Below are 46268 nucleotides of genomic sequence, written 5' to 3'. Positions count from 1 at the left end.
CTTACATACCGATCAACCACAAAGGAAGGATAGTGCACGCATAGTAAGAATCACCAAAAAATGATTCAACGCCACATATGGCATGACTACCTGGATGTAGCTGAGGACTTGAGACACAACCATGAAAGAAGTATATGGAAAGAGTAAAGAAAAGCATGGTATGCGATGGACAACCCTAAAGGAATTAAAAAAATTGTCCATGCAGGCGATGCTGACTTAAATCTTAAGAAACTAGCCAGTTTGACATGGAAAACGCCAACCATGGCGTAATAAGAACCAAAATGAAAAGCTGCAAAATGCTTGCAGCTCTTTTTTTTCTAATACGTTTTAATTTCCAAAGAAGGAGAATGGGAAGATAGACCATGGCTCATCATTGTCTCCGTTTTCATCCGCTGTAAGATCTTCAAAGGTATGCTGTTTCAAACGTGGATCTGTACAAAGCTGTTTCGGAACATCCTTCTCCTTTAAGTAAATAAGTCTCTGCTTATCGCAATCAGCTGTTGCAATTCCGCCAGTTTCAATGTCAACTATGACTCCTCGAACTCCCGCTGGAGCAATAAACGGTTCTTCTGGCAATCCGCGATGAACCAGCTCCATGAACTCAATCCAAACCTGCTTGGTCACCTGCTTTGCTTCGGCATCGCTTACCGCTTTTCCTTGATCGTAGCCGTTCCAAACCCCAGTAGTAAGCTGAGGGGAGAAGCCAATTAAATATTGGTCAGTATTTGTTGTTCCTGATTTAGCCGCGTAAGGACGAGTTTGTTTTGCACGAATGCTAATACCAGTTGCCGGGGAGTAATCATTAAAGGTAGGATCAAAGGTTCCTGTCATTAAGTGAGACAAAACAAATGCATCCTCTTCTAATAGCACCTTCTTACCCTTACGTTTTTCCTCTGTGACGTCATACAATACTTTTCCATCATTGTCAGTAATCTTAGTAATATATGTTGGTTGCATCTGAACCCCTTTATCCGATATTGTGTTATAAACCTTTGTCATGTCTAGTAAGGATACTTCGGGTGTTCCTAAGGCAACGGCAGGTGTATGGTCAATTTCCATATTGATGTTAAAGCGCTCGACCAACTGTTCTAAAGGCTTATAGCCTATTTGCTCTAATGTTTTAACCGCATAGATATTATCAGAGATGGCAATAGCCTGAGCCATGGAAATGGGATGATTAGCAAACTCTCCATTTACATTTTTGGGCTCATATTCTCTACGTCCGTTATCATAGGTAAATATTGTTCGTTCACTTTTTAAATAGGTTAATGGAGAAAATCCATTTTCTAGAGCAGCCGCAAATAATAAAGGTTTAATCGTTGAACCAGGCTGTCTTTTTGCCTGTGTAACCCGGTTGAAGGGACTTTCTGTAAAACTTCGTCCCCCAACCATAGCAGTAATGTAACCTGTTTTTGGTTCCATGCTGACGAATCCAATTTGTAGCTCGCCCTCAGGCATCCATTTTTTTATAGTTTCTTCAGCTGCCTGTTGATGCTTTTGATTTAATGTGGTCGTAATCGTCCAACCGCCCTCTTCAATACGGCGCCCCTTGGTCTCTACAATATTTGTTGCTTCCTTCCATACCTCTTCTAAAAAATATGGTGCTGTCTTTTTAGTAACTACTGATTCCTCGGTTTTTAATACAAAATGCTCTTGATTTGCATGTTCTTTTTGCTCAGCAGTGATAAACTGCTGATTATTCATAAGTTGTAAGATTAGCTTTTGACGATTGACTGCTTTTTCCTCATTAACTAAAGGGGAGTAATGGGTAGGACCTTTTGGAATTCCCATAAGAAGAGCAGACTCTGCTAGAGTTAAAGACTTAGCGCTCTTCCCAAAATAAAACCTGCTTGCAGCCTCTACTCCGTACATCCCATGTCCAAAGTAAACAGTGTTCAAATAGCCCTCTAAAAGTTCATCCTTCTCGTAGAAAATTTCTAACCGATAGGCATATAATGCTTCATTCAATTTACGAGTCCATGATTTCTCGTGGGTTAAAAATACATTACGAGCATATTGCTGAGTAATTGTACTGGCTCCCTCTACTTTTTTGCCAGCCTTTACGTCTTTTAGAAGAGCCGATGCAATCCGAGAATAATCAAATCCATTATGCTCATAAAATTCCTGATCCTCGACAGAAATAGTAGCCTGCGGTATGAAAGGCGACATTTCATCAAGAGATACCCAGTATCTACGTTGATCCTCAAAGCGGTCTCCAATAACATTATCCTGACTGTCTAAAAAAACAGAGGAAATAGGAACTTGTATTATAGGGGCACCAACAATTTGAGCGTAAATGCGAAGGGTGACCAGGGCACTTAAAACTGCACAGCTTGCGGCAATTCCTAACAAAAATACTCTTTTTACTCTTTTATTTCGAGTTGCCTTCTTTTTATATTGCGAGCGCTTCAAAAAATCCACCCCGTTTTCATCCATGTTTCTAACAGTATGAGAACAATAGATTCAAATTAAACGGGAAAACAAAAAACTATTGCACTTTTGCCAAAAACCTCTATACTTTCTTTGTATTTACTTTTTTGATAAAGTAAAAGAATTATGTATTGGAAGGAGATAGATAAATGGCTGGATTTTGGTTTACAGAAAAGCAAACCGAGAATTTTGGCATCACAATGAAGGTGAAACGCACACTTCATACTGAGCAAACGGATTTCCAACTGTTAGAAATGGCAGAAACAGAAGAATGGGGTAACATGCTCTTTTTAGACGGAATGGTTATGACGTCTCAAAAGGATGAGTTTGTTTACCATGAAATGGTGGCACATGTTCCTTTATTTACACATCCAAACCCAGAAAACGTATTAGTTGTTGGTGGGGGAGACGGTGGAGTAATTCGTGAAATTATGAAGCATCCAAAAGTAAAAAAAGCGACACTTGTTGATATAGATGGAAAAGTAATAGAGTACTCAAAAAAATATTTACCAGAGATTGCTTGTGAATTAGAAAATCCTCGTGTAGATGTGCAGGTTGGAGACGGCTTCATGCATATTGCTGAGTCTGAAAACGAGTATGATGTTATTATGGTAGATTCAACTGAACCAGTGGGACCAGCAGTAAATCTATTTACAAAAGGATTCTATGCTGGTATTTCTAAGGCACTAAAAGAAGATGGTCTATTTGTTGCTCAATCGGACAACCCTTGGTTTAAGGCAGACTTAATTCGACAGGTCCAAAAGGACGTAAAGGAAATATTCCCAATTACAAATATGTATTTAGCTAATATTCCTACGTATCCAAGTGGTCTTTGGTGCTTTACAATTGGCTCGAAGAAATATGATCCACTACAGGTTCCAGAGGAACAATTCTTCGATATTGATACAAAATATTATACAAAAGAGCTTCACAAAGCAGCATTCGTTTTACCGAAATTTGTGAAAGACCTTGCAGGAGAGTAAGCCAATGCGATTTGATGAAGCATACTCAGGCAATGTATTTATAAAAAGTAAGCAAAACTACGAAAAAGCTCAGGCAGTTATTTATGGTATGCCGATGGACTGGACAGTAAGCTACCGTCCAGGATCTCGTTTTGGGCCACAACGCATTAGAGAGGTTTCTATCGGACTAGAGGAATATTCGCCATATCTTGATAGAGAGCTAGATGACGTAAACTATTTCGATGCAGGGGATATCCCACTTCCATTTGGAAACGCAGCGAAAAGCCTCGAGCTAATCGGTGATTACATTCGTCAATTGTTACAAGATGGGAAAATTCCAGTTGGCATGGGCGGAGAGCATTTAGTCTCTTGGCCAGTAATGAAAGCTGTGGCAGACAAATATGATAATTTAGCAATTATCCACATGGATGCGCACACCGATTTACGTGTGGAATATGAAGGAGAGCCACTATCTCACTCAACTCCAATCCGTAAAATCGCAGAATATATTGGTCCAAAAAACGTCTACTCATTTGGAATTCGTTCTGGAATGAAGGAAGAGTTCGACTGGGCTAAAGAAAATGGCATGCAAATCGCCAAATTTGAAGTGCTAGAGCCATTGAAGGAAGTACTTCCGACACTAGAGGGTCGTCCGGTCTATGTAACAATTGATATCGATGTGCTTGACCCAGCACACGCACCAGGCACAGGAACTGTAGACTGTGGAGGAATAACAAGCCGCGAGCTGCTAGCCTCCATCCATGCTATCGCAAACTCAGGCGTTAACGTAGTAGGCTTCGACCTTGTAGAAGTAGCCCCAATCTACGACCAATCGGAGCAAACCGCCAACACTGCATCGAAGCTAATGAGAGAAATGCTACTAGGATGGGTTAAATAGAAAATAGTCTCCATTATTCTGCGTAGCTGAACAAAGTGAAGCGGAAGCAAACCGCCAACACTGCATCGAAGCTAATGAGAGAAATGCTACTAGGATGGATTAAATAGAAAATAGTCTCCCTTATTCTGCGTAGCTGAACGAAGTGAAGCGGAAGCAAACCGCAAACACTGCATCGAAGCTCCTACGCGAAATGATTTTAGGCTGGGTAAAGTAGAAAGTAATATCTAAATGTATCTGCGACGATCAGTACGCAGGAGTGCAATTTAATAAAGTATAAAAGTGATGTTCTTTAATGGACATCACTTTTTTTGTATTGAGTAAAATTAAAATGATATTTATAACTATTTATTCCATTACTCTAACAAACAGCTGCTAATAGTGTATAGTGTTTAAGGTTTAGTTGTAACTTAAGCGAAATTTAAGCTATAATATGAAGGTTATATTAACAAACTTCTTTTAAAAGTTATAATTAGTAATTAGGTTTGAATACTAACAATTGTTTAGTTGATTGTAGCGGCAGTCGGCGACTCCAGTGGGATGAGTGAGGCAGATAAGACATCACAAATGACGTGCAAGCGACGGTGATGACTTATCGCCCACGAAAAGCGCCCGACTAAAGCGGAAATCTGCCATCTATTCTATTCATGCAAGCAATTTATATTTGATGGATATCGTATAATTTTTTTCACTCTAGCTAATCTCATATATACTCATCTTATGATTGTAGCGGCAGTCGGCGACTCCAGTGGGATGAGTGAGACAGATAAGACATCACAAACGACGCGCAAGCGGCGGCGGTGGTGGCTTATCGCTCACCCCACGGAAAGCGTCCGACTAAAGCGGAAATCTACCATATATTCTATGGAAGCAAGCAATAGAAATTAAATAAATCATTAATATGCTCTAAAGGATGAAGTCCATGTCTGAACCATTAAAAAAATCAGTTGAAGTTCGTTTACGATCAACGATCCAACACCCCAAAGCAAAAAAAGAATTCTTTGACATTCGCACTACGGGCGTTCTAACCTTAAAGGGAGAGCAGCCTTATTTAGTTTATGAGGAAGTGCAGAATGAAAAAGCTGTTAGAACAACAGTCAAATTACATGAGGAGTCTGCTTTAATATTGCGAAGCGGTGGCGTTAAAATGCGTCTTCCATTTCAAAAGGGAGAGCAGCAAACCGGTAGCTATGACACAGGTTACGGCACCTTCATGATTTCAACAAATACAAAGCATTTACAATTCAAGGATGGTCATTTTCTAGTACATTATGAACTAATAGTGGATGAAGAAGTGGTCGGTACATATAAATTAGAACTAACATATTCGGAGGCGGAATAAATGAACGCAGTAGAAAAAGTACAACAATCTATTAAGGAAGCATTACAACAAGCAATTCTTAAAGCAGAGCTTGTGACAGAAGAGCAGCTCCCATCTGTTCATCTGGAAACACCAAAAGACAAAGCAAATGGCGACTACGCAACAAATATTGCTATGCAATTAACAAAAATTGCGAAGAAAAACCCTCGTCAAATTGCAGAAGCAATCATTGAAAATCTTAATATGAATGGCACAATGATGGAGAAAGTTGACATTGCTGGTCCAGGGTTTATGAACATTACAGTACGTAAAGATTATTTACAAGATGTTGTGAAAGCTGTCCTTACTGAAGAAAAAAATTACGGACGTACGAAATCCGGGGCTGGAGAAAAAATTCAAGTGGAATTTGTTTCTGCCAATCCAACAGGTGACCTACACCTAGGGCATGCTCGTGGAGCTTCTGTGGGAGATTCCTTATGCAACGTATTGGACTTTGCCGGCTATGATGTTTCTCGTGAGTATTATATTAATGATGCAGGCAATCAAATCAATAACTTAGCCGTTTCTATTGAAGTGCGATATTTTGAAGCATTAGGTATGGAAAAGGAAATGCCAGAAGACGGATATCGAGGACAAGACATTATCGATATTGCTGCTGACATTGCAAAAGAGCATGGGGATAAATTTGTTCATATGTCAGATGAGGAACGTTTCCAAGCATTCCGTACACATGGTTTAAAAGTTGAATTGGCGAAACTTCAAAAGGATCTATCAGACTTCCGTGTAAGCTTTGACAATTGGTTCTCGGAAACCTCCTTATATGAAGGCGGAAAAATTGATATTGCATTAAACAAATTACGTGAAAACGGTCATATCTTTGAAGAAGAGGGGGCAACCTGGTTACGCTCTACTACATTTGGAGATGATAAGGATCGTGTACTTATTAAAAGTGATGGCTCATTCACTTATTTACTTCCAGACATTGCATACCATGAGAATAAGCTGGCTCGTGGCTTCGATCAGCTCATTAATATTTGGGGAGCAGACCATCACGGATACATTCCGCGTATGAAGGCTGCTTTTGAGGCACTTGGATACGAACGTGAAAAGCTAGAAGTATCTGTTATCCAAATGGTTCAGCTATATAAAGACGGCGAAAAAATGAAAATGAGTAAACGTACAGGTAAAGCTGTAACGATGCGTGAGCTTGTGGAAGAAGTAGGATTAGACGCTGTGCGTTATTTCTTCGGTATGCGTTCCGGTGATTCTCATATGGACTTTGACCTTGATTTAGCCGTTTCTCAATCCAATGAAAACCCAGTGTACTATGCGCAATACGCACATGCTCGTATTTGTTCTATTTTACGTTCTGCAGAAACACAAGGAATGAAGGCGTCTACAAATTCCTTGGAGTTATTGCAAAGCGAAAAAGAACTTGATCTATTGAAAAAAATCGGTGACTTCCCACAAGTTGTAGCGGATGCTGCGAAACTTCGTGCACCTCACCGTGTAGCAACCTATATCCAGGAACTAGCAGCAACATTCCACAGTTTCTATAATGCAGACAAAGTACTAAACGCTGACAATGTGCCTCTTTCAGAAGCACGTCTTGCGCTAGTAACATCTGCACGCCAAACAATTGCAAATGCATTAAAACTAATCGGAGTATCTGCTCCAGAAAAAATGTAATTAAAACTCCTAGAGGCATTAAGAAACCAATTCTTAATGCCTCTTTTGTTTGTTTATTAGTTTAATCAAACAGATTAAAAAGGAAAATAACAAGTTTATAAAAAGCAAGAACTTGAGCCAAGATGTTCCGAATGATGTCTGCTCGTCACCACTTTTTCATTTATCAATAAAAATACTTTAAAAAACAATATTTATTTATTCTAAAACGATAAATATTATAATATAATTATATTGAATTATATTTAAGTGAGGTGCTTTTATGAAAAAAGGAACAACATTATTTTTAAAGATGGCGGTTATTGTTATGGGAATTCCCGTTCTGGCTTTGTGTATATTTTTGGTGCCTGAAATAGCAAATTTTGCAGAAGAATTATATCCTGACATTCCATATCTCAAATATCTCGTTTTTATCGATTTGTATGCAACGGCTATACCTTTTTACTTTGCTTTGTACCAAGCTTTTAAACTTTTAAATTATATTGATATGGGCAATGCTTTCTCGGAATTATCTGTAAGAGCGTTAAAGAATATTAAATACTGTGCACTTGCAATTAGCTCTTTATATGTATTAGGCATGCCACTATTTTTTCTTGTGGCAGAGAAGGATGATGCTCCAGGAGTTATAGTAATCGGGCTTATCATGATTTTTGCCTCTATGGTAATTGTCGTTTTTTCAGCCGTTCTCCAAAAACTTTTACAAGAAGCTATTCATATAAAATCTGAAAACGATTTAACGGTCTGAGGTGAAAATATGGCGATTATTATTAATATCGATGTGATGTTGGCTAAAAGAAAAATGAGCGTAACAGAACTTTCAGAGAGGGTTGGAATAACAATGGCTAACCTTTCTATATTAAAAAATGGTAAAGCTAAAGCAATTAGGCTTTCTACATTAGAATCAATTTGTAAGGCTTTAGAATGCCAGCCTGGGGATCTTTTAGAATACAAAAGAGATGAAGAAGCTCACGAATGAGTAAAGTTCCCTTAATAAGCAGGAATTATTTTTGAAAACGCGAAGTAATAAATTAGGAACTAACTCATTGGAGGGCTTTAATCAATGGATTAATGCCCTCTTTTTTATATTCAAGTTAGAATAGGCTTATAACGATGCAAGGAGGAAGCAAAGTGCCATGGTATTTAGATAGTGCCTATAAAAGAAATAAGGATGCACCCTATACTTTTTATATTCCTAGCAAAGAAGTGATAGGTAATTTAAATATAGGAGATATGGTCAAACTAATCTTTGAAATCGAGACAAGAACAGACGGGTATGCGGGAGAAAAAATGTGGGTTGAAATTACTCACAGGGATATGGAGAACTTTAAGGGAATTCTTACGAATGATCCATTTAATCTAAGTGAGTTAAAAAGAGGACAAGAAGTATCATTTCGGACAGAACATATTTGTGACACGGAGTATAATGATCCATATTCATCCAAATGGGATTACTATTTTGACACAAAAATAATTGTGAGCAAAGATGTTTTGGAGAGAGATGAATTTAATTTTATGTTAAGAGACGAGCCAAGGGATGAGCAAGACTCTGGTTGGTCTGTATTAAGTGGTTATGAAGATGATGAATTTTTAAATAATCATGAAAATCTGCAATATATATCTATAGGGGTAATTTTAAATATTGATGACTCTATTTTAACTTTTATTGAAGATTTACCCCTCTGTGCATATGAGAGAAATGACAATGGCGCATTCTACAAAATAAATGATTATGATTGGGAGTCCTACTTAAGTGAATAAGCTTGGACATAGATTTAGGAGGTAATTGCGTTGAATATTACTCAATTAAAACAATCACTATTTAAACGAGCTACGATTTTTGAAACAGGAGGATCTCGGCCGACGGAAGAATTGGGAGAGAGCTGGATAGGAAATGTTATGTGGGGTAGCGGAGAAAATAAATCTCCTCAGTTTGAACCAATATGTACTATATTTCTAAAGAATTTACCTTATGTACCGAAGGAGCTAAAAAACATTCAGTTAATCACTGTTTATATGGATTTTAATGTATATAATCATTTAATTGAAGAAAATTTAGCTTCTTTTTTTAAGATAAATTGTTTTACTAATATTAATGAAATACAAAAGATAAATGAACAATCTTCAAGAATGAAGTCTTTTCCATTAAAACCAATATTAGTTGAGAACGATACCCCAGCATGGGATTCAGAAGATATAGAACCAGAAATTCAAGATGAAATTTTACGTCTTGAATTGGAGAGTGATATAGAGTATTACGACGATATCGTCGAAAATATTTATCCCATGCACAAGGTTGGTGGATATCCATCCTATACACAGAGCGGAGTCTCATATGGTGAAGATTATCCGTTTGTCTTTCAGATAAGCTCTGATGCCAAGGCGCAATTCAATATAGTAGATAGTGGCAGTTTTTATTTTTTCTACAATCAAGATAAACAAGATTGGATTGTGTACTGCGATTTTTATTAATAGTCCAGTGATTACTCATAGATTACAAGGTTAAGGAATTAATGTTTCGCTAAACTCGGAAAATTGCTTGATATTAATTTATTTCTCGAATTTCTCTTCTAGTCTCCATCTCGACAACATTTAATTATAAGGTATAATAAATGCAAAGCAGCAATGGAATATTTTTTGCGTAAAGGTGCTCTAGTTACGGATTGCTAGAGTTAAAAGGGAAGCTGGTTAAAGTCCAGCGCGGTCCCGCCACTGTTAGTGATGCATATGCATCATAAGCCAGAAAACCTGCCCTTACGTGCATACCCATTACCTACGCGGATAGGTCTGGTGTAGGTCAGCTATCGGTATTTTGTGGCAGATTTATACCTATCTATCTCTCATCCTAGGATGGGAGATTTTTTATTGATTTTAGGAGGAATGAAGGATGAAAAAGTTTTGGTTAATTATAGGAATGACCTTGCTTGTGTTAGTTGGATGTAATGAGCAAGAGACACTTCCATCAGAAAAAGAAGATAGTTCAGAAATTGGAAATTCAGAAACTGCATTTCCGCTTACATTGACGGATGCTGTAGGCCAAGAAATCACATTAGAGGAAGTTCCGAAGACCATTATTTCCATGATTCCAAGTAATACGGAAATTCTATTTGCATTAGGGCTTGATGAGGAAATTGTCGGCGTTAATGATTACGAGAGTTATCCAGAGGAAGCCTTAGAAAAAGAAAAAATTGGTGGCATGGAGTATAACATTGAAAAAATTATCTCTTTGAATCCAGATATTGTCTTCGCTCATGAGTCCGTAGTAGGAATGGCTGACGCTGGGTTACAACAGCTACGAGATTCTGGTGTAAAGGTTTATGTAGTACAGGATGCAAAGGATTTTAACTTAACCTATACATCCATCGAGCAGATTGGTCGTGCAACAGGCAAGAATGAGGAAGCACAGGCCATTATAAAGGATATGAAGGCAAAGGTTGACGAAATTCAAGAAAAAGTTTCAAAAGTAGAAACAAAGAAAACAGTTTTTGTAGAAACCTCAGATGTGCCTGAGATCTATACTCCTGGTAATAATACATTTATGCAAGAAATTCTAACGATGGTCAACGCAGAAAATATCATGGCTGACCAAGAGGGCTGGTTCCAAGTCAGCCCAGAAGAAATTGTAAGTCGTAATCCTGATGTTATGTTAATCACGTATGATTACGTGGATGGCATTGTTGAAAAGGTCAAGCAACGTGATGGTTTCGATACAGTGACAGCTATTAAAAATAATGCAGTAGTACAAGTGGATGAGGATACCACAAGTCGCCAAGGTCCACGTTTAGTAGAAGGTTTAGAGGAAGTGGCGAAGGCTATCTATCCGGAGGCATTTAGTGAGTAAATCAATGATCGGTTACATCCTGTCACTGGCTACGTTGGCTGTAGCCATTTGGCTAGGTGTATCGGTCGGATCTGTAAAGGTGCCGATCAGTACTTTATGGGATACAGGAACAGATGCGATTGCAACTAATATAGTATGGAAGATTCGCATGCCGCGGGTTATACTCGCAGGATTAGTCGGAGCATCCCTGGCAATAGCGGGAGCGGCCTTTCAAAGCCTGCTTAAAAACCCACTAGCCGACCCTTATACACTGGGAGTGTCGTCCGGAGCATCTGTTGGTGCAGTGGCTACACTCTTTTTTGGAATTTCGGTACCTTTCTTAGGAATGTTCACCTTGCCTGTTTTCAGTATGGTAGGGGCATTAGTTACAATGCTCATCGTTATTTCCTTCGCAAGGCTAGTAGATCGCGCGATGAAAATGGAAACGATTATTTTAACAGGTATTATATTTAGCTCATTTCTTGGCTCAGTCATTTCCTTAATGATTGCTCTGACAGGTGAAGAGCTACGGCAAATTATTGGTTGGCTGTTAGGCAGTGTATCTATGAGGGGCTGGAGCTATGTTCAGATGGCATTGCCATTCATGGTAATCGGTTCCCTATTACTATGGTTAAATCGTAGGGAGCTAAATGCCATGCTCTTTGGAGAAGAACGAGCACAGCATCTAGGTGTGGATGTAAAGAAGCGTAAAATGATGATATTAATTGGTGGGTCAATGCTTACAGGCACAGCCGTATCAGTGTCTGGAACCATTGGTTTTGTTGGATTGGTAGTGCCACATATGACTAGACTTTTATTTGGCTCCGATAACCGGCACGTGCTTCCTTTGAGCTTTATAAATGGAGCTTCTTTATTGATCATTTGTGATCTTGTATCCCGTACGATTATTTCTCCAACAGAGCTTCCAATAGGGGTAATTACTGCGTTTATAGGGGCACCTGTTTTTGCTTTTATCTTCTTTAGACAACGTAAAAAAGGAGGCGCTTAACTTGCTAGAAGTAAAAAATATTTCTGGTGGCTACGATCAAAAGCTAGTAGTGGAGGATGTTTCCTTTCAAGTATCAAAAGGAGAAATGCTAGGAATATTAGGACCAAATGGGAGTGGAAAATCTACTCTCCTTAAACTAATGAGTGGCATACTCACACCATCATCTGGAGAGGTACTAATCGAAGGTAAGCTGTTAAAGTCCTTTGCCTCGAAGGAGCTAGCGAAAAAGTTGGCTGTGCTTCCACAGCTGCACAATCAGGCTTTCTCACATACCGTTCGAGAAACAGTTGCACTTGGTCGTTATCCTCATCAATCAGGGTGGTTTTCTACATGGTCTTCAGAAGATGAATTCGCTATAAAGGAAGCAATGAGACTGACTGCCGTCGATAAGTACGATAAGCATTTACTAGAGCTTTTGTCTGGTGGAGAGCAACAGAGAGTATTTGTAGCCCAGGCATTAGCTCAGCAGGCTCCCATACTGTTGTTAGATGAACCGACGAATCACTTGGATATCGCTCATCAAAAGCAGCTGTTAGATACAATCAAAACACAAGCAATTGAGAATGACATTACAATTATTAGTATTTTTCATGATATTAACCTTGCATCGCTATACTGTGACAGACTTTTACTAATGGACCAGGGGCGCATTAAAGTAATCGGGGAGCCCCAAGAGGTAGTGAAAAAAAGTTTAGTGGAAAATGTTTATGAGGCTAGGGTTAGTACTAGTCCCCATCCAGAGCGACCTAAACCGCAAATAACTATTTTACCAGACGTAAATGAAAAACAAGACAATCAACTAATTACTTCATTCAACTTTAAAGTAACTGGTGACTACGTCCTTTTTCAGGCAGAAAATCAATTAAAAACTTGGTCTTCTGCAGTCATTAACGCGGGAAGTGGCTGGTATAGAAATTTCGTGAATAGAAGAGTAGATGCACAGTATCACTGTGATAATGTGCAGGAGGAAATGTTAAATTATCTTGCTGCTCGAGGTTTATCGGAGGCGGATACTGTAGGCATGATGACTGCAGTCAGGACTACAGACGCTGTGATAAAAGAGTATGTAACACCTTTAGGGAGTCTTGTGGTAATGGTTACCGCGGGAGTTGGAAATGCAGTCGATGTTTCGCGAGCTCACGAAGTAGAAATGTTCCCCGCCATAGGTACCATCAATACATGGGTTATTATTAATGGAGAGCTTGCGGAGGAGGCTTTTATCCAGTCTGTCATCACTGCTACGGAAGCTAAAACGAAGGCAATGGCACATGAACAAGTCATGGATCCTCGGACGGGTACTCTTGCCACTGGTACATCGACAGATAGTGTATTAATAGCTGCGACACAAAAAGGGACCTATATAGAGTATGCAGGTCCTATAACTGAGATTGGTAAAAAGATTGGGCAAGGAGTCTTTGAATGTACCGTTGAAGCTATTCAGATATACAAAAAGGCAAAGGGATGGGTGTAAGATGTCATCTCATATGTTAGCGGTAACAATTGGTCTTCTGCTAGATCGATTAATTGGAGATCCACCAAATTGGCCACATCCAGTTCGGTGGATTGGAACGCTTATCTCAAAATTAACTAAGCGATTAAACAAAGGAAGTTATAGGAAAGTAAAGGGATTACTTTTAGTCCTAATAATAGTAGGGTTATCATTCAGTATTGCTCTAGTATTAGTGTTCACTGCGTACTCAGTTCATATTGTCCTTGGAATTGCTGTGGAGAGTATTTTGATAGCCTCTGGGCTAGCTCAAAAAAGCTTGAAGGTTGCAGCGATGGAGGTCCACAAGCCTTTGATAGAGGGAGATTTAGACACTGCTCGTTTAAAGCTTTCCTGGATTGTTGGAAGAGACACTGAAGATCTAGGAGAGGGGGAAATAACAAGAGGGGTGGTAGAAACAGTCTCCGAGAATATAAGTGATGGAGTAACCGCCCCATTGTTTTTTGCCTTTTTATTTGGGGCTCCTGGGTTATGGGCTTATAAAGCAATTAATACATTAGATTCTATGGTAGGCTATAAAAACGAAATATTTAAAGATTTTGGCTATGTTGCTGCCAAGCTAGACGACATTGCAAACTATATTCCAAGTCGTTTAACTGGGTTGGCAATTATGCTTGGTGGAAGGAAAGAAACTAGTCTTCCCTTTAAGCATCGAATGACTCGCTGGTTGATAGATGCAAAGAAACATCCAAGCCCCAATAGCGGCTATTTAGAAGCTGCCACTGCTTATCAGCTAGGTATACAGCTTGGCGGAAGAAATACATATAAAGGGATAGTTTCTAATCGTGCATTAATGGGAAGCAAAGAGGTCTCACTAAGTGCCAGACATATATTAGGAGCCATTTCACATTTACACACAGCTGTCCTTCTTTTTTGGTTTGGGATGACAGTGATAGGAGGTTTAATACTTGTTGTTACCTAGTCACGGAGCAAATGCTCAACAATTATATCAGCGCTTGAACATGTCTATGCCTGAGACAGTGATAGATTATAGTGAAAATGTGAACCCTCTAGGTCCTCCAGATTTTGTTAAGGAGCAGTGGGTATCATATAGAGACCTAATAACTAAGTATCCTCATCCGCAGGGCGAGCCCTTCCTGACTGCAGCTGCAAATTATCACGGTGTAAGCTCTGAACAAATACTTATTGGAAATGGTGCAGCAGAAATTTTTGCAACCATAGCTATCCGGTATCAGCACAAAAAAGCATTGATTATCCATCCAACGTTCTCTGAATATGAGGCTACGCTAGCACCATATCAAACATCCATTAAGGAGATTATAGCTATCGGTAAGCTTCCGATAGAGGAGGTTCTTAGTGAGCTTGAGAAGGCTGATGTAATTTATATATGCCGACCGAATAATCCTACTGGCTACCTGATTCCATTAGAAGAGATTATACAGATAGCGAATCATGCTAAAAGGTATAACTGTGATTTGGTTTTGGATGAGGCTTTTTTAGATTTTATAGACGAAAAGGAATCCTTTATCCCATATTTAAACAACTTTAATAATGTAATTGTCGTCCGTTCGATGACTAAAATGTATGCAATTCCTGGGCTGCGGTTAGGCTATGCAATTGCTAATAAGGAAATTATAAATAGTCTTCGCTCAATGCTGCCTCACTGGAATAGCAATGCATTAGCGACTACAATTGGAGCCCAGTGCTTCATGGAGACAAAGTATAGACAGAGAACAGTTGACTTCGCAATAAAGGCGCGAGAGGATTTTCAACAATTTTTAGGTGAGCTAGATTGTAGAGTTCTACCATCTAATACAAATTTTCTATGCTTCCAGCTACCTAATCCATTGCAGTCGAAGATATTCTTTGAACATTTACTAGCTCGAGGCTATGTGCTCCGCCATACCGAAAACTTTAAGGGTCTAGACGGTGATTGGTTTCGAGTGGGTATGAAGAAAGAAGAACAAATGGAGCAATTAAAGAAGGAGATGACCTCATGGTTCGAGGAAAACTCGTCTTCATAACAGGTGGAGTGCGGAGCGGAAAAAGCAACTTTGCGGAGCAATATCTGATGAATGAGCAGGCACTACGTAACGTCTACGTTGCTTCTGGTGTAGCAACAGACAAAGAAATGGAGCAAAGAATTGAGTATCACCAAAGAGACCGAGCTAGTTATCCTGTGGAATGGGTTACAATCGAGCAATCGAGACATTTTGAGCAACTAACGGCAGTTATAAAGCAGGATGACGGAATTCTTTGGGACTGTGTCACGACTTGGTTAGCGAACGAACTGTATGTGAGTAATATGGAACAGGTCGAGAAGCGGCTATTTGAAACAATTGACCGTTTGCTAGAAAAGGTTAAGGTGATGGTGATTGTTTCAAATGAAGTACTAGATGAGCATCTTTCTATCTATGAAAGCGTGGTTCGATATCAGCAATGGATTGGTCGGATTCACCAAAGGTTAGTTATAAACGCTGATGAAGCATATGAAATGGAATATGGGTTAGGTCATCAATGGAAATGAGGTGGAGTAATGAATAGCTTGCTACTAGCATTTCAATTTTTTACCGTAGTCCCAATTCAAAAAAGTCTTCCGATGGAAAAGAGACATATAACGGGAATGTATAGTTTCTTTCCTTGGATAGGAGCAGTCATTGGATCAATTGCTTGTTTGCCCATCTACTTTGATTGGAGCTCGTTAATGACCGCATTTGCTGTTGTAAGTCTAGGAATCCTGTTGTCAGGTGGACTCCATATGGATGGGTTCATCGATACTTCAGATGCTTACTTTTCCTACAGAGAACAAGCAAAGCGAATGGAAATATTAGACGACCCTCGGGTTGGGGCTTTCGGTGTAATGGCGACTGTTTTATTGATTGTAGGCAAAATAATCATTATATCTGAGGTATTGTCTGCTGAAAGCTTTCACTTCCTATTTATTATCATTATTCCTTTTTTATCAAGAGTGGTTCTTGTGATTCTATTTGGAATGACGGAAAATGCTAAAGAGAGCGGCCTTGCCCATTTTTTTAAACAAAAGCTACACGTTCAAACAATTATACCTCTGACAGCGAGTTTTTTGTTTATAGCCATTTGTCTGATTGGGCTAATGACATATTGGTTGATTGCGATGACTCTTTTGATTGTGTTAATTCTATTCATTTGCATATACCGTAGTTGGTCGTTAAAAAATTTCGGGGGAATCACAGGTGATTTACTCGGAGCCAGCTTAGAGCTTACGGAGGTCATATTATGGATAACGCTTTTACTGTTACTCTCGTAAGGCATTTTCCGACACTGGGAAATGTCCACAAAAAATATATTGGCTGGACAGACGAACCCATTATGTCTGGTCTTAAGGCAGTCAATAGGTTAGGGGAAGCTAAGCAAGTGTTTGGCAGCGATTTACTTCGATGCCGACAGACTGCTGAAATACTATTTAATGATGTTTCTTATATAGGAAGTGCAAAGCTTAGAGAGTGTTCCTTTGGTATTTGGGAGAAGAAGACGTACAAGGAATTAAAGGACAATGAAAAGTACCAGACCTGGCTAGAGGATTTTTATCGTATTGCTCCTCCTGAAGGGGAATCGCTACAGCAACTAGAATCTCGGGTGATCGAAGGATTTTATGATGGAATTTCTCAATCTAATCCTGTAATCATTATTACACATGGTGGGCCAATTCGAGCTTTGCTGAGTAAATTTGTTAATAGCACCAAAAGCTTTTGGGAATGGGAAGTGCCACACGGAAGCGCTTATCTATTGCATTGGAAGGATAAACAAGAAGTAATGGAGGGAAAACATTGCATATCATTTTCGGTGGAGCATTTAATGGAAAAAGAGCTTTTGTAGAGAAACAGCTAGCTGGTCAAAATGTTCAATGGATAAATGCAGAAGAGGAGATCCCAGCAATTTTGCCTAATATAGAAGTGTTGGCAGTTACAGGATTTGAAAATATTCAAGAAAATCAGTTAAATAAGTGGTTTTCCCAGTTGAAGCAATGGGACGAGGAAAAAGAGATTTATGTTGTTGCTACTGAAATAGGAAGAGGCATTGTTCCGATGGAAGCCAGTATGCGAAAGCTAAGGGATGATGTGGGGAGATTTTATCAGCAGCTTTTTGCAGTTGCAGAAAGTGTCACACGTATTTGGTATGGTATACCACAAACTATAAAAGGGAGATGATCATATTGAAAATTTATACAAAAACAGGTGACAAGGGGCAAACAGGTTTAATAGGAGGCAGAACCGATAAAGACGATATTCGTGTAGAGGCTTATGGAACGATAGACGAGTTAAACTCCTTCATCGGAAAAGCGGTGACAGAGCTAGATACAGTTAAATTCAAGGACATTTTAGAGGATTTGGAAACGATTCAGCATGAGTTATTTGACTGTGGAGGAGATTTAGCAAATGTATCCAATCGTCGTATTTATAAAATGACTGACGAGGCAATAGAAGCAATGGAAAAACGAATTGATGTACTTGTAGAGGAAGGACCAGTACTAGAGAGATTCATCCTTCCAGGAGGAACCCCTGCTGCAGCTACACTTCATATTGCTCGCACTATCACTCGTCGTGCGGAACGTTTAACGGTCACTTTGTCTAAGACAGAAGAGGATGTGCCTTCTGTTGTTCAACGCTACTTAAATCGTTTATCTGACTATTTATTTGCAGCAGCACGAGTAGCAAATGTTCGAGAAAATGTAAGTGATGTGGAATATGTAAGAAGTGCAAAAGTGTTTAAAAACGTTGGTAGTGAGAAAAAAGAAGGGGAATAATTTAGATGAAACTTCGATTATTAACACTTGCTGCAATGTTTGCAGCCCTATCAGCTATAGGGGCTTTAATAAAAATTCCTGTAGGAATCGGGAGTGCGGCACTAGACACAGTGCCTGCACTTATTTCATCTCTATTCTTACCTCCCGTATACGCGGGTGCTGCCTCTCTAGTAGGTCATCTGGCCTCTTCCTTGTCAGCCGGTTTCCCATTGGGGCCACTACATATCATCATAGCTCTAGAGATGTTTGTTATCCTATTTGTCTTTACAAAACTCCATCAAAAGGGATATCACTTTTGGAAATGGGTTTTCTTTATCGTTGCAAATAGTGTACTGGCCACTTTACCATTCTATTGGATTATTTCACCTGCATTCTTCATTGGCGCATTACCAGGCATCACATTGGCGACCATATTAAATGCTTCCATTGCCATGATCGTTTCACCTGTTGTTGAAAAAGTAATGGAACGAGTAAAGACACATGCGTAACGCAATTTTATTGCCTAACGGGCTGGTGCTTACAACTGATAACTCAGCAGCAATAGGAGAAAAGGAAAAAGATGTAGTGCATATATCGGATGAAGTAGTTGCTTACTTTGCAGCTAGAGTAACCATATTGGAGCAATGGGCAGCTAAAGCATTTCCACAAACGATTATCGTACATAACTTTTCTGGAAGCGAAAGCTGGAGTAAATATATAAAAGGGATTAAACGATTATTTGATGAGATTGCTGAGGAATGCCCCATAATAACAGGGAGCAGCGAAACGAATATGGAAACTTTGCAATCTGCCATGGCCCTATCCATGATTGGTGAAAAACAACTAGAAGAATTTCATGATTTTCAGTGGTATGCCTACGGAAAACCATGTGTTGGAGAAGAAGTAATAAAAGAAATACAAGCTATCGCAGACTTAATGAAAATCTGGGAAGCAATGAAGTCAGGATTGGTTCATGCAGTTTGGCCAGTTGGCTCTACAGGTATCGCAGGAGAATGTAACCGGTTAGGAATCGAGGGCTATCTAGATGGATGGAATTTAAATATTTCAGCTGGTCCAGCAACGACTGTTCTTTTAGGTATTAGTCCGACGAGAGAACAGGAAGCTAAATTACATTTTGGAAAACACTTTCAAGCCATTAAATAGAAGACTTGCAATCTATTGAAAAACAAATTCCGTTTTCATGAATAAAATTTCTTTTGCAGTCTATTTCATAATTGAAATGGACTGCTTCTTTTTTATTTGATGTCTCAGTTACTAAAGACATCAAATAAAAAAGCTTAAATTCTCGTTTTGAAAAGAGAAATTAAGCTATAAATATTATAGTATCACTCCTGAAAAATTGCCTCTAAGCACTAGAATGTCATTTTGATTGTAGCATATAAAGGATGCAACAATGGACGTTCTATTTTCCTGCTTTTCGAATTTTTCAATAGTTACCTCACAAATTATTGTGTCGCCAGTATATACAGGTTTTAAAAACTCAAAATTCATGTTCCGAGCTAGCACATTGTTATCACCACCTACTTTTGTTGGTAATGTAGCAGTCATTAACCCTTGAACCACTACTCTTCCTTGTTCATCTGGTTTCATATGATGAATCCCCTCATCACCTGAAACCTTTGTAAATAATTCCACATCTTCTAATGTAAAAGTTCTTTCAAATCTAATTATTTCTCCAACTCTTAATGACATATTATCCTCCTTTAAAAAGAATTTTTCCTTATCAATTAATTCCAATATAAACCAATTTAAATTCTACCATTATAGCTATTAGAAATATAATTCTTAACTATTATTTTACTTCACCGCCTATCTAAACTACGAAATTCAAACAATGATGTAATTGAGACCCGTCCGATACGACTTCTTCGCTAGTAATCGGATTTTTCTCTTTTTCCTCATGTGTAATAAAAATGCTAAATTTAATTTTTTTTAAAAGGGGGAAAAAACATTCTAATGCTAAACACCGCGAAAAAAATATAGGGGAGCGTTGAAAAAAGTTAATCTATAAGACTCTCTGCCGATAAAAGGAGGGTGATTAGGTACACTTTTTGTTCATATTCAAGAAAGTAAATTCTAGCTCCAGTGCCTTGCCCCTCGAGGTCAAATGGATAAAAGCTCCGGTGGCTGAGGGACTGCCTCCTCGCTTTTTCTCATTTGCTTGTCAGGGCAGATATAGGCGCTTGCGCTTTTCTATCTGTCTAGCTCCAGCGCCTTGCCCCTCGAGGTCAAATGAGTTAAAGCTCCGGTGGCTGAAGAACTGCCTCCTCGCTTTTTCTCATTTGCTTGTCGGGGCAGATATAGGCGCTTGCGCTTTTCTATTAAGAAGTATAAAGGAGATAAACTAATGTTTCGTAATTATGTGGAAGGTGATATGGTCGTCATTCAAGGTGACTATGCAGCTTCTATTGTTTTATTATCCGTTTTAATCGCTGTTATTGCTTCTTATTCGGCTTTGGCGATGAATGGAAGAGCTCAAAGGAATGGTTTCTTTCATCGATATATTTGGTTGTTATTTGCATCAATTGCTATGGGATTTGGAATTTGGTCTATGCATTTTGTCGGAATGAGTGCATTTTCCTTACCAGTGCATATGAAATACAATGTACCGCTAACGGTTTTATCTATAGTACCAGCTATGATAGCTTCCTTTTTAGCTTTTTATCTTTCGAGCCTTTCTAAAAGAGGATTTTGGATGTACGTCTTAGCTGGAATCTCAATGGGTACAGGGATTTCCACCATGCACTATATGGGAATGTATGCAATGGAAATGGACATCTTTTATACTTATGATCGTTTACTGTTTGCAGTTTCTATAGGGATCGCAGTAGCAGTCTCAATGATAGCAGTCTATATATTTTCGAGTCTGCAGCTCTATATGAAAAATCGTTGGATTCAATTGTGTACTGCAGTGATTATGGGATTGGCTGTTTCTAGCATGCACTATACAGGGATGTCAGCTATCACTTTTTATATGCCAAATGATTTCCCAATACATACACTTGCACACGAGATGGAGAATATTGGAGGCTTAGTTATTATAGTCACTGTTGGGATGGCATTTTTGCTCGGTATGCTTTTTTTATCGGGGCAAATTGACCGTTATGTGGAATACCGCACGAATTTTTTTGATTCCTATACGAAGCTGCCAAACCGACGTTCATTTGAACAGGATCTCCAGAAACATCTGTTTCCAGAGTATTTGAGCATCTGGCATTTGAATGGCTTGGAGGAGCTAAATAAAGAATATAGCTATCAATTTGTAGATGAAGTTATCAAGCGATTAGCAGAAAAGTTTAAATCACTGGCTCCAGCTTCATCTGAACTATATAGAATGGAGGAGAACCGCTTTGCTTTTTTGATGAAGGACGTTAAAGATAATTCGCAAGTAAAAGAAGCAATGCAGAGAATTGCCGATTATTTGCAAAAGCCTCTTTTGATTGATGGTGAAAAGATTTATCTTTCTTCAGTTTGTGCCGTTGCAGAGGCCAACAATAAAACGGAGGCAGTTGCTTTATACGCTAACGTTTTATCAGTTATCGACCATTCCTCTACAAATTTCGTAAACGAGGTAATTTTCTATGATCCATCCATTCACACCCGCACTTTTGAACGGGAGTTAGTAGATGATATTAGTCGTGCCATTAAAGATGGTGAATTATTTTTGGTCTATCAGCCGAAGGTTTCTCTCAGGGGGAATCAGGTAGAAGGTCTTGAAACGTTGCTCAGATGGAACCACCCAACACATGGACTTCTATCTCCTGCAGTATTTATCCCTATACTTGAAACGCATAATCGAATGGTGGGAGTTACGGACTGGATTATTGAGCAAGTCTGTAGGCAGATTGCAAACTGGAGGGAGGATGGCATCTCTTTTGAGCAAATCTCTATTAATATTCCTGGAGAATATGTAACATCACCGAAGCTTCTCCATGTGGTGAAAGACAATATGCAGCATTATAAGGTGTCAGCCTCCCAGTTAGAGTTAGAAATAACCGAAACAAGCTTTGTCAGAAATATAGACAAAGCAATACAAGCGGTCATAGCTTTTCGAAAGGAAGGGTTATCAGTAGCCTTAGATGATTTTGGTACAGGAGTTTCATCCTTGTCCTATTTAAAAAAGATGCCTATTTCTACATTAAAGATAGACAAATCCTTTATTGATGAAATTCCAGCATCTGAAAAGGACTCTTCCATCATGGAAGCAATGATTGGGCTTGGTCAATCCCTAAAATTGACCATTGTATTTGAAGGAGTAGAAACGAAGGAACAAATAGAGTTCTTAAAAAATACCTGCATCATGCCAGTCGTGCAGGGATATTATTTTTCTAAGCCACAAACGAGCGAGGAAATAGTTTTGTGGAATCAAGTTCATTTAGCGACAACTAAAGCATTAGCCTAGAAAGCATCGATTCCTACTCGATGCTTTTTCCAAATGAAAAAAATAGTGACTAAGCAATGTCTCAAATCCTATAACTAGAATGCCTTCTAATTGATCAGAATTGAATTAATTTAAATTATACAAAGGATAATTTTCATTCATACATGAATATTTATCCAAAAGTTGATTGTAGCGGCAGTCGGCGACTCCATTGGGAGGAGGGAGAAAGATAAGCCATCACAAACGATACGCAAGCGACGGTGATGGCTAATCGCTCCGCCACGGAAAGCGTCCGACTAAAGCGCAAATCAACCATACTTAGTCCAAGGTTTCACTTTTTAGGAAGTGTATTTGTTGAATTATCTCTTAAATGGAATTAGTTAAACAAAAATAGTTTTTATTCAAACACAACCATTTATCCAAAAGTTGATTGCAGCGGCAGTCGGCGACTCCAGTGGGAGGAGGGAGAAAGATAAGCCATCACAAACGACGCGCAAGCGACGGTGATGGCTAATCGCTCCCCCCACGGAAAGCGTCCGACTAAAGAGAAAATCAATCATACTTTGCCCCAAGCACTTTCTAGAAATTATACACGGGTAAATACCTCTGAAAGGATCTACCTAACCTTTCTTACTCCAGCCTAAACTTTAACTAATAAACCAATTAATCTAATCCTTATATTAAAATATTTTTCATTTTAGCAATTATTCTTTAATTTGCTATTGACTGAATGCTCATTCAGTTTTAATATTGTATTAATTCATATAATTCTATTATAATGTTATTCTATTATTAATTAGGCACATCTTAGAGGGGGAAAAGGGATGAATCCGTTGTTAATCGCAAACTGGGTGTTATTCATCGGAGTAGTACTGTATGCGGCCTATCTATTTGTATATCTACTACGAACAAGGTATGCATACATTAAATTGGGGAAAAAAGTTGAGTTTGAAGACAATGTGAAGGAAAGACTTAGAAAAATTTGGGTGTATGTTTTTGGGCAAAAGAAGCTACTGAAAGACAAGAAAAGTGGAGCAATCCATGTCATGTTCTTCTATGGCTTCATCCTTGTACAATTTGGAGCAATCGATTTTATATGGAAGGGACTAGCACCAGATTCGCATTTACCGCTAGGACCACTATATCCAGCATTTACATTCTTCCAGGAGATTGTAACACTAACAATCTTAGTTGCAGTAATTTGGGCGTTCTATCGTCGTTATGTTGAAAAGCTAGTCCGTTTAAAACGTGGATGGAAAAATGGTTTAGTACTTATTTTCATCGGTGGACTAATGGTTTCAGTATTAATCGGTAATGGTATGGGAATGATTTGGCACGGTCATGAGGCAACATGGAGTGAGCCTGTAGCATCTGCTATTGCAACCGTTTTCCAAGCAATTCCGGAGGCTGCGGCAATCACTGTGTTCTTTGTAATGTGGTGGGTACATTTATTGTTCCTATTAACGTTCTTAGTTTATATTCCACAATCTAAGCATTTCCACTTAATCACTGGTCCTGCTAACGTTTACTTCCATCGTTTAGACAAAGTAGGCAGACTCCGTCCGATTAACTTTGAAGAGGAAGAGGACGAAGAAGCGGATGAGGAAGAAATGCCAGTCTTTGGTGTTGGACGTGTTCAAGACTTTACACAAGCGCAAATGATTGATTTCTATGCATGTGTAGAATGTGGTCGTTGTACGAATATGTGTCCCGCAACAGGAACAGGTAAAATGCTATCTCCAATGGATTTAATTGTTAAGCTACGTGATCATTTAACATTTACTGGAGCAGTAGAAACAAAACAAAAGCCATGGGTTCCAGCTCTTGCGTTCAAAGGTACAAAAGGAAACCAGTTGGCAATGGCAGCTGGCGCAGAAGGTGCTGTAATTGAAGATATTTATAGCCCATCATTAATCGGGGATGTAATTACTGAGGAAGAAATTTGGGCTTGTACGACTTGCCGTAACTGTGAAGATCAATGCCCAGTTATGAACGAGCATGTAGATAAAATAATAGACCTTCGTCGTTATTTAGTAATGACAGAAGGTAAAGTAAACCCGGATGCACAACGTGCGATGACAAACATTGAACGTCAGGGTAATCCATGGGGTCTTAACCGTAAAGAAAAAGAAAATTGGAGAGATGCTCGTCCAGATCTTCACATTCCAACAGTAAAAGAAGTATCCAAAGCTGGGGAAGAGTTTGAATATCTATTCTGGGTTGGATCTATGGGATCCTTTGACAACCGCTCTCAAAAAATTGCTTTATCATTCGCTCACTTGATGAACGAGGCAGGAGTGAAGTTCGCGATTCTTGGTAATAAAGAAAAGAACTCGGGAGACACACCGCGCCGACTAGGGAACGAATTTATGTTCCAAGAGCTTGCGGCAGCGAATATTAAAGAATTTGAAAAGGCAGAGGTAACGAAAATAGTCACAATCGATCCTCATGCATATAATATTTTCAAAAATGAATACGGTGATTTTGGCTGGAGTGGAGAAGTTCTACACCATACTGAGTTGCTTTACGATTTAGTAATGTCTGGTCGCTTAAAACCAAAATATGAAGTAAATGAAACAATCACCTTCCATGACTCTTGTTATTTGGGACGTTATAACGATGTGTACGATGCACCTCGTGAAATTCTGAAATCAATCCCTGGTGTGAAGCTAGTGGAAATGGCACGTAACCGTGAAAGCGGAATGTGCTGTGGAGCTGGTGGAGGTTTAATGTGGATGGAGGAGCATGTGGGTAACCGCGTAAACGTTGCTCGTACAGAACAAGCGTTAGATGTAAACCCAACAGTTATCTCTTCGGGATGTCCTTATTGCTTGACGATGCTATCAGATGGTACAAAGGCTAAGGAAGTAGAAGATACAGTTGGAACATATGATATTGCAGAGCTTCTAGAAAAATCAATCTTTGGTGAGTCAATGACCGAAATAGAAGAAGTAAACGAAGAACAAAATGTTCAATAATAATTGCCAACCTCAATTACTTTAAGTAAACTAAAAGTAATTGAGGTAGGGAGTGGAAACACTCCCTTTTATTAACAATATAAGTCGAGCGAGCGTTCAGTCAGTAATTTTTATTTTTTATAGATGTTGAAAGCGCATACAAATCAAAGGGGTGGCTGTATTGACGAAAACAGTAATTTTGGATGGAGCACGAACAGCTTTTGGAAAGTTTGGAGGAGCGCTAAGCACTTTAAATGCTTCTGATTTAGGTGGAGTCGTTATAAAAGAAGCACTTGCAAAAGCAGGCGTGAGCCCAGAGCAAGTGGATGAAGTAATCATGGGAACAGTTTTACAGGCTGGTCAAGGACAAATTCCTTCCCGACAGGCGGCCAACAAGGCAGGAATCCCATGGGCAGTTCAAACAGAAACGATTAACAAGGTTTGTGCCTCTGGAATGCGTAGTGTAACACTGGCAGATCAAATCATTCGTTTAGGGGACGAAGAAGTGATCGTTGCTGGGGGAATGGAATCTATGTCTAACGCTCCTTACTATTTACCAAAGGGCAGATTTGGATTAAGAATGGGTGATGGGCAAATGGTAGATGGGATGATTTATGACGGTCTATCCTGTTCATTTCATCCAAAGCGCGTCCATATGGGGAGTTACGGAAATTCTACTGCAGAAGCATTTGAATTATCTCGTGAAAAGCAAGATGAGTGGTCTTTTAGAAGCCATAGCTTAGCCTTGAAAGCAATTGAAGAAGGTTTATTTGCGGAAGAAATCGTACCTGTTGAAATTCCACAGAGAAAAGGTGAACCAATAGTCGTAGACCAAGACGAAGCACCTCGGGCAGATACCTCTGTTGAATCACTTGCCAAACTAAAACCAGCGTTTGGTAAGGATGGGTCTATCACAGCAGGTAACGCACCTGGGGTAAATGATGGAGCTTGTGCACTTGTTTTAACAAATGAGGATAAAGCAAAAGAGCTTGGAAAAGAGCCGTTAGCATATGTAGTTGGACACACTGCAATTGCAATTGAACCGGAAAACTTTCCACAAACGCCTGGTATTGTTATTAATAGTCTACTAGAGAAGACTGGAAAAACAATTGAAGAGATTGATTTATTTGAGATAAATGAAGCTTTTGCTGCAGTCGCTTTAGTAAGCAGTCAAATTGCCGGACTTGATGAGAGCAAGGTTAATGTCAATGGTGGAGCAGTAGCCTTAGGACACCCGATTGGAGCGTCAGGAGCTCGTATCATTTTGACGTTAGCATACGAGTTGAAACGCAGAGGCGGAGGAATTGGAATTGCAGCCATTTGTTCTGGCGGCGGCCAAGGAGATGCCATCATGATTGAAGTTCCAAAAACAGGAGGGAATCTAGCATGAACATTCAAAAGGTAATGGTAATCGGAGCAGGACAAATGGGGTCTGGAATAGCGCAGGTCTGTGCACAGGCAGGATATGAAGTGAAGCTTAATGATCGTGAAGAGAAATTCTTTGATCGTGGACTTCAAACAATTACAAAGAACCTCTCTCGAAATGTGGAAAAGGGAAGAATGACAGAGGACGAAAAACAAGTCATTTTAAATAAAATCACGAAATCACTTTCCCTAGAGGATGCAAATGACGTAGACATAGTTATTGAAGCAGCAGTCGAAAATATGGAAATCAAGCAATCTATTTTTAAACAGCTAGATGAGATAACACCAGCACATACAATTTTAGCGACAAACACTTCCTCTCTGCCAATTACAGAAATTGCAGCAGCAACAAATCGTCCCGAGCAAGTAATTGGAATGCATTTTATGAATCCAGTTCCAGTAATGAAGCTAGTAGAAATTATTCGAGGCCTTGCAACTAATGATGATATTTATATGGCCATTGAAGAAATGACGAAAAAGCTAAATAAGGTTCCTGTAGAGGTAAATGACTTCCCAGGTTTTGTTGCTAATCGTGTATTGATGCCAATGATTAACGAGGCAATTTATACGTTATATGAAGGCGTAGCAACGAAGGAGGCAATTGATGACGTGATGAAGATGGGGATGAATCATCCGATGGGTCCTCTTCAGCTAGCTGACTTTATTGGTCTAGACACTTGCCTGTACATTATGGAAGTTCTTCACGACGGCTTTGGAGACAGCAAGTATCGACCATGCCCGTTATTACGTAAATATGTGAAGGCTGGATGGTTAGGTAAGAAAACTGGTAGAGGCTTCTACATATACGAATAACAAACAAAGGGGATTAATCGATGGATTTACATTTCACAGAAGAACAACTAATGATGCGCAACATGGTCCGTGATTTTGCAAAAACCGAAATTGAGCCATTTATAGAACGTATGGAGCAAGGGGAGTTCCCGCGCGAGATTATTAAAAAAATGGGAGAGCTTGGATTGATGGGAATCACAATCCCAGAAAAATATGGTGGCTCGGAGATGGATTTTACTAGTTACGTCATCGCCATCAATGAATTATCAAAGGTGAGTGCAGTTGTAGGGGTTATCCTTTCTGTCCACACGTCAGTAGGCACAAATCCAATTCTTTATTTTGGAAATGAGGAGCAAAAACAAAAATATATTCCAAAGCTTGCTGCCGGAGAATATTTAGGTGCATTTTGTTTAACAGAACCATCTGCTGGCTCAGATGCAGGAGCTCTTAAAACGAAGGCAGTCAAAAAAGGTGATGAATATGTGATTAATGGCTCAAAGGTATTCATCACGAATGGCGGAGAGGCAGACGTTTATATCGTATTCGCTTCCACAGATGCTACACAAGGTTCCCGAGGAATCTCTGCATTTATCGTGGAGAAAGATACACCTGGTTTTATCATCGGAAAAGATGAGCAAAAAATGGGCTTACATGGCTCAAGAACGGTTCAAATCACCTTTGAAGATATGAAAATCCCAGTTGAAAACCTACTAGGGGAAGAGGGAGAAGGCTTCAAAATAGCTATGGCCAACTTAAACACTGGCCGTATTGGTATTGCTACCCAAGCACTAGGTATTGCAGAAGCTGCCTTTGAAGCAGCAGTAGGCTACGCTAAGGAGCGTATTCAATTCGGCAAGCCAATTGCAGCCAACCAAGGAGTAGGCTTCAAACTAGCCGACATGGGGACAGCAGTAGAAGCGTCTAGATTACTAGTTTATCGTGCTGCAAGTATGCGAGATAAGGGACTCCCTTGTGGAAAAGAGGCATCTATGGCCAAACTATTCGCATCCAAAACAGCAGTAGATGTAGCAATCGAAGCGGTTCAAGTATTCGGAGGCTACGGCTACACGGAGGATTATCCAGTAGAGCGTTACTTCCGTGATGCAAAGATTACCGAAATATATGAGGGCACAAGTGAAATTCAGCGAATCGTAATTAGCAAGCACTTGATGAATTAATAATAGATGGTTGCTATAAATTAGGGTTTGAACATCACAAAAAACAAATTGTCACCAAACCCAAACTGAAAGTCTCAAATAGTAAATGGAATATCACAAAACCTAAACTAACCTATGAATCACAAAAACTAAATTAAATCAAAAGGCGGAATGTTCAAATGAATTTTCAACTAACAGAAGAGCATGAAATGATTCGTAAAATGGTACGCGATTTTGCAGTGAAAGAAGTGGCTCCAACAGCTGCAGAACGTGATGAAGAAGAGCGCTTTGACCGTGGAATTTTTGACAAAATGGCTGAGCTTGGCTTAACAGGGATTCCGTGGCCAGAGGAGTACGGGGGAATCGGTTCAGATTATCTAGCGTACTGTATCGCAGTGGAGGAATTATCTCGAGTATGTGCATCGACAGGTGTAACTCTTTCAGCGCACACATCCTTAGCTGGATGGCCAATTTTCAAGTACGGTAACGAAGAGCAAAAGCAAAAATACCTTCGTCCGATGGCAGAAGGAACGAAAATCGGTGGCTATGGTTTAACAGAAGCAGGTTCAGGGTCTGATGCTGGTGGTATGAGAACAACTGCTAAATTAGATGGCGATCATTATGTGTTAAATGGATCTAAAATCTTCATTACAAATGGTGGAATTGCCGATATCTATGTTGTATTTGCAGTGACTGATCCAGAATCTAAGCATAAGGGAACTAGTGCATTTATTGTGGAAGCTGACTTTGAAGGGTTCTCAGTAGGGAAGAAAGAGAAGAAGCTAGGGATTCGTTCATCACCTACAACAGAAATAATCTTTGATAACTGCCGAGTGCCTAAAGAAAACTTACTAGGTCAAGAAGGAGAAGGTTTTATCATTGCGATGAAAACGTTAGACGGTGGTCGCAACGGGATTGCTGCTCAAGCAGTTGGTATTGCACAGGGTGCTTTAGATGCTTCTGTTAGCTACGCAAAGGAACGTGTACAGTTTGGTAAACCGATTGCTGCTAACCAAGGAGTATCATTCAAATTAGCAGACATGGCAACTTCCATTGAAGCCTCTCGTTTACTGACCTATCAAGCAGCATGGTTAGAATCTAATGGTCTTTCCTATGGGAAGGAGTCTGCTATGGCGAAGCTGATGGCAGGAGACACAGCGATGAAGGTAACAACTGAAGCTGTTCAAGTGTATGGTGGATACGGATATACAAAGGATTACCCAGTAGAGCGTTTTATGCGTGATGCAAAAATAACTCAAATTTATGAGGGTACTCAAGAAATTCAGCGTCTTGTCATCTCTCGTATGTTGACTAAGTAGCATGGATAAAAAACACGAAGTACTGACCTCTGTAAAGGACGGTAATCTTATTGAAAAAAGACGCCAGCAAATGATTCGAGCTGCGGTGACTTTATTCAAACAGAAAGGTTTTCATCGTACTACTACTAGAGAAATTGCGAAGGAAGCAGGTTTCAGTATTGGGACGCTGTATGAATATATCCGTACTAAGGAGGATGTCCTCTATTTAGTATGCGATAGCATTTATCATGAGGTACACGAGAGGCTATCCAAATTCCAACCTGAGAACGGTACAATCGAGGACTTACGAAATGCGATTCATCACTATTATGGGGTGATAGATGATATGTCGGATGAGTTCGTTGTCATGTACCAGGAATCTAAATCCTTACCAAAGCAAGCGCTCGAATATGTATTACTCAAGGAACTGGAAATGGTGGAAATCTTCCACAAGATTATTGTTGGCTGTATTCAAGGTGGGGAGCTTAAGTTGACCGGAGAACAGGCTAAGCTTTACGCTCATACATTGGTCGTTCAAGGGCAAATGTGGGCTTTTAGAAGATGGGCTCTCCGCAAGGAATTTTCAATTGAACAATTTACAGATTTACAAGTGCAATTATTACTCAGTGGGATGGGTAATGCGAAGGACATCATTTAAGTGTCAGTCCTAAGTTCATAAGAAATGTTCATACAAACAAGGAGGAACAACATGTCTAAGGTAGAAGTATATCGTCCAAAAAATCATGTTCGTTTTGTAACGGCGTCGAGCCTTTTTGACGGGCATGATGCATCCATCAATATTATGCGTCGCATTTTACAGGCGAGCGGAGCAGAGGTTATCCACTTAGGGCATAATCGCTCGGTTGAAGAGGTAGTTAATGCCGCTATTCAAGAGGATGTTCAAGGGATTGCCATCTCTTCCTATCAGGGAGGACATGTCGAGTATTTTAAATATATGAAGGATTTACTTGCGGAAAGGGGCGCACCACATATTCGTATATTTGGTGGCGGCGGCGGAGTAATCATTCCAAAGGAAATAAAAGAGTTACAGGATTACGGAATTTCCGGCATATTCTCACCTGAGGATGGCCGTAAGCTAGGGTTACAGGGAATGATCAATCAAATGCTGATGGAATGTGACGTACCTACGAAAGCTTCAGGCGCAAAGGAAGCAATAGAAAACGTGACAACGGAAAATCCAGAAGTACTTGCACATCTAATTACGCTAGCAGAAGAAGCCTATCAAACTGGAGAACAAGACACTACTAGTATGCTAGAACAGGCAAAAGGTTTGTCAAAAGGAACACCGGTTTTGGGGATTACTGGCACTGGTGGTGCAGGGAAAAGTTCTTTGACAGATGAGCTGATCCGTCGTTTTCTACAAGAATTACCAGACAAGAAAATAGCGGTTCTATCTATTGATCCAACAAAGCAAAAAACCGGTGGGGCACTTCTGGGAGACCGTATCCGTATGAATGCCATCTTCAATAAGAGAGTATTCATGAGAAGCTTGGCGACTCGTGGATCGCGAACGGAGCTGTCTGGTGCAATTGCAGATGTACTCGATGTAGTGAAGGTCGCAGGCTATGATTTAATAATTGTTGAAACAAGTGGAATAGGGCAAGGTGACGCAGAAATTACAAACGTTTCGGATCTTTCCATGTACGTCATGACAAGTGAGTTCGGGGCACCTTCTCAATTAGAAAAAATCGATATGATAGATTATGCCGATTTAATCGTTATCAATAAATTCGAACGCAAGGGCTCAGAGGATGCATTAAGACAGGTCCAAAAGCAGTATCAACGCAGCCACGAGCTTTGGGATGAAGAACTGGATAAAATGCCTGTTTACGGTACAATTGCTAGCCAGTTCAATGATAAGGGGACTAACTCATTATTTGCAGCATTGATTGAAACCGTAAATAAAAAAATGGGAACTGATTGGGAAACCTCGTATGAGCAATTTATAAAAACACAAAAGCAAAATGTCATCATTCCTAACGATCGTCGCTATTATTTGCGTGAAATCACAGATACGGTGAGAGGCTATCATAAGAAATCAGAAGAGCAGGTTGAGTTTGCGAGAAGGCTATTCCAATTAGAAGGCGCTATTGATGAGGTAAAGAAAAAAAGAACGGAGGATGCATTGATTCAATCTTTAGAGTCTTTAGCAGCGGGCATTAAAGATGAATTATCAGCAGAATCTAAACGTATTCTAGAAAATTGGCATGCTTTGAAGGATGCATATGCAGGAGACGAATTCGTTACGAAGATTCGAGATAAAGAGATTCGTACGATTCTTCGTACGGAAAGCCTATCAGGCTTGAAAATTCCTAAAGTAGCTCTACCGAAATTTGTCGATTACGGGGAGATTTTAAAATGGGTATATAAGGAGAATGTGCCTGGCTCATTTCCATATACCGCTGGAGTTTTTCCTTTCCGAAGAGAAGGAGAGGATCCAAAGCGTCAATTTGCAGGAGAAGGAACACCAGAGCGTACAAACCGTCGCTTCCATTACTTATCAAAGGATGACGATGCGAAGCGACTCTCTACAGCCTTTGATTCTGTAACATTATACGGGGAAGACCCAGACTACAGACCTGACATTTACGGAAAAGTTGGAGAGTCAGGGGTCAGCATCTGTACGTTAGAGGATATGAAGAAGCTATATGCTGGCTTCGATTTATGTGCGCCATCTACATCCGTATCAATGACCATCAATGGTCCGGCTCCAATCATTTTGGCAATGTTTATGAACACTGCAATCGATCAGCAAGTTCGCCTAAAGGAAGAGGAGCTAGGTAGAACCTTGACTGTAGAGGAATTTACTCAGGTTAAAGAAGCGACACTGCAAGTAGTTCGTGGGACTGTACAGGCGGACATTCTAAAAGAAGACCAAGGTCAAAATACTTGTATATTCTCTACGGAATTTGCACTTCGCATGATGGGTGATATTCAACAATATTTTATTGACCAAAAGGTTCGTAATTATTACTCTGTTTCAATCTCTGGGTATCATATTGCTGAAGCCGGAGCAAATCCTATTTCACAGCTAGCCTTCACGCTCGCGAATGGATTCACGTATGTGGAATATTATTTGAGCCGTGGTATGAATATTGACGACTTTGCACCGAATCTATCATTCTTCTTCTCAAATGGGCTTGATCCAGAATATACAGTAATTGGTCGAGTGGCACGTCGTATTTGGGCAGTCGTCATGCGTGAGAAGTATGGTGCCAACGAACGCAGCCAAAAGTTAAAATACCATGTTCAAACATCGGGCAGAAGTCTTCATGCGCAGGAAATAGATTTCAACGATATCCGCACGACTCTTCAAGCTTTGATGGCATTGCAAGATAACTGTAACTCTTTACACACCAATGCGTACGATGAAGCAATTACGACTCCAACAGAGGAATCTGTACGTCGTGCGATGGCTATACAGATGATTATTACGAAAGAGCATGGTTTGTCGAAAAACGAAAACTCTTTACAAGGATCATTTGTTGTAGATGAGCTGACGGATATAGTAGAAGAGGCAGTACTTGCTGAGTTCGATCGCATTAATGATCGTGGAGGAGTACTTGGTGCCATGGAGACTCAGTATCAACGTGGAAAAATTCAAGAAGAGTCTATGTACTATGAAATGAAGAAGCACACAGGTGAACTGCCAATTATCGGAGTGAATACTTATTTAAACCCAAATCCGGCATCTGAGGATGACATTAACAATATGGAGCTAGCCCGTGCTTCAAAAGAGGAAAAAGAAACCCAGATTAAGAATCTTCAAGATTTCCAACTCAAGCATGAAGCAGACGTTCAAAACTCGTTGAACCGTTTGAAGCAGGTAGCGATGAGCGGTGGAAATATTTTTGAAGAGCTAATGAGCACTGTTCAAAAGGCGAGTCTAGGTCAAATTACTAATGCTCTTTACGAGGTTGGAGGGCAATACCGTCGAAATATGTAAAAAAAAGTGTCTCTAAGTATATTAGAGACACTTTTTTATTATATTCTTTAGTATAATGTATTTATTAAGTCGTAGAGGAGAAGTGTTATGAAAAAACCGGTACAAATGATGGTTATAATTGTTCTCCTCTTAACAACAATTTGGCTGTATAATAAAAGACTCGCCTCTATACCTTTACTCTTGCTTTCTTTTTATTTGTTTTCTATAGTTGGTAGGAAAATATCTCTTTTCAAAAAGAATAAATGAATGTAGCATATAACATAATTGTTTGTATATAATGGAAAGTATGCAAGCGGAAACAGAAAGGACGTGCACGATTTGAATTTTCGTGAAATGACAACAGCACAACTACAAGAAGAATCATTAATAGATATTGGTTTTGCCATACTAGAAGATAAGAAAAACTCGATGACATTAACGGAGCTTTTCGATGAAATTCAAAATTTGAACGGCTTTACAGATGAGGAAATGGCAGCTCGTAAGCCACAATTCTACACAGATATGAATATTGACGGACGCTTCCTTGCGATTGCTGAAAATCAATGGGGCCTAAGAGAATGGTACCCAGTGGAACAAATTGAGGAAGAAACTGCTCCTACAGTCAAAGTACGTAAGAAGAAAGCAAAAGCAGTGGATGATTTAGACGATCTTGATGACTTGGATGAAGATGAAATCATCTTTGAAGAGGAATTCGATGAATTTACTGAAGACGACGACGATGATGATGACGATGAAGAGGATGACGTTGCAATCGATTTTGTAGAAGAGGAAATCGATGAAGTAGACGTTATCGAGGAAGACCTGATTGATGAGGATGATGATGAATTCGAAATCATAGATGATGAGGAACTAGACGAAGAGGATGAAGACGAAGAATAATCCTTGACTTCTTAATCTAAACGCTATAAGATTTTATTGGGCTCTTTTTGAAGAGACGTACTCATGTGCATACGCGCTCCCCTGCTAAAACCAGCAGGAGGAGCGCTTTTATTATTTGGTACACCATATATAGGAGGAACGACAATGACTAAATTTATTTTTGTTACTGGTGGGGTTGTATCTTCACTTGGTAAAGGTATTACAGCCGCGTCTCTTGGGCGTTTGTTAAAAAATAGAGGATTGAAAATTACTATTCAAAAATTTGATCCTTATATCAATCTAGATCCTGGGACAATGAGTCCTTATCAGCATGGAGAAGTATTCGTAACTGATGATGGAGCGGAAACTGACTTAGACTTAGGTCACTACGAACGTTTTATCGACATTAATCTCAATAAATATTCTAATATTACAACAGGAAAAGTGTATTCCTCTGTTCTTAGAAAAGAGCGTCGTGGCGATTACAATGGTGGAACTGTACAAGTTATTCCACATATTACAAACGAAATTAAAGAACGTTTATTCCTTGCTGCTAGAGAAACTCAAGCTGACATCGTTATCACAGAGATCGGTGGAACAGTAGGAGATATTGAATCACTTCCTTTCCTTGAGACAATCCGCCAAATGAAACGTGACGTAGGAAGCAATAATGTTATGTACATTCACTGTACGCTAGTTCCATTTATCAAGGCTGCTGGTGAAATGAAAACTAAACCAACTCAGCACAGTGTAAAAGAACTTCGTAGCTTAGGTATTCAACCAAATGTCATTGTTGTTCGTTCAGAAATGCCTGTACCACAAGACATGAAGGATAAAATTGCATTGTTCTGTGATATTAAACCAGAAGAAGTAATCGAATGTATCGATGCTGACTCTCTATATGAAATTCCGTTAAACTTACAAGCACAGCATTTAGATCAAATTGTTGTGGATCACTTCCAACTAAAAACACCAGAAGCTGATATGACAGATTGGCTTGGTTTGGTCGATCAAGTTAAGTCTTTATCAAAAAAAGTACGCATCGGTCTAGTAGGTAAATACGTAGAGCTTCAAGATGCTTATATTTCTGTTGTAGAAGCAATGAAGCATGCTGGATATGCTTTTGATGCTGATGTAGAAATCAACTGGGTAAATGCAGAGCATGTGAATGATGAAAATGTCGCTGAAATTCTTTCAGATGTTGATGGTATTCTTGTTCCTGGTGGATTTGGTGATCGAGGAGTAGAAGGGAAAATCTCTGCGATTAAATTTGCTCGTGAGAACAAAGTACCTTTCTTAGGAATTTGTTTAGGTATGCAATTAGCTACAGTTGAATACGCTCGTAACGTGTTAAACCTAGAGGGGGCACACTCAACAGAGCTAGATCCAAGTACACCGCATTCTATAATTGACCTATTACCAGAACAAAAAGATGTAGAGGACCTAGGTGGTACGCTTCGTCTTGGATTGTATCCATGTAAGCTGACGCCGGGCTCTAAGGCACAACAAGCATATGGAGAAGAACTTGTATATGAACGTCATCGTCATCGTTATGAGTTCAATAACGAGTTCCGTGAGCAATTCGAAGCTGCTGGATTTATATTCTCAGGGACAAGTCCAAATGGTCGCTTAATCGAAATTATCGAGCTTTCTGAACATCCTTTCTTCGTAGCATCCCAGTTCCATCCGGAATTTGTGTCACGCCCTCAGCGTCCACAACCACTATTCCGTGAATTTATTAAAGCTTCTGTCGGAGAATAATAATTTGAAAAATGCAGTTCGACTAGTAATCGAACTGCATTTTTTTATTTTTAATTCATTTTAATAGGATAAAAAGTCCGGTATAGAGGTCCTATTGAGAATTGCTAAGTAATAGGATAATATTGGTTTATATGTAATGTTATATAAAAATAGTGATAATTTATAATTCGAAATTTCAATAATTAAATGTAAAAATTATGTATTTTAAGTTATGATATAAATATGAAAAAAACTAAATAAAGTGAGGAATTAAGAAAGAAACAAGGCATATAAAGTAGATGATGAACACTTATACATACTAAGATTCTCGCTTAATTTTGTGTAATTATTATCCAAAATTAGTTGTGAGACTTCGGTGAAAAGAACATAAAATTGGAAATAGACTTTGAGATAACTTAATAAATGGCATTAAAAGAAGGCTAGCTTTCTCAACTAGCCTCCATGAAATAATACTTTATTCTTCTCCCTTAATCATTTCATCCAGCTGTAACTTAACAGCCTCGTAAATGAATAATCCAGCTAAAGCATGGGGTTGAACGAGTCGAGAACCATCATCTGCGGGTAGTAATCCTTTTGTAATTTTCAAGGAAATATATGTATAAGATAGGTCAAAGAGCATATTTCCTTCTTCCGCCGGTTCACTAGCTAGAACGCTAAAAGGGATAAAATTTTCATTTAACTTCTTAGCAAGAGCTAGCGCTTCCTCATTTGTAGAGGAACGAGTGAGAATCCATACTCTATCTGCACTTGTCAAAGTGATATCAGGCTTCCATTGCTCCATACGTGGAAATGGTTCGGCTGCATACTTTGCATTGATAGAAATACTTTCCATCTCTTCAAATGAAGCAAAATAGATTTTTCCTTCACCAGCTGCAGCTTGTGCAAGTAGACGAGCTGTGTCGTCTATATTTTCTTCCTCGGAACTTGCAATTCTTTGAAATAGTCCAGAAAGCTGTGTCGTGAGCATTTTCATTTAATTTCACCTCTCAACTATTATATAAGAATTTTTGGTTTCATTATAGCTACTTGTCCAAGAAAAGCGCAAGCGCCTATGTTTGCCCCGACAAGTAAATGAGGGAAGCGAGGAGGCAGCTCTTCAGCCACCGGAGCTTTAACTCATTTGACCTCGAGGGGCAAGGCTGCTTGCGCTGGACAACCAAGAAAAGTGCAAGCGCCTATATCTGCCCCGACAAGCAAATGGGGGAAAGCGAGGAGGCAGCTCTTCAGCCACCGGAGCTTTAACTCATTTGACCTCGAGGGGCAAGGCTGCTTGCGCTAGACAAACAAGAAAAGCGCAAACGCTTACATTTGCATCGACAAGTAAATGAGATTGTGTTGTTACGTGAGGAGCAAACTGGTGGCAAATGCTTACTCAGCTTAACTTAATTGATAAAAATTCCATGCTATATTCGTTCATTACGTAAATTTTTATCTTTTCTTGTCTTTAATAAGGTCCTCTTTAAACGGGATTTTTATCCTTTTTACAATAAATTTGTAAGAAAGAAAGAGGAAAGTCGACGTTTAATAGCGAATATTATAATACGCGAAAATACGGTAAAAAAAGGGGTCTTCCTTCATGAAACACTTATTGATTGTAGATGATCAACTTGGGATACGAATGCTTTTAAAAGAGGTGTTTGCCCAAGAAGGATATGAAATTAGCTTAGCGTCCAATGGTTATGAGGCATTAAAGCTTGTAGAAGAAAAACCAATTAATGGTGTATTACTAGATATGAAAATACCAGGAATGGACGGAATTCAAATTCTAAAAAAGATGAAAAAAGACTTTCCAGATCTACCGATTATGATGATGACGGCATATGGAGAGTTAAACCTCATTCAAGAAGCGATGGATTTAGGTGCCTCACTTTATTTTACCAAGCCTTTTGATATCTTTGAAGTAAGGGACGCTGTGAATAATTTACTAAAATAACAAGCACATGAGCAGGCAGTGGAAAACATCGCCTGTTTTTGTTATGATAATGTTGGAAATAAGCAGGTTACCTCTAAACGGTTTTTTCGGATAACAAATAGGGCATAATAGATTATGAACTATCGTTTAGTAGGGCGTCCTACTTAGCATTTTGATAATATTTACGATGCACAATTAAAATATAGGAGGTCCTTTTCAATGGCTTTAGTTTCAATGAAAGAGATGCTTGAAAAAGGTAAAAAAGAAGGCTATGCAGTTGGACAATTCAACATTAATAACTTGGAATTCACACAAGCTATTTTACAAGCAGCTGAAGAAGAAAAATCACCTGTTATTTTAGGTGTTTCCGAAGGTGCAGCTAAGTACATGGGTGGATTTACTACAGTTGTACATATGGTTAAAGGATTAATGGTGGACTATAATATTACGGTTCCAGTTGCAATCCACTTAGACCATGGTTCAAGCTTTGAAAAATGTAAAGCTGCAATCGATGCTGGATTCACTTCTGTCATGATTGACGCATCACACCATCCTTTCGAGGAAAACGTTGAGATTACTTCAAAAGTAGTTGAATACGCTCATGCTCACAATGTGTCAGTTGAAGCAGAGCTAGGGACTGTTGGTGGGCAAGAAGACGATGTAATTGCTGACGGAGTTATTTATGCTGACCCTACTGAATGTGCGGATCTAGTTAAACGTACTGCTATTGACTGTCTGGCTCCTGCTCTTGGTTCTGTACACGGTCCATATAAAGGAGAACCGAATTTAGGGTTTAAAGAAATGGAGGAAATATCTAAGTTAGCTGATTTACCATTAGTGCTACATGGTGGTACAGGGATCCCAACAAAAGATATTACTCGTGCTATTTCTTTAGGTACTGCTAAAATTAATGTTAATACTGAAAACCAAATTTCAGCTACAAAAGCAATTCGTGAGTATTTGGCTGCAAATGAACACCAATACGATCCACGAAAATATTTAATTCCAGCGCGTGATGCGATTAAAGCAACCGTAATTGGAAAAATGCGTGAGTTCGGAAGCTCTAACAAAGCATAAGAAATATAAATAGATATAAAGGAGAAGTGCTCGACTTATAGGCTCTATCTTAGGCTTTGAATCTGAGAAACAGAGTTAAAAAAGAGAGCCTTCTCCTGTTTTTCCATCATGAGGAGGATATTATTAATATGAAATTTTTTATCGATACAGCAAACTTTGACGAAATTAAAGAAGCACATTCATGGGGAGTTATTTCTGGAGTTACAACAAACCCATCATTAGTTGCAAAAGAAAACATTTCTTTTCATGATCGTTTACGTGAAATCACAGCTTTAGTAGATGGCTCTGTAAGTGCAGAGGTTATTGCACTAGATGCAGAAGGTATGATTAAGGAAGGTAGAGAATTAGCTGCCATTGCACCAAACATTACGGTAAAGCTTCCAATGACACCAGAAGGATTAAAGGCCTGCTCTGTATTTCGTTCAGAAGGCATCAAAACGAATGTAACGCTTATCTTTAGTGCAAACCAAGCTTTAATGGCGGCACGCGCAGGCGCAACATATGTATCCCCATTCTTGGGTCGTTTAGACGACATTGGCCATGACGGTATGGAATTAATAGCAAAAATCTCAACTATTTTCTCCATTCATAACATCGATACAGAAATTATTGCTGCATCGATTAGACATCCACAACATATTACTGATGCAGCATTAAATGGTGCACATATTTCCACTACTCCATTTAAAGTTTTAAAACAGCTTTTCAATCACCCTTTAACTGACAAGGGGATAGAAGGTTTCTTAGCAGATTGGAATAACCGTAAAAGCGAGTAACAACACGAAGGAGAACATTATGGAAGTTTATAAAATAAAAGGAGGAAAGAGCCTCCGAGGCACGATTAAAGTAAGTGGTGCAAAAAACAGTGCAGTAGCCCTTATACCAGCTTCGTTAATGGCGAATTCTCCTGTTACGATAGAAGGCTTACCTGAAATATTAGATGTTTTCACATTAAAGGAAATTCTAGAAGAGGTTGGAGCCAAAGTGACCTTCTCTAATGGGACAATGGTAATAGACCCTACTAATGTGGTAGATATGCCAATGCCTAACGGAAATATAAAGAAATTACGCGCTTCCTATTACTTAATGGGTGTGATGTTAGGTAAATTTAAGAAAGCGGCAATTGGCCTTCCTGGAGGGTGTCATTTAGGCCCAAGACCTATAGATCAGCATATTAAAGGCTTTGAGGCATTAGGTGCAGAAGTTAGCAACGAGCATGGCGCAATCTATTTAAGAGCAGACGAGCTAGTAGGCTCTAAGATATATCTAGATGTTGTCAGCGTTGGTGCTACTATTAATATTATGCTTGCTGCAGTTCTTGCAAAAGGCAGAACTATTATTGAAAATGCCGCAAAAGAGCCTGAGATTATTGATGTTGCTACTTTATTATCAAATATGGGTGCTAACATAAAGGGAGCAGGGACGAACGTCATCCGCATTGACGGGGTAGAAGAACTACATGGTACAAAACACACCATCATCCCTGATCGAATTGAGGCAGGGACATTCATGATTATGGCGGCCATTGCAGGAGATGGTGTAACCATTGATAATGTTATTCCTTTCCATGTTGAGGCATTAACTGCCAAACTGCGAGAAATAGGTATTACGGTAGAAGAGCAGGAAGAGAAAATTTTTATACCAAAAGCAGAAAACTTACAATCGGTAGATGTTAAGACGCTCGTGTATCCAGGCTTTCCTACAGACTTGCAACAACCATTCTCAGTATTGTTAACTCAGGCTGCGGGTACTTCTGTTATTACAGATTCCATATACTCAGCACGTTTTAAACAAATCGATGAGCTTCGTCGAATGAATGCAAATGGTCGAGTGGATGGTAGAACTGCAGTCTTAACAGGTCCTGTTAAGCTTGAAGCCGCAACTGTCCGAGCTAGTGACCTTCGAGCAGGTGCTGCTCTCGTATTAGCAGGGCTGATAGCTGAAGGTGAAACTGAAATCCAAGATATCTATCATATTGATAGAGGATATAGTTCACTTATTGAGAAATTGCAAGGTCTTGGAGCAGATATAAGACGAGTGGAAGTTCAAGAAATTGAAGTAAATAAAGGATAAATTTGAAGGATGGAGGTACCCTTACCTCCTCTTTTCTTATTTGACAAATATGCTACAATGATATCGGAAGAAACAAAGTTGTATATTTATACACAAACCGTAAAACGGGAGGCACAAACTAAATGGAACGTAGTTTATCAATGGAATTAGTCCGAGTAACAGAAGCAGCCGCAATTGCATCTGCCCGATGGATGGGACGCGGATTAAAGAATGAAGCAGATGATGCAGCAACTACTGCAATGCGAACAGTATTTGACACAATTCCAATGGAGGGTGTCGTAGTAATTGGGGAAGGTGAGATGGACGAAGCACCAATGTTATACATTGGAGAAAAGCTTGGACATGGCACAGGAGGTCCTCAAGTCGATGTAGCAGTAGATCCTTTAGAGGGTACTAATATCGTAGCTTCTGGAGGCTGGAATGCTTTAGCAGTTCTAGCAATTGCAGATCGCGGAAATTTACTTCATGCACCAGATATGTATATGGAAAAATTGGCAGTAGGACCTGAATCGGTTGGCCAAGTAGACATAAACGCATCTGTACTTGATAATTTACGTGCTGTAGCACGTGCAAAAAACAAAGATATTGAAGATGTTGTAGCTACAATCTTAGGCCGCAACCGTCATCAAAAAATAATTGATGAAATTAGAGCTGCAGGGGCTCGTATCAAGTTAATCACTGATGGAGATGTCGCTGGAGCTATTAACACTGCTTTTGACGATACAGGCGTAGATATCTTATTCGGCATGGGTGGAGCTCCAGAAGGAGTTATCTCAGCTGTTGGATTAAAATGCTTAGGCGGAGAAATTCAAGGTAAGCTTGTCCCACAAGATGAAGCAGAGCTTGAAAGATGTAAGAAAATGGGGCTAGATGTCAATAAGGTTTTACGTATGAATGACCTTGTTAAAGGCGATGATGCAATCTTCGCTGCAACTGGAGTTACTGATGGAGAGCTTCTTCGAGGAGTACAATTTAAGGGTGCCTTTGGTTCAACCCATTCCATTGTAATGCGTGCGAAATCCGGAACTATTCGTTTCGTAGAAGGCCGTCACAGTTTAAACAAAAAACCGAATTTAGTACTATAAAACTAAACTTCTTTGTATACCCGATAGTCCGCTATCGGGTATCCTCTAAATAAACTTCTTTCCTTTTAATCCAGTAAAGTAAACAATAAAATATAGTAAAGAGTGGTGCGTGCTAATGACACAAACAACAATTAATGAATTAGAGAATATGACGCTAAAAGAGCTCTATACTCTCGCGCGCAAGTACAAAATAGCTGCTTATAGCAAATTATCAAAAAAAGAACTTATTTTTGCAATCTTAAAGTCTCGCGCAGAGCAAGAAGGCTTTTTCTTCATGGAAGGTGTCTTAGAAATTATTCAGCAGGAGGGCTTTGGTTTCCTACGACCTATTAACTATTCTCCTAGCTCTGAAGATATTTATATTTCAGCTTCACAAATCAGAAGATTTGATTTGCGTAATGGCGACAAAGTAACTGGAAAAGTACGTCCTCCAAAAGAAAGTGAACGATATTATGGACTTCTTCATGTAGAGCTTGTAAATGGAGAAGACCCAGAAATCGCAAAAGAGCGAGTACATTTTCCGGGGCTTACACCTTTGTATCCCGATCGTCATATCAAATTGGAAACGACACCAGAGAAACTATCTACCAGAATTATGGATTTAGTAGCACCAGTTGGATATGGTCAACGTGGACTGATCGTGGCACCACCAAAAGCCGGGAAAACATTGTTGATTAAAGAGATTGCTAATGCAATTACTACGAACCATCCAAATGCTGAGCTAATTGTACTGTTGATAGACGAGCGTCCAGAGGAAGTAACGGACATTGAGCGTTCTGTTAAAGCTGATGTAGTAAGCTCAACCTTTGATGAAGTACCGGAAAACCATGTCAAGGTTGCTGAGCTTGTATTAGAAAGAGCTATGCGTCTCGTAGAACACAAACGCGATGTTATCATTCTAATGGATTCTATTACTCGTTTAGCGCGTGCCTATAACCTTGTCATTCCGCCAAGCGGACGTACTTTATCAGGTGGTATTGACCCAGCGGCATTCCACCGTCCAAAACGCTTTTTCGGTGCTGCCCGTAATATTGAAGAGGGTGGAAGCTTAACAATTCTAGCCACTGCTTTAGTAGACACTGGATCGCGTATGGATGAAGTTATTTATGAGGAATTTAAAGGTACAGGTAATCTAGAGCTTCACTTAGACCGTAGTCTTGCCGAGCGCCGAATCTTCCCTGCGATTGACATCCGTCGCTCCGGAACGAGAAAAGAAGAATTACTTATACCTAAAGACCAGTTGGATAAACTATGGGCTATTCGTAAAACATTTTCAGATTCTTCCGATTTTGCAGAGCGTTTCTTAAAAAAGCTTCGTCAATCTAAAACGAACGAAGGCTTCTTCGAGCAATTAACCGAAGAAATGAAAGCACATCGTAGCGGGAAAGTAACACTTTAAAGTTAAAATACAGTAAAATATCTGTAAGAATAAAAGAGGGTTCTGACATTAGTCAGGACCCTCTTTTAAATGTTTTTATTTGATTGGCTTCAAAGATTCCAACAAATCTTTTGTCTCTTGATAAGTAACTGATCCGCTCACTTGGCTCACTACCTCATAAATATATTCATCTTTGCTTCCAATGAAATGAGTACCTGTAAGATTACTTAGCTCATATGATCTCCATTCTATTCCGTTTACAGTAAAAGTTTCTTTCATTTCTCCCTTATCTTTTTCAAAATCACTGGTAGTACGAATAAGAGAATTTTTATGATATGTTCGTAGGTAAAATACACCTAGGTCATTCTTATACGTATACGTAAGATAACCATGGTTAAAGTTTTGATATTTCTCATACATTGCTGAGAAGATTTCAAGATCAGGATGATTGAATTCATATAAAAAAGGTAAATCCTTACGAAGTAATTTCAGAACTTCGTCCCTATCTTCTTTAATAGTATCAGCTTGGGCTACCATTTCTATTTCTTCTTCTTTTGGATCAGGGTGTAAAAATTCCTTTTTGACGAAAGGTTTAAAGCCATCTAGTTTTGGTACAAATTCTTGTAGATTAATCTCACTATTCACGTCTAAATATTCAGGATGAAGATAACTAGCTAGTTCACCATTTATATCATACGTTTCGTATTTAATTAAGATTCCAGTATCTTTATCTACCCAAAAACGGAATGTGTCAATAGTTCCTATCATGTTAAATCGATTTTTCACTTGGTCATCGATTTTTCCTTTAAGAACAATAGTGTTATGATCTAACAATGCTTCATTTTGTTTTTCAATTTCCCATAAACTCATATTTCTTAAATAAATAGAGGCTTCTTCATAGGGGAATAAGGATATGCCTGATCCTCCGATTGGTGGCCGTTCCCTAAAATCGTTATCTGATTTATATATATCTTTTAAGCTAATACTAAGCGCTTCCTCAAGAGTTAACGCATCTTGAGTTGGTGCCTGTTGATAGTCATTGACAAAATAAGTCTTGGTATCATGATATTTTATCCAAATTTTTTCGTTATTATAATTGATTTCTTGAATCAATTTTTCGTCAAATAAATTTGTACTTTTTTCGTAGCCGCCGATTTCATTTTTTATACTTACTTTAAACTCAGTGATATCCTTACTATCTGAATCATCAGCATAAATGTCATAATTTACAAATTTACCGGTTGCTGTATCAAAATTATCTACTGAATTTAACATCTTTAAAAAAACATCCTCTTTTGTCATATCTTCAAAAGATTCTTCCTTGGCAGGTGGTTTAATAAAAGACATTTCGTTTTCTGGGACATTTAAAACATTCTCACTGGTGTTATTTAAAAAAACAGTTTGGTTTTCTGTAGATAAAATCCCTAATTCACTCAAAATAAAATAACTTATTCCTAAAAAAAACAGACAGGTTGCACCTAGAGGTAATAGAAAGTGAATAGTTGGCTTTAGATTAAACCGTTTCTTTTTTCTATTTTCTATTGCTTGTCTTACTTTTTCTTTATTTTTTTCATTAAAATCAATGTCCTTTAAAACAGTTTGGTTCATATTATCTGTAATATTTTTAAATATCTTATCCATTTATTTTGCTCCCTTCTAGTGAATTTTTTAACAAAAGGCGAGCCCTATGTAGTCTGGACTTAATTGTTTGTAAGCTGAGATTTAATAAGTCAGAGATTTGGTTATAAGACATCTCTTCGTAATAATATAAAATAA

41 protein-coding genes, 1 pseudogene and 1 riboswitch (1 of these 43 cut by a window edge) are annotated in these 46268 nt (G+C 39.1%); of the genes and pseudogenes, 37 read left to right on the top strand and 5 right to left on the bottom strand.

Going from position 1 to position 46268, the window contains the following annotated elements:
* Window positions 1-33: 33 nt before the first annotated feature.
* Window positions 34-270, top strand: a pseudogene (locus H9650_RS04690) (IS5/IS1182 family transposase); the annotation flags it as partial.
* Window positions 271-327: 57 nt separating this feature from the next.
* Here H9650_RS04690 and H9650_RS04685 read toward each other — a convergent pair.
* Complete coding sequence (locus tag H9650_RS04685; protein ID WP_144539779.1) at window positions 328-2412, bottom strand: transglycosylase domain-containing protein; 2085 nt, start codon at window positions 2410-2412, stop codon at window positions 328-330.
* A 167-nt stretch (window positions 2413-2579) separates the two neighbouring features.
* Here H9650_RS04685 and speE point away from each other — a divergent pair, with 167 nt between their 5' ends.
* From speE to H9650_RS04585, 20 genes are all read left to right on the top strand, one after another.
* Window positions 2580-3413: a spermidine synthase gene (gene speE / locus H9650_RS04680; RefSeq protein WP_144539777.1), complete on the top strand. Its 834-nt coding sequence runs from the start codon at window positions 2580-2582 to the stop codon at window positions 3411-3413.
* 4 nt (window positions 3414-3417) lie between these two features.
* Complete coding sequence (gene speB / locus H9650_RS04675) at window positions 3418-4290, top strand: agmatinase (RefSeq protein ID WP_144539775.1); 873 nt, start codon at window positions 3418-3420, stop codon at window positions 4288-4290.
* Window positions 4291-5209: 919 nt separating this feature from the next.
* The gene (locus tag H9650_RS04670; RefSeq protein WP_151111415.1) at window positions 5210-5629 is read left to right on the top strand and encodes a DUF1934 domain-containing protein; all 420 of its coding nucleotides are present in this window, start codon (window positions 5210-5212) and stop codon (window positions 5627-5629) included.
* Window positions 5630-7297: an arginine--tRNA ligase gene (gene argS / locus H9650_RS04665; RefSeq protein ID WP_151111413.1), complete on the top strand. Its 1668-nt coding sequence runs from the start codon at window positions 5630-5632 to the stop codon at window positions 7295-7297. It begins immediately after the preceding gene.
* 259 nt (window positions 7298-7556) lie between these two features.
* Entirely contained in the window at window positions 7557-8039 is a 483-nt protein-coding gene (locus H9650_RS04660; protein WP_144539769.1) for a DUF2975 domain-containing protein, read from the top strand.
* Window positions 8040-8048: 9 nt separating this feature from the next.
* Complete coding sequence (locus H9650_RS04655) at window positions 8049-8270, top strand: helix-turn-helix domain-containing protein (protein ID WP_144539767.1); 222 nt, start codon at window positions 8049-8051, stop codon at window positions 8268-8270.
* Window positions 8271-8422: 152 nt separating this feature from the next.
* A complete protein-coding gene (locus H9650_RS04650) occupies window positions 8423-9052 on the top strand; it encodes an immunity protein Imm33 domain-containing protein (protein ID WP_151111411.1) in 630 nt (209 codons plus the stop codon).
* A 30-nt stretch (window positions 9053-9082) separates the two neighbouring features.
* Window positions 9083-9763, top strand: a complete 681-nt coding sequence (locus H9650_RS04645; protein ID WP_154311529.1) for a DUF1963 domain-containing protein — start codon at window positions 9083-9085, stop codon at window positions 9761-9763.
* A 156-nt stretch (window positions 9764-9919) separates the two neighbouring features.
* A riboswitch (cobalamin riboswitch) is annotated at window positions 9920-10061 on the top strand.
* 117 nt (window positions 10062-10178) lie between these two features.
* Window positions 10179-11132, top strand: coding sequence for an ABC transporter substrate-binding protein (locus tag H9650_RS04640; RefSeq protein ID WP_151111406.1), 954 nt, complete (start codon window positions 10179-10181; stop codon window positions 11130-11132).
* Window positions 11133-11136: 4 nt separating this feature from the next.
* The gene (locus tag H9650_RS04635; protein ID WP_186318228.1) at window positions 11137-12120 is read left to right on the top strand and encodes a FecCD family ABC transporter permease; all 984 of its coding nucleotides are present in this window, start codon (window positions 11137-11139) and stop codon (window positions 12118-12120) included.
* A 1-nt stretch (window position 12121) separates the two neighbouring features.
* On the top strand, window positions 12122-13591 hold the full coding sequence (locus H9650_RS04630) for an adenosylcobinamide amidohydrolase (RefSeq protein WP_151111404.1): 1470 nt from the start codon (window positions 12122-12124) through the stop codon (window positions 13589-13591).
* 1 nt (window position 13592) lies between these two features.
* A complete protein-coding gene (gene cbiB, locus H9650_RS04625) occupies window positions 13593-14549 on the top strand; it encodes an adenosylcobinamide-phosphate synthase CbiB (protein ID WP_191696675.1) in 957 nt (318 codons plus the stop codon).
* A complete protein-coding gene (locus tag H9650_RS04620) occupies window positions 14536-15612 on the top strand; it encodes a pyridoxal phosphate-dependent aminotransferase (RefSeq protein ID WP_191696674.1) in 1077 nt (358 codons plus the stop codon). The genes cbiB and H9650_RS04620 overlap by 14 nt, the downstream gene beginning before the upstream one ends.
* A complete protein-coding gene (locus tag H9650_RS04615) occupies window positions 15585-16115 on the top strand; it encodes a bifunctional adenosylcobinamide kinase/adenosylcobinamide-phosphate guanylyltransferase (protein WP_154311521.1) in 531 nt (176 codons plus the stop codon). Before H9650_RS04620 ends, H9650_RS04615 begins: the two co-directional genes overlap by 28 nt.
* A gap of 9 nt (window positions 16116-16124) precedes the next feature.
* Window positions 16125-16874: an adenosylcobinamide-GDP ribazoletransferase gene (cobS, locus tag H9650_RS04610; RefSeq protein ID WP_154311519.1), complete on the top strand. Its 750-nt coding sequence runs from the start codon at window positions 16125-16127 to the stop codon at window positions 16872-16874.
* On the top strand, window positions 16844-17443 hold the full coding sequence (locus H9650_RS04605; RefSeq protein WP_154311518.1) for a histidine phosphatase family protein: 600 nt from the start codon (window positions 16844-16846) through the stop codon (window positions 17441-17443). Before cobS ends, H9650_RS04605 begins: the two co-directional genes overlap by 31 nt.
* A complete protein-coding gene (locus H9650_RS04600) occupies window positions 17395-17775 on the top strand; it encodes a bifunctional adenosylcobinamide kinase/adenosylcobinamide-phosphate guanylyltransferase (RefSeq protein WP_154311516.1) in 381 nt (126 codons plus the stop codon). Before H9650_RS04605 ends, H9650_RS04600 begins: the two co-directional genes overlap by 49 nt.
* Before the next feature lie 5 nt (window positions 17776-17780).
* Window positions 17781-18371, top strand: coding sequence for a cob(I)yrinic acid a,c-diamide adenosyltransferase (locus H9650_RS04595; RefSeq protein WP_154311515.1), 591 nt, complete (start codon window positions 17781-17783; stop codon window positions 18369-18371).
* A 5-nt stretch (window positions 18372-18376) separates the two neighbouring features.
* The gene (locus tag H9650_RS04590; protein ID WP_191696673.1) at window positions 18377-18859 is read left to right on the top strand and encodes an ECF transporter S component; all 483 of its coding nucleotides are present in this window, start codon (window positions 18377-18379) and stop codon (window positions 18857-18859) included.
* The gene (locus tag H9650_RS04585; RefSeq protein WP_191696672.1) at window positions 18852-19514 is read left to right on the top strand and encodes a hypothetical protein; all 663 of its coding nucleotides are present in this window, start codon (window positions 18852-18854) and stop codon (window positions 19512-19514) included. Before H9650_RS04590 ends, H9650_RS04585 begins: the two co-directional genes overlap by 8 nt.
* A 174-nt stretch (window positions 19515-19688) precedes the next feature.
* On the opposite strand, the gene H9650_RS04580 is transcribed toward H9650_RS04585, so the two are convergent.
* Entirely contained in the window at window positions 19689-20063 is a 375-nt protein-coding gene (locus H9650_RS04580) for a hotdog domain-containing protein (protein WP_191696671.1), read from the bottom strand.
* A gap of 655 nt (window positions 20064-20718) precedes the next feature.
* Between H9650_RS04580 and H9650_RS04575 the strand changes: the two genes are divergently transcribed.
* From H9650_RS04575 to H9650_RS04530, 10 genes are all read left to right on the top strand, one after another.
* Complete coding sequence (locus H9650_RS04575; protein ID WP_191696670.1) at window positions 20719-22773, top strand: bifunctional diguanylate cyclase/phosphodiesterase; 2055 nt, start codon at window positions 20719-20721, stop codon at window positions 22771-22773.
* 803 nt (window positions 22774-23576) lie between these two features.
* The gene (locus H9650_RS04570) at window positions 23577-25730 is read left to right on the top strand and encodes a (Fe-S)-binding protein (RefSeq protein ID WP_151111386.1); all 2154 of its coding nucleotides are present in this window, start codon (window positions 23577-23579) and stop codon (window positions 25728-25730) included.
* Between the two features lie 160 nt (window positions 25731-25890).
* Window positions 25891-27099, top strand: a complete 1209-nt coding sequence (locus H9650_RS04565) for an acetyl-CoA C-acetyltransferase (protein WP_191696669.1) — start codon at window positions 25891-25893, stop codon at window positions 27097-27099.
* Complete coding sequence (locus tag H9650_RS04560) at window positions 27096-27947, top strand: 3-hydroxybutyryl-CoA dehydrogenase (RefSeq protein WP_144539732.1); 852 nt, start codon at window positions 27096-27098, stop codon at window positions 27945-27947. Before H9650_RS04565 ends, H9650_RS04560 begins: the two co-directional genes overlap by 4 nt.
* A 20-nt stretch (window positions 27948-27967) precedes the next feature.
* Window positions 27968-29104 (top strand): acyl-CoA dehydrogenase, encoded by a 1137-nt coding sequence (locus H9650_RS04555; RefSeq protein ID WP_144539730.1) that lies wholly within the window; start codon window positions 27968-27970, stop codon window positions 29102-29104.
* A 158-nt stretch (window positions 29105-29262) separates the two neighbouring features.
* The gene (locus H9650_RS04550) at window positions 29263-30402 is read left to right on the top strand and encodes an acyl-CoA dehydrogenase (RefSeq protein ID WP_191696668.1); all 1140 of its coding nucleotides are present in this window, start codon (window positions 29263-29265) and stop codon (window positions 30400-30402) included.
* A 1-nt stretch (window position 30403) separates the two neighbouring features.
* A complete protein-coding gene (locus H9650_RS04545) occupies window positions 30404-31039 on the top strand; it encodes a TetR/AcrR family transcriptional regulator (protein WP_191696667.1) in 636 nt (211 codons plus the stop codon).
* A 51-nt stretch (window positions 31040-31090) separates the two neighbouring features.
* Window positions 31091-34348, top strand: coding sequence for a fused isobutyryl-CoA mutase/GTPase IcmF (icmF, locus tag H9650_RS04540; protein ID WP_154311502.1), 3258 nt, complete (start codon window positions 31091-31093; stop codon window positions 34346-34348).
* Between the two features lie 318 nt (window positions 34349-34666).
* Window positions 34667-35227 (top strand): DNA-directed RNA polymerase subunit delta, encoded by a 561-nt coding sequence (gene rpoE, locus H9650_RS04535; protein WP_191696666.1) that lies wholly within the window; start codon window positions 34667-34669, stop codon window positions 35225-35227.
* 144 nt (window positions 35228-35371) lie between these two features.
* Window positions 35372-36967, top strand: a complete 1596-nt coding sequence (locus tag H9650_RS04530) for a CTP synthase (RefSeq protein ID WP_144539722.1) — start codon at window positions 35372-35374, stop codon at window positions 36965-36967.
* A gap of 454 nt (window positions 36968-37421) precedes the next feature.
* On the opposite strand, the gene H9650_RS04525 is transcribed toward H9650_RS04530, so the two are convergent.
* On the bottom strand, window positions 37422-37940 hold the full coding sequence (locus H9650_RS04525) for a DUF2529 family protein (RefSeq protein WP_151111372.1): 519 nt from the start codon (window positions 37938-37940) through the stop codon (window positions 37422-37424).
* A gap of 603 nt (window positions 37941-38543) precedes the next feature.
* Between H9650_RS04525 and H9650_RS04520 the strand changes: the two genes are divergently transcribed.
* The 6 genes from H9650_RS04520 (at window position 38544) to rho (ending at window position 44513) form a co-directional block, all read left to right on the top strand.
* The gene (locus tag H9650_RS04520) at window positions 38544-38900 is read left to right on the top strand and encodes a response regulator (protein WP_151111370.1); all 357 of its coding nucleotides are present in this window, start codon (window positions 38544-38546) and stop codon (window positions 38898-38900) included.
* 198 nt (window positions 38901-39098) lie between these two features.
* Complete coding sequence (locus H9650_RS04515; RefSeq protein WP_144539716.1) at window positions 39099-39956, top strand: class II fructose-bisphosphate aldolase; 858 nt, start codon at window positions 39099-39101, stop codon at window positions 39954-39956.
* 128 nt (window positions 39957-40084) lie between these two features.
* On the top strand, window positions 40085-40732 hold the full coding sequence (fsa, locus tag H9650_RS04510; RefSeq protein ID WP_144539714.1) for a fructose-6-phosphate aldolase: 648 nt from the start codon (window positions 40085-40087) through the stop codon (window positions 40730-40732).
* A gap of 19 nt (window positions 40733-40751) precedes the next feature.
* A complete protein-coding gene (locus tag H9650_RS04505; protein ID WP_144539712.1) occupies window positions 40752-42029 on the top strand; it encodes a UDP-N-acetylglucosamine 1-carboxyvinyltransferase in 1278 nt (425 codons plus the stop codon).
* Window positions 42030-42151: 122 nt separating this feature from the next.
* Window positions 42152-43114 carry a class II fructose-bisphosphatase gene (gene glpX, locus H9650_RS04500; RefSeq protein ID WP_144539710.1) on the top strand — a complete coding sequence of 321 codons (963 nt, stop codon included), beginning with the start codon at window positions 42152-42154 and terminating at the stop codon, window positions 43112-43114.
* A 115-nt stretch (window positions 43115-43229) separates the two neighbouring features.
* On the top strand, window positions 43230-44513 hold the full coding sequence (gene rho / locus H9650_RS04495; RefSeq protein ID WP_144539708.1) for a transcription termination factor Rho: 1284 nt from the start codon (window positions 43230-43232) through the stop codon (window positions 44511-44513).
* A 75-nt stretch (window positions 44514-44588) separates the two neighbouring features.
* Here the strand turns inward: rho and H9650_RS04490 are convergent, their stop codons facing one another.
* Both H9650_RS04490 and H9650_RS04485 read right to left on the bottom strand, forming a co-directional pair.
* Window positions 44589-46133 (bottom strand): hypothetical protein, encoded by a 1545-nt coding sequence (locus H9650_RS04490; protein ID WP_151111368.1) that lies wholly within the window; start codon window positions 46131-46133, stop codon window positions 44589-44591.
* Window positions 46126-46268, bottom strand: the end of a protein-coding gene (locus H9650_RS04485; protein ID WP_144539704.1) for a sigma-70 family RNA polymerase sigma factor. 412 nt of this gene lie beyond the right edge of the window; only the last 143 of its 555 coding nucleotides appear in the window; its start codon lies beyond the right edge, outside the window; its stop codon occupies window positions 46126-46128. The genes H9650_RS04490 and H9650_RS04485 overlap by 8 nt, the downstream gene beginning before the upstream one ends.

Source organism: Psychrobacillus faecigallinarum (assembly GCF_014836595.1).
GTDB classification, from domain to species: domain Bacteria; phylum Bacillota; class Bacilli; order Bacillales_A; family Planococcaceae; genus Psychrobacillus; species Psychrobacillus faecigallinarum.
The sequence above is the reverse complement of the archived record's forward strand: the minus strand, read 5'-3'. Positions and strand labels throughout refer to the sequence as shown.

Bases quoted from the DNA above. Each gene is read 5' to 3' on its own strand.
- H9650_RS04575 (WP_191696670.1), top strand. From the start codon at position 20,719: ATGTTTCGTAATTATGTGGAAGGTGATATGGTCGTCATTCAAGGTGAC.
- fsa (WP_144539714.1), top strand. From the start codon at position 40,085: ATGAAATTTTTTATCGATACAGCAAACTTTGACGAAATTAAAGAAGCA.
- H9650_RS04570 (WP_151111386.1), top strand. From the start codon at position 23,577: ATGAATCCGTTGTTAATCGCAAACTGGGTGTTATTCATCGGAGTAGTA.
- icmF (WP_154311502.1), top strand. From the start codon at position 31,091: ATGTCTAAGGTAGAAGTATATCGTCCAAAAAATCATGTTCGTTTTGTA.
- speB (WP_144539775.1), top strand. From the start codon at position 3,418: ATGCGATTTGATGAAGCATACTCAGGCAATGTATTTATAAAAAGTAAG.
- H9650_RS04545 (WP_191696667.1), top strand. From the start codon at position 30,404: ATGGATAAAAAACACGAAGTACTGACCTCTGTAAAGGACGGTAATCTT.
- H9650_RS04530 (WP_144539722.1), top strand. From the start codon at position 35,372: ATGACTAAATTTATTTTTGTTACTGGTGGGGTTGTATCTTCACTTGGT.
- H9650_RS04585 (WP_191696672.1), top strand. From the start codon at position 18,852: ATGCGTAACGCAATTTTATTGCCTAACGGGCTGGTGCTTACAACTGAT.
- speE (WP_144539777.1), top strand. From the start codon at position 2,580: ATGGCTGGATTTTGGTTTACAGAAAAGCAAACCGAGAATTTTGGCATC.
- H9650_RS04520 (WP_151111370.1), top strand. From the start codon at position 38,544: ATGAAACACTTATTGATTGTAGATGATCAACTTGGGATACGAATGCTT.
- rho (WP_144539708.1), top strand. From the start codon at position 43,230: ATGACACAAACAACAATTAATGAATTAGAGAATATGACGCTAAAAGAG.
- H9650_RS04640 (WP_151111406.1), top strand. From the start codon at position 10,179: ATGAAAAAGTTTTGGTTAATTATAGGAATGACCTTGCTTGTGTTAGTT.
- H9650_RS04555 (WP_144539730.1), top strand. From the start codon at position 27,968: ATGGATTTACATTTCACAGAAGAACAACTAATGATGCGCAACATGGTC.
- cbiB (WP_191696675.1), top strand. From the start codon at position 13,593: ATGTCATCTCATATGTTAGCGGTAACAATTGGTCTTCTGCTAGATCGA.
- H9650_RS04670 (WP_151111415.1), top strand. From the start codon at position 5,210: ATGTCTGAACCATTAAAAAAATCAGTTGAAGTTCGTTTACGATCAACG.
- glpX (WP_144539710.1), top strand. From the start codon at position 42,152: ATGGAACGTAGTTTATCAATGGAATTAGTCCGAGTAACAGAAGCAGCC.
- H9650_RS04615 (WP_154311521.1), top strand. From the start codon at position 15,585: ATGGTTCGAGGAAAACTCGTCTTCATAACAGGTGGAGTGCGGAGCGGA.
- H9650_RS04660 (WP_144539769.1), top strand. From the start codon at position 7,557: ATGAAAAAAGGAACAACATTATTTTTAAAGATGGCGGTTATTGTTATG.
- H9650_RS04550 (WP_191696668.1), top strand. From the start codon at position 29,263: ATGAATTTTCAACTAACAGAAGAGCATGAAATGATTCGTAAAATGGTA.
- H9650_RS04505 (WP_144539712.1), top strand. From the start codon at position 40,752: ATGGAAGTTTATAAAATAAAAGGAGGAAAGAGCCTCCGAGGCACGATT.
- H9650_RS04525 (WP_151111372.1), bottom strand. From the start codon at position 37,940: ATGAAAATGCTCACGACACAGCTTTCTGGACTATTTCAAAGAATTGCA.
- H9650_RS04560 (WP_144539732.1), top strand. From the start codon at position 27,096: ATGAACATTCAAAAGGTAATGGTAATCGGAGCAGGACAAATGGGGTCT.
- H9650_RS04515 (WP_144539716.1), top strand. From the start codon at position 39,099: ATGGCTTTAGTTTCAATGAAAGAGATGCTTGAAAAAGGTAAAAAAGAA.
- H9650_RS04580 (WP_191696671.1), bottom strand. From the start codon at position 20,063: ATGTCATTAAGAGTTGGAGAAATAATTAGATTTGAAAGAACTTTTACA.
- H9650_RS04490 (WP_151111368.1), bottom strand. From the start codon at position 46,133: ATGGATAAGATATTTAAAAATATTACAGATAATATGAACCAAACTGTT.
- argS (WP_151111413.1), top strand. From the start codon at position 5,630: ATGAACGCAGTAGAAAAAGTACAACAATCTATTAAGGAAGCATTACAA.
- H9650_RS04590 (WP_191696673.1), top strand. From the start codon at position 18,377: ATGAAACTTCGATTATTAACACTTGCTGCAATGTTTGCAGCCCTATCA.
- H9650_RS04605 (WP_154311518.1), top strand. From the start codon at position 16,844: ATGGATAACGCTTTTACTGTTACTCTCGTAAGGCATTTTCCGACACTG.
- H9650_RS04655 (WP_144539767.1), top strand. From the start codon at position 8,049: ATGGCGATTATTATTAATATCGATGTGATGTTGGCTAAAAGAAAAATG.
- H9650_RS04635 (WP_186318228.1), top strand. From the start codon at position 11,137: ATGATCGGTTACATCCTGTCACTGGCTACGTTGGCTGTAGCCATTTGG.
- cobS (WP_154311519.1), top strand. From the start codon at position 16,125: ATGAATAGCTTGCTACTAGCATTTCAATTTTTTACCGTAGTCCCAATT.